The 52,220-nt window shown below is 60.0% G+C and carries 72 protein-coding genes and 2 pseudogenes (1 of these 74 running past the window's edge); 46 read left to right on the top strand and 28 right to left on the bottom strand.

From position 1 onward, the window contains the following. From C0V97_RS04170 to C0V97_RS04160, 3 genes are all read right to left on the bottom strand, one after another. Window positions 1–1,182: part of a TonB-dependent receptor coding region (locus tag C0V97_RS04170; protein ID WP_127101009.1), annotated on the bottom strand (this coding region is incomplete at its 3' end). The annotated region extends 846 nt beyond the left edge of the window; the window shows 1,182 of its 2,028 annotated nt. Between the two features lie 555 nt (window positions 1,183–1,737). After that, entirely contained in the window at window positions 1,738–2,781 is a 1,044-nt protein-coding gene (recA, locus tag C0V97_RS04165; RefSeq protein WP_127101007.1) for a recombinase RecA, read from the bottom strand. A gap of 182 nt (window positions 2,782–2,963) precedes the next feature. Next, window positions 2,964–4,412, bottom strand: coding sequence for a gamma-glutamyltransferase (locus tag C0V97_RS04160; protein ID WP_233581960.1), 1,449 nt, complete (start codon window positions 4,410–4,412; stop codon window positions 2,964–2,966). A 200-nt stretch (window positions 4,413–4,612) separates the two neighbouring features. Here C0V97_RS04160 and C0V97_RS04155 point away from each other — a divergent pair, with 200 nt between their 5' ends. Next, window positions 4,613–5,383, top strand: a complete 771-nt coding sequence (locus C0V97_RS04155; protein ID WP_127101005.1) for a DsbA family protein — start codon at window positions 4,613–4,615, stop codon at window positions 5,381–5,383. Window positions 5,384–5,507: 124 nt separating this feature from the next. On the opposite strand, the gene C0V97_RS04150 is transcribed toward C0V97_RS04155, so the two are convergent. Both C0V97_RS04150 and C0V97_RS04145 read right to left on the bottom strand, forming a co-directional pair. Then, entirely contained in the window at window positions 5,508–6,410 is a 903-nt protein-coding gene (locus tag C0V97_RS04150) for a PPK2 family polyphosphate kinase (RefSeq protein WP_233581959.1), read from the bottom strand. Beyond that, complete coding sequence (locus C0V97_RS04145; protein WP_127101003.1) at window positions 6,403–7,155, bottom strand: SDR family NAD(P)-dependent oxidoreductase; 753 nt, start codon at window positions 7,153–7,155, stop codon at window positions 6,403–6,405. The genes C0V97_RS04150 and C0V97_RS04145 overlap by 8 nt, the downstream gene beginning before the upstream one ends. A gap of 124 nt (window positions 7,156–7,279) precedes the next feature. Here C0V97_RS04145 and C0V97_RS04140 point away from each other — a divergent pair, with 124 nt between their 5' ends. Further along, complete coding sequence (locus C0V97_RS04140; RefSeq protein ID WP_127101001.1) at window positions 7,280–7,864, top strand: YqgE/AlgH family protein; 585 nt, start codon at window positions 7,280–7,282, stop codon at window positions 7,862–7,864. A 6-nt stretch (window positions 7,865–7,870) separates the two neighbouring features. On the opposite strand, the gene C0V97_RS04135 is transcribed toward C0V97_RS04140, so the two are convergent. From C0V97_RS04135 to C0V97_RS04125, 3 genes are read right to left on the bottom strand one after another with little or no spacing between them, the layout of a single operon-like run. After that, on the bottom strand, window positions 7,871–8,875 hold the full coding sequence (locus C0V97_RS04135) for an ABC transporter substrate-binding protein (protein ID WP_127100999.1): 1,005 nt from the start codon (window positions 8,873–8,875) through the stop codon (window positions 7,871–7,873). A 3-nt stretch (window positions 8,876–8,878) separates the two neighbouring features. Further along, complete coding sequence (locus C0V97_RS04130; RefSeq protein ID WP_127100997.1) at window positions 8,879–9,646, bottom strand: ABC transporter ATP-binding protein; 768 nt, start codon at window positions 9,644–9,646, stop codon at window positions 8,879–8,881. Window position 9,647: 1 nt separating this feature from the next. Further along, entirely contained in the window at window positions 9,648–10,634 is a 987-nt protein-coding gene (locus C0V97_RS04125) for an iron ABC transporter permease (RefSeq protein ID WP_127100995.1), read from the bottom strand. A 280-nt stretch (window positions 10,635–10,914) separates the two neighbouring features. Here C0V97_RS04125 and C0V97_RS04120 point away from each other — a divergent pair, with 280 nt between their 5' ends. Beyond that, window positions 10,915–11,634, top strand: a complete 720-nt coding sequence (locus C0V97_RS04120; RefSeq protein ID WP_127100994.1) for a dihydrofolate reductase family protein — start codon at window positions 10,915–10,917, stop codon at window positions 11,632–11,634. Between the two features lie 233 nt (window positions 11,635–11,867). On the opposite strand, the gene C0V97_RS04115 is transcribed toward C0V97_RS04120, so the two are convergent. The 14 genes from C0V97_RS04115 to C0V97_RS04055 all read right to left on the bottom strand — a co-directional run bounded on the left by C0V97_RS04115 (window position 11,868) and on the right by C0V97_RS04055 (window position 19,323). Then, entirely contained in the window at window positions 11,868–12,920 is a 1,053-nt protein-coding gene (locus C0V97_RS04115; RefSeq protein ID WP_158625333.1) for a site-specific integrase, read from the bottom strand. Next, a complete protein-coding gene (locus C0V97_RS18865) occupies window positions 12,803–13,096 on the bottom strand; it encodes a helix-turn-helix domain-containing protein (RefSeq protein WP_336985090.1) in 294 nt (97 codons plus the stop codon). Before C0V97_RS18865 ends, C0V97_RS04115 begins: the two co-directional genes overlap by 118 nt. Next, on the bottom strand, window positions 13,093–13,347 hold the full coding sequence (locus C0V97_RS04110; RefSeq protein WP_127100990.1) for a helix-turn-helix transcriptional regulator: 255 nt from the start codon (window positions 13,345–13,347) through the stop codon (window positions 13,093–13,095). The genes C0V97_RS18865 and C0V97_RS04110 overlap by 4 nt, the downstream gene beginning before the upstream one ends. Before the next feature lie 291 nt (window positions 13,348–13,638). Beyond that, complete coding sequence (locus C0V97_RS04105; protein WP_127100988.1) at window positions 13,639–14,235, bottom strand: hypothetical protein; 597 nt, start codon at window positions 14,233–14,235, stop codon at window positions 13,639–13,641. A 178-nt stretch (window positions 14,236–14,413) separates the two neighbouring features. Then, window positions 14,414–14,611, bottom strand: a complete 198-nt coding sequence (locus tag C0V97_RS04100) for a hypothetical protein (RefSeq protein WP_127100986.1) — start codon at window positions 14,609–14,611, stop codon at window positions 14,414–14,416. Next, window positions 14,608–15,198 carry a 3'-5' exonuclease gene (locus C0V97_RS04095; protein WP_233581958.1) on the bottom strand — a complete coding sequence of 197 codons (591 nt, stop codon included), beginning with the start codon at window positions 15,196–15,198 and terminating at the stop codon, window positions 14,608–14,610. The genes C0V97_RS04100 and C0V97_RS04095 overlap by 4 nt, the downstream gene beginning before the upstream one ends. Beyond that, entirely contained in the window at window positions 15,195–15,980 is a 786-nt protein-coding gene (locus tag C0V97_RS04090) for a recombinase RecT (RefSeq protein ID WP_127100984.1), read from the bottom strand. The genes C0V97_RS04095 and C0V97_RS04090 overlap by 4 nt, the downstream gene beginning before the upstream one ends. Beyond that, window positions 15,977–16,912: a YqaJ viral recombinase family protein gene (locus C0V97_RS04085; protein ID WP_127100982.1), complete on the bottom strand. Its 936-nt coding sequence runs from the start codon at window positions 16,910–16,912 to the stop codon at window positions 15,977–15,979. Before C0V97_RS04085 ends, C0V97_RS04090 begins: the two co-directional genes overlap by 4 nt. Beyond that, window positions 16,909–17,271 carry a hypothetical protein gene (locus C0V97_RS04080; protein WP_127100980.1) on the bottom strand — a complete coding sequence of 121 codons (363 nt, stop codon included), beginning with the start codon at window positions 17,269–17,271 and terminating at the stop codon, window positions 16,909–16,911. Before C0V97_RS04080 ends, C0V97_RS04085 begins: the two co-directional genes overlap by 4 nt. A 169-nt stretch (window positions 17,272–17,440) precedes the next feature. Beyond that, complete coding sequence (locus C0V97_RS04075) at window positions 17,441–17,674, bottom strand: hypothetical protein (RefSeq protein WP_127100978.1); 234 nt, start codon at window positions 17,672–17,674, stop codon at window positions 17,441–17,443. Next, a complete protein-coding gene (locus tag C0V97_RS04070) occupies window positions 17,674–17,952 on the bottom strand; it encodes a hypothetical protein (protein WP_127100976.1) in 279 nt (92 codons plus the stop codon). Before C0V97_RS04070 ends, C0V97_RS04075 begins: the two co-directional genes overlap by 1 nt. Before the next feature lie 80 nt (window positions 17,953–18,032). Continuing rightward, window positions 18,033–18,224: a hypothetical protein gene (locus C0V97_RS04065; protein ID WP_127100974.1), complete on the bottom strand. Its 192-nt coding sequence runs from the start codon at window positions 18,222–18,224 to the stop codon at window positions 18,033–18,035. Next, the gene (locus C0V97_RS04060) at window positions 18,221–18,430 is read right to left on the bottom strand and encodes a hypothetical protein (protein ID WP_127100972.1); all 210 of its coding nucleotides are present in this window, start codon (window positions 18,428–18,430) and stop codon (window positions 18,221–18,223) included. The genes C0V97_RS04065 and C0V97_RS04060 overlap by 4 nt, the downstream gene beginning before the upstream one ends. Before the next feature lie 134 nt (window positions 18,431–18,564). Continuing rightward, on the bottom strand, window positions 18,565–19,323 hold the full coding sequence (locus C0V97_RS04055) for a LexA family transcriptional regulator (protein WP_233581961.1): 759 nt from the start codon (window positions 19,321–19,323) through the stop codon (window positions 18,565–18,567). Window positions 19,324–19,352: 29 nt separating this feature from the next. Here C0V97_RS04055 and C0V97_RS04050 point away from each other — a divergent pair, with 29 nt between their 5' ends. The 3 genes from C0V97_RS04050 (at window position 19,353) to C0V97_RS04040 (ending at window position 20,872) form a co-directional block, all read left to right on the top strand. Beyond that, entirely contained in the window at window positions 19,353–19,589 is a 237-nt protein-coding gene (locus C0V97_RS04050) for a hypothetical protein (RefSeq protein WP_127100968.1), read from the top strand. A gap of 103 nt (window positions 19,590–19,692) precedes the next feature. Continuing rightward, window positions 19,693–20,184, top strand: a complete 492-nt coding sequence (locus tag C0V97_RS04045) for a hypothetical protein (RefSeq protein WP_127100966.1) — start codon at window positions 19,693–19,695, stop codon at window positions 20,182–20,184. 100 nt (window positions 20,185–20,284) lie between these two features. After that, a complete protein-coding gene (locus tag C0V97_RS04040; RefSeq protein ID WP_127100964.1) occupies window positions 20,285–20,872 on the top strand; it encodes a sigma factor-like helix-turn-helix DNA-binding protein in 588 nt (195 codons plus the stop codon). Between the two features lie 5 nt (window positions 20,873–20,877). Here the strand turns inward: C0V97_RS04040 and C0V97_RS04035 are convergent, their stop codons facing one another. Then, window positions 20,878–21,093: a hypothetical protein gene (locus tag C0V97_RS04035; RefSeq protein ID WP_062164660.1), complete on the bottom strand. Its 216-nt coding sequence runs from the start codon at window positions 21,091–21,093 to the stop codon at window positions 20,878–20,880. Window positions 21,094–21,225: 132 nt separating this feature from the next. Here C0V97_RS04035 and C0V97_RS18285 point away from each other — a divergent pair, with 132 nt between their 5' ends. The 28 genes from C0V97_RS18285 to C0V97_RS18770 all read left to right on the top strand — a co-directional run bounded on the left by C0V97_RS18285 (window position 21,226) and on the right by C0V97_RS18770 (window position 38,543). After that, window positions 21,226–21,555 (top strand): hypothetical protein, encoded by a 330-nt coding sequence (locus C0V97_RS18285; protein WP_158625332.1) that lies wholly within the window; start codon window positions 21,226–21,228, stop codon window positions 21,553–21,555. Between the two features lie 109 nt (window positions 21,556–21,664). Then, window positions 21,665–21,883, top strand: a complete 219-nt coding sequence (locus C0V97_RS04025) for a hypothetical protein (RefSeq protein WP_233581957.1) — start codon at window positions 21,665–21,667, stop codon at window positions 21,881–21,883. Next, window positions 21,876–22,154, top strand: coding sequence for a DUF2312 domain-containing protein (locus C0V97_RS04020; protein WP_127100960.1), 279 nt, complete (start codon window positions 21,876–21,878; stop codon window positions 22,152–22,154). The genes C0V97_RS04025 and C0V97_RS04020 overlap by 8 nt, the downstream gene beginning before the upstream one ends. Before the next feature lie 116 nt (window positions 22,155–22,270). After that, complete coding sequence (locus tag C0V97_RS04015; RefSeq protein ID WP_158625331.1) at window positions 22,271–22,759, top strand: HNH endonuclease signature motif containing protein; 489 nt, start codon at window positions 22,271–22,273, stop codon at window positions 22,757–22,759. A 3-nt stretch (window positions 22,760–22,762) separates the two neighbouring features. Then, window positions 22,763–23,185: a hypothetical protein gene (locus C0V97_RS04010; protein ID WP_127100956.1), complete on the top strand. Its 423-nt coding sequence runs from the start codon at window positions 22,763–22,765 to the stop codon at window positions 23,183–23,185. Continuing rightward, entirely contained in the window at window positions 23,182–24,126 is a 945-nt protein-coding gene (locus C0V97_RS04005; RefSeq protein WP_158625330.1) for a DUF1376 domain-containing protein, read from the top strand. The genes C0V97_RS04010 and C0V97_RS04005 overlap by 4 nt, the downstream gene beginning before the upstream one ends. Next, a complete protein-coding gene (locus C0V97_RS04000) occupies window positions 24,123–24,854 on the top strand; it encodes a hypothetical protein (RefSeq protein ID WP_127100952.1) in 732 nt (243 codons plus the stop codon). The genes C0V97_RS04005 and C0V97_RS04000 overlap by 4 nt, the downstream gene beginning before the upstream one ends. Further along, on the top strand, window positions 24,851–25,099 hold the full coding sequence (locus C0V97_RS03995) for a hypothetical protein (protein ID WP_127100950.1): 249 nt from the start codon (window positions 24,851–24,853) through the stop codon (window positions 25,097–25,099). Before C0V97_RS04000 ends, C0V97_RS03995 begins: the two co-directional genes overlap by 4 nt. A gap of 2 nt (window positions 25,100–25,101) precedes the next feature. Further along, on the top strand, window positions 25,102–25,509 hold the full coding sequence (locus C0V97_RS03990) for a hypothetical protein (protein WP_127100948.1): 408 nt from the start codon (window positions 25,102–25,104) through the stop codon (window positions 25,507–25,509). Further along, window positions 25,506–25,664 (top strand): hypothetical protein, encoded by a 159-nt coding sequence (locus C0V97_RS18280; RefSeq protein WP_158625329.1) that lies wholly within the window; start codon window positions 25,506–25,508, stop codon window positions 25,662–25,664. The genes C0V97_RS03990 and C0V97_RS18280 overlap by 4 nt, the downstream gene beginning before the upstream one ends. An 89-nt stretch (window positions 25,665–25,753) precedes the next feature. Next, window positions 25,754–25,921 carry a hypothetical protein gene (locus tag C0V97_RS18275; protein WP_158625328.1) on the top strand — a complete coding sequence of 56 codons (168 nt, stop codon included), beginning with the start codon at window positions 25,754–25,756 and terminating at the stop codon, window positions 25,919–25,921. A 174-nt stretch (window positions 25,922–26,095) separates the two neighbouring features. After that, window positions 26,096–26,644, top strand: a complete 549-nt coding sequence (locus tag C0V97_RS03985; RefSeq protein WP_127100946.1) for a hypothetical protein — start codon at window positions 26,096–26,098, stop codon at window positions 26,642–26,644. A 389-nt stretch (window positions 26,645–27,033) separates the two neighbouring features. Next, complete coding sequence (locus C0V97_RS03980) at window positions 27,034–27,480, top strand: hypothetical protein (protein WP_127100945.1); 447 nt, start codon at window positions 27,034–27,036, stop codon at window positions 27,478–27,480. Then, a complete protein-coding gene (locus C0V97_RS03975; protein WP_127100943.1) occupies window positions 27,461–28,687 on the top strand; it encodes a PBSX family phage terminase large subunit in 1,227 nt (408 codons plus the stop codon). The genes C0V97_RS03980 and C0V97_RS03975 overlap by 20 nt, the downstream gene beginning before the upstream one ends. 8 nt (window positions 28,688–28,695) lie before the next feature. Then, window positions 28,696–30,288: a DUF1073 domain-containing protein gene (locus C0V97_RS03970; RefSeq protein ID WP_127100941.1), complete on the top strand. Its 1,593-nt coding sequence runs from the start codon at window positions 28,696–28,698 to the stop codon at window positions 30,286–30,288. A gap of 220 nt (window positions 30,289–30,508) precedes the next feature. Beyond that, entirely contained in the window at window positions 30,509–31,318 is an 810-nt protein-coding gene (locus C0V97_RS03965; protein WP_199751615.1) for a phage minor head protein, read from the top strand. Beyond that, window positions 31,318–32,481 carry a DUF2213 domain-containing protein gene (locus tag C0V97_RS03960; protein ID WP_127100939.1) on the top strand — a complete coding sequence of 388 codons (1,164 nt, stop codon included), beginning with the start codon at window positions 31,318–31,320 and terminating at the stop codon, window positions 32,479–32,481. The genes C0V97_RS03965 and C0V97_RS03960 overlap by 1 nt, the downstream gene beginning before the upstream one ends. 12 nt (window positions 32,482–32,493) lie before the next feature. Beyond that, window positions 32,494–33,006, top strand: a complete 513-nt coding sequence (locus tag C0V97_RS03955) for a hypothetical protein (RefSeq protein ID WP_127100937.1) — start codon at window positions 32,494–32,496, stop codon at window positions 33,004–33,006. Further along, entirely contained in the window at window positions 33,006–34,049 is a 1,044-nt protein-coding gene (locus C0V97_RS03950) for a DUF2184 domain-containing protein (RefSeq protein WP_127100935.1), read from the top strand. Before C0V97_RS03955 ends, C0V97_RS03950 begins: the two co-directional genes overlap by 1 nt. Before the next feature lie 2 nt (window positions 34,050–34,051). Beyond that, window positions 34,052–34,477 (top strand): hypothetical protein, encoded by a 426-nt coding sequence (locus C0V97_RS03945; RefSeq protein ID WP_127100933.1) that lies wholly within the window; start codon window positions 34,052–34,054, stop codon window positions 34,475–34,477. Beyond that, entirely contained in the window at window positions 34,474–34,917 is a 444-nt protein-coding gene (locus C0V97_RS03940; protein ID WP_127100931.1) for a DUF4054 domain-containing protein, read from the top strand. The genes C0V97_RS03945 and C0V97_RS03940 overlap by 4 nt, the downstream gene beginning before the upstream one ends. Continuing rightward, window positions 34,917–35,444, top strand: a complete 528-nt coding sequence (locus C0V97_RS03935) for a hypothetical protein (protein ID WP_127100929.1) — start codon at window positions 34,917–34,919, stop codon at window positions 35,442–35,444. Before C0V97_RS03940 ends, C0V97_RS03935 begins: the two co-directional genes overlap by 1 nt. Beyond that, window positions 35,437–35,826 (top strand): hypothetical protein, encoded by a 390-nt coding sequence (locus C0V97_RS03930; RefSeq protein ID WP_127100927.1) that lies wholly within the window; start codon window positions 35,437–35,439, stop codon window positions 35,824–35,826. The genes C0V97_RS03935 and C0V97_RS03930 overlap by 8 nt, the downstream gene beginning before the upstream one ends. Continuing rightward, a complete protein-coding gene (locus tag C0V97_RS03925) occupies window positions 35,775–36,350 on the top strand; it encodes an LIC_12616 family protein (RefSeq protein WP_127100925.1) in 576 nt (191 codons plus the stop codon). The genes C0V97_RS03930 and C0V97_RS03925 overlap by 52 nt, the downstream gene beginning before the upstream one ends. Before the next feature lie 6 nt (window positions 36,351–36,356). Further along, window positions 36,357–37,511 carry a DUF3383 family protein gene (locus C0V97_RS03920; RefSeq protein WP_127100923.1) on the top strand — a complete coding sequence of 385 codons (1,155 nt, stop codon included), beginning with the start codon at window positions 36,357–36,359 and terminating at the stop codon, window positions 37,509–37,511. After that, complete coding sequence (locus tag C0V97_RS03915) at window positions 37,511–37,942, top strand: phage tail fiber protein (protein ID WP_127100921.1); 432 nt, start codon at window positions 37,511–37,513, stop codon at window positions 37,940–37,942. Before C0V97_RS03920 ends, C0V97_RS03915 begins: the two co-directional genes overlap by 1 nt. Before the next feature lie 5 nt (window positions 37,943–37,947). Continuing rightward, window positions 37,948–38,409 carry a phage tail assembly chaperone gene (locus tag C0V97_RS03910; protein WP_158625327.1) on the top strand — a complete coding sequence of 154 codons (462 nt, stop codon included), beginning with the start codon at window positions 37,948–37,950 and terminating at the stop codon, window positions 38,407–38,409. Window positions 38,410–38,411: 2 nt separating this feature from the next. Beyond that, window positions 38,412–38,543: a hypothetical protein gene (locus C0V97_RS18770; protein WP_255424149.1), complete on the top strand. Its 132-nt coding sequence runs from the start codon at window positions 38,412–38,414 to the stop codon at window positions 38,541–38,543. 30 nt (window positions 38,544–38,573) lie between these two features. Here C0V97_RS18770 and C0V97_RS03905 read toward each other — a convergent pair whose 3' ends face one another. From C0V97_RS03905 to C0V97_RS03890, 4 genes are all read right to left on the bottom strand, one after another. Continuing rightward, entirely contained in the window at window positions 38,574–38,864 is a 291-nt protein-coding gene (locus tag C0V97_RS03905; RefSeq protein WP_127100917.1) for a hypothetical protein, read from the bottom strand. A gap of 41 nt (window positions 38,865–38,905) precedes the next feature. Continuing rightward, complete coding sequence (locus C0V97_RS03900; RefSeq protein ID WP_127100915.1) at window positions 38,906–39,409, bottom strand: hypothetical protein; 504 nt, start codon at window positions 39,407–39,409, stop codon at window positions 38,906–38,908. A 10-nt stretch (window positions 39,410–39,419) separates the two neighbouring features. After that, window positions 39,420–40,385, bottom strand: coding sequence for a hypothetical protein (locus C0V97_RS03895; RefSeq protein ID WP_127100913.1), 966 nt, complete (start codon window positions 40,383–40,385; stop codon window positions 39,420–39,422). A 190-nt stretch (window positions 40,386–40,575) separates the two neighbouring features. Then, window positions 40,576–41,046: a hypothetical protein gene (locus tag C0V97_RS03890; RefSeq protein ID WP_127100911.1), complete on the bottom strand. Its 471-nt coding sequence runs from the start codon at window positions 41,044–41,046 to the stop codon at window positions 40,576–40,578. A 384-nt stretch (window positions 41,047–41,430) separates the two neighbouring features. Here C0V97_RS03890 and C0V97_RS03880 point away from each other — a divergent pair, with 384 nt between their 5' ends. Genes C0V97_RS03880 through C0V97_RS03870 form a run of 3 tightly spaced genes read left to right on the top strand, consistent with a single transcriptional unit; the run spans window position 41,431 to window position 42,802 of the window. Beyond that, on the top strand, window positions 41,431–41,700 hold the full coding sequence (locus C0V97_RS03880) for a hypothetical protein (RefSeq protein ID WP_127100909.1): 270 nt from the start codon (window positions 41,431–41,433) through the stop codon (window positions 41,698–41,700). Further along, entirely contained in the window at window positions 41,697–42,560 is an 864-nt protein-coding gene (locus C0V97_RS03875; protein ID WP_127100907.1) for a phage antirepressor N-terminal domain-containing protein, read from the top strand. Before C0V97_RS03880 ends, C0V97_RS03875 begins: the two co-directional genes overlap by 4 nt. Then, window positions 42,557–42,802: a hypothetical protein gene (locus tag C0V97_RS03870; RefSeq protein ID WP_127100905.1), complete on the top strand. Its 246-nt coding sequence runs from the start codon at window positions 42,557–42,559 to the stop codon at window positions 42,800–42,802. The genes C0V97_RS03875 and C0V97_RS03870 overlap by 4 nt, the downstream gene beginning before the upstream one ends. Before the next feature lie 493 nt (window positions 42,803–43,295). Here the strand turns inward: C0V97_RS03870 and C0V97_RS03865 are convergent, their stop codons facing one another. Continuing rightward, window positions 43,296–43,802 carry a hypothetical protein gene (locus C0V97_RS03865; RefSeq protein ID WP_127100903.1) on the bottom strand — a complete coding sequence of 169 codons (507 nt, stop codon included), beginning with the start codon at window positions 43,800–43,802 and terminating at the stop codon, window positions 43,296–43,298. 402 nt (window positions 43,803–44,204) lie between these two features. On the opposite strand from C0V97_RS03865, the gene C0V97_RS03860 reads away from it, so the two are divergent. From C0V97_RS03860 to C0V97_RS03820, 9 genes and pseudogenes are all read left to right on the top strand, one after another. Continuing rightward, complete coding sequence (locus tag C0V97_RS03860; RefSeq protein WP_127100901.1) at window positions 44,205–46,310, top strand: hypothetical protein; 2,106 nt, start codon at window positions 44,205–44,207, stop codon at window positions 46,308–46,310. Further along, complete coding sequence (locus C0V97_RS03855) at window positions 46,310–47,044, top strand: hypothetical protein (protein ID WP_127100899.1); 735 nt, start codon at window positions 46,310–46,312, stop codon at window positions 47,042–47,044. Before C0V97_RS03860 ends, C0V97_RS03855 begins: the two co-directional genes overlap by 1 nt. Further along, on the top strand, window positions 47,041–47,334 hold the full coding sequence (locus C0V97_RS03850; protein ID WP_127100897.1) for a phage baseplate plug protein: 294 nt from the start codon (window positions 47,041–47,043) through the stop codon (window positions 47,332–47,334). The genes C0V97_RS03855 and C0V97_RS03850 overlap by 4 nt, the downstream gene beginning before the upstream one ends. Next, window positions 47,334–48,368, top strand: a complete 1,035-nt coding sequence (locus C0V97_RS03845) for a baseplate hub protein (protein ID WP_127100895.1) — start codon at window positions 47,334–47,336, stop codon at window positions 48,366–48,368. The genes C0V97_RS03850 and C0V97_RS03845 overlap by 1 nt, the downstream gene beginning before the upstream one ends. Then, on the top strand, window positions 48,361–48,999 hold the full coding sequence (locus C0V97_RS03840) for a Gp138 family membrane-puncturing spike protein (RefSeq protein ID WP_127100893.1): 639 nt from the start codon (window positions 48,361–48,363) through the stop codon (window positions 48,997–48,999). Before C0V97_RS03845 ends, C0V97_RS03840 begins: the two co-directional genes overlap by 8 nt. An 84-nt stretch (window positions 49,000–49,083) precedes the next feature. Next, on the top strand, window positions 49,084–49,437 hold the full coding sequence (locus C0V97_RS03835) for a hypothetical protein (protein ID WP_127100891.1): 354 nt from the start codon (window positions 49,084–49,086) through the stop codon (window positions 49,435–49,437). Beyond that, window positions 49,424–50,143: pseudogene (locus tag C0V97_RS18860) on the top strand (baseplate J/gp47 family protein); the annotation flags it as partial. The gene C0V97_RS03835 and the pseudogene C0V97_RS18860, both read left to right, overlap by 14 nt. A 512-nt stretch (window positions 50,144–50,655) precedes the next feature. Continuing rightward, a complete protein-coding gene (locus C0V97_RS03825; protein WP_127100887.1) occupies window positions 50,656–51,234 on the top strand; it encodes a DUF2612 domain-containing protein in 579 nt (192 codons plus the stop codon). Between the two features lie 24 nt (window positions 51,235–51,258). After that, window positions 51,259–52,220, top strand: a pseudogene (locus C0V97_RS03820) (hypothetical protein); the annotation flags it as partial.

The following is a 52,220-nucleotide window of genomic DNA, read 5'->3' as shown; positions in this document are numbered from 1 at the left end:
CGGAAGGTCGAGCGCCTCATAGGAAGACGTGCCCGTTCCATAAGGGACATTCCCGAAATACCCACCCGAAACGGGGATATTCTCTCCACCATCGGAGGGTCCCCATTGCTTGATGAAATAGGGTGTCGTGGTCAGTTCCAGTTCATGGGACAGGCGAAAATGCGCGGGCAGGATCACATTGATCATATTGTTGTTCTGCCGCGACAACCCATAATAAGTCACGTCGCCGGGGGTGTACTGCCCCGACAGGTTGTAATTATATCCGTATTGTTTCCACTGGTCCAAGGTCGGCGCAAGCGTTCCGTTATTGAATTGCTGGGTAAAGGCGAAGACTGCCTTGACGCTATTACCGTCACCCCACTCCTTTACCCATTTGGAATCAACGTGGTAACGTTCCTGCCGCCCGGGTCCTCGCCAGTTATTGGTGGATGTATGCGAGAACGACGCAAAACCGCGTATGCCGGAATGTCCGATATCTCCCGTATTGAGACGCAGGAACTCCTTGTTGCCGCTATGGGTACCTCCCATCCCCTCGATAAATCCACCCGCCTTGTGAGAGGGATCGATCTCGAAGGCCGCAATTTGACCGCCTGCTGCGTTTATCAGCGGCGCATCGATATCAGGCGAACCCTGGGACACGGTAAGCGATCCGAGATTCTCGCTGTCGACAAGAGTGGCCGTAGAGATTCCGTAGCTGATAGGATCCGCCTCAGGCGCGCCCTCGAAGAGAAAGCCAACCTGGCTTTGCGTCAGGCCGCGCATGGTCATCATGTCGCCTGCCGCCATTCCCAACGGATCCACTTTGGCTGATACGACCCCCGGCAAGCTCGCCATGAGGTTGACGATAGAGGTTGAGGGCGTCTGCTTGGCAATATAGTCACGCGTGACACCGCTTTGCGAACGCGGGGCCGTCTCGCGGGGCATGAGTCCGCCCCCCGGCGTGGTATTCGTGACCCCGTCAGCCGTTTTCATGCCCCCATGCACCGCGATTTCCTCGGGCAGAGCGGCCATATTCGTCACCGAGCCAACACGATCCGGTTGCCTCTCACCGCCGTGATGGCCACTGGCCGGTTTTTCTGCCGGGACCGTACGGGCCCAGAGACGCGCTGCGCATGAATCGGTGACAGCGCATGAGAGCAGGGTCGCTGCGAACAGCCGATATCGCCAAGGAAAGCTTACCATGAGGCGCTCCAGGTCACTCACCCGAGCGAAGCCCGGAGATCGTTTACATTTCGTTATGAAATGACCATGGTATGCCGCCACTTAGTTCCGCAAGTGAAATAAAGGCGTTCTGACGCTTTTCTCTCTTGCTTGTGATGGATTCCAACCCATGGCGCCTGACGGGGTCTGCAGCCCTCTCGATCAGCCACGCAGGAGCGAGCCCATATTCCAGTCTTTCCGCATGGCTGTGCGCCATTGACGACTGTTATGTGCGTTTAAGACTTCTTGAGAGCTCCGGCTCTCCCGCTGCCTTGAACGGGGCTGGAGAGGAGCGCGTGATCGCCTTGGAGATTCTGGGGTAGCGCTCTTTCATAGAGCACAAGCGAGCAGAATCCGCCTGTGCCCGGCGCAGGATACCGCTCCGCTTCCCGCCGAGGGGTTTCCAAAGGACGACCGTCCTTTGATGGAGCGTGGGGCGTGGGGCAACGCCCAATGTGGAAGCACCCCCGTCATGTCAAAGCGCGCTCATTCCTGAGCCTTCTCATGCCAGGAAAAGGCCCTTGAGGCGCGGCAGGATCAGACCTCGCCGTCGTCATCCTGCTGTTCGTCGGGCGAGGTCATCAGAGCCTCGGCCACCACGCCAGCCTGCTCACGGATGCGTCGTTCGATATCAGCCGCCATCTCAGGGTGATCGCGCAGGAACTGCTTGGCGTTCTCGCGGCCCTGGCCAACGCGGGTGCTGTCATAGGAGAACCAAGCGCCCGATTTCTCGACGATATTCGCTTTGACACCCAGATCGATCAATTCGCCGACCTTGCTGATCCCCTCGCCATACATGATGTCGAACTCGACCTGACGGAAAGGCGGGGCCATCTTGTTCTTGACCACTTTCACGCGGGTCTGGTTGCCCACCACCTCGTCGCGGTCCTTGATCGAGCCGATACGACGGATATCGAGACGCACAGAGGCATAAAACTTCAGGGCGTTACCGCCCGTCGTGGTTTCTGGATTCCCGAACATCACGCCGATCTTCATGCGGATCTGGTTCAGGAAGATAACCATGGTGTTCGAGCGCGAAACAGTGCCGGTCAGCTTGCGCAGGGCCTGGCTCATCAGACGGGCATGCAGGCCCACATGGCTGTCGCCCATATCGCCCTCAAGCTCGGCGCGCGGCACGAGGGCGGCGACGGAGTCGACCACAAGGACATCGACTGCGCCCGATCGTACCAGCGTATCGGCGATCTCGAGCGCCTGTTCACCGGCATCGGGCTGGCTGAGGAGCAGATTGTCCACATCGACGCCCAGCTTGCGGGCATAGCCAGGATCGAGCGCATGTTCGGCGTCGATGAAGGCGCAGGTCCCCCCCTTTTTCTGGGCTTCTGCGATGGCATGCAAGGCGAGCGTGGTCTTGCCCGAGCTTTCCGGACCATAGATCTCGATGATACGTCCGCGCGGCAGCCCCCCGATGCCAAGCCCGATATCGAGGCCCAGCGACCCCGTCGAGATCACATCGGCCTGCTCCTTGGGGCGCTGCCCCATACGCATGATCGAGCCCTTGCCGAAAGCACGTTCGATCTGGCTCAGCGCACCCTCGAGTGCTTTCGTCCTGTCCACGCTCATCTCTTGTCCTCCGCTCTCGTCAGTCTCGCCGAAACCTGCAGGATCGGCAATCAGCCACGAGGCGATTCGTGTTGATCGTTCACTTTTGTTCTGGGGAACATATCATGATCAAACCCCTTTTGCACAAGGGGGATAGAAGCGAAAATGCCCCCTTAAGGAGGGGGCATTTCCGGGGTTCATAGTCAGTTGTTGACGCTACCGACCGACAGGCCGCCCCCACGGGGATCCGTATCGCCCTGGCAGATGCCGCCATGGCAGAGCGAGGCATTGACGCGGCCCTGGCCCTCATGCGGTACCGTCGTGCCGGATACTGCCGCATGAACAGCCTGTGCCAGCGCATCGGCGGCATCGTTCTGGCCAGACGCGGCCAATGCCGCAACCAGGGAGCCACGGCGCTGCAGGATCGCTGCCGAGAGCAGCGGCGTCGGGTAGCGTCCCGGTGCTGCGGCCAGCAGAACGCCCGTGCCATCGGCAATGCGTCCGGTGCCGAACAGATTGTTGTCGGTCAGGGCGCAGGCAACCGCGCCGCCCTTGTTATCGGTCACGACATAAGAGGTCGAGGCAGGCAGCGCGGGCAGAGCCCCAGAGCGGCTCGATCCCGCATTGACCAGCGTCTGGGCGGCGCTCAGCAGCGCGTCACCGCTCAGGCCGTGTCGGTCTTCGCTGCGCCACGTGCCCACGACGCCCTGAGCCGAGGCCCCTGAATGGAAGGCCGCTGCCGCGCCGATACCACCATCGGCGGGCGGCGGCAGAAACGACGCTGTGTAGCCATCCTGCTCGACCTGAAGGGCCGCAAGCTGCATCGGCATGGCCGTGCGCATCGACGCGGTGGTCAGACCGGCTCCGGCGCGGTTCGCGCCATCGACAAAAATACTGCCCAGCGCGCCATTATAAAGATCGCCCACGCCCAGATTGGTCATGCGCTCAATGAAGCTCGCCAGCTGCGGCTGCACCAGTGCATCGCCATTCTGCAATGGCGCCCCATCGGGACGGCTGAAGATTGTCCGCGCGGCCTCGTCTGCGAAAAGCGGCGTGTAAACGGCCGCGATATCCTGCGCGAGAACACGGCTGACCGTGGTGCCGCTGCGGGCCAGACGCACGGACGGCCCGAGCAGATCGGCGAATTCGACAGAGCCATAGCGCAGTTGCATCGTAAACAACCCACGCGGCGTCATCGGGATCGCCGCCTGTCGCGTGGCGGATGCCGCCGCCGGCGGCGCAGCGGGCAGGAAGACGAACGCCTGCGGCGCCTCGCTGCCTCGGCTGACGAGACACGCACCGCCACCGCCAAGCGAGGCGCGCGACGGCAGTGTCACGGAAAGCGCCATACCCACAGCGGCCGCGGCATCTGCGGCATTGCCCCCGTGAACCAGCACGTCACGCCCAACCAGGGCGGCGCGCGGCTCATCGGCCACCACCGTGCCGATATAGCCGGTCACGATGGGCGTGGTCTTGCCGAACAGGCTGTGCCCGATATGCGAGACGTCACTGCACCCGGCGAGCAGCACGGCTGCCGACATGGCGCAGGCTGTACGCAGGCCGACCGTGCGCGTACGACGCCCTGCCATCGGCTGGGGAGCGGTCGTCCGGGAGGCGGTCGTCCGACGATGCGCCACGTGCTGTGTCTCCATGACCCGGCAAGCCTTCTCTCTTCTGTTCCAGTCAGGATGTCTCCGGGGTCGAAGCAGCAACCGACAGGAAATTGGGTTCGTTAACGCATCTAACCGTGATCCGGACGATGGGCAACCTGCCAGCATCGTGATGGTTTTGCGAAATCGCCCGCCCTGTCCTATTCAGGACCTCCTTGTCTTACGCCTTGCAGGATCGCCCCATGACCCGCCCGACCCGCACCAAGCTCGCCGGCGCCCTTCTGGCCCTCGGTCTGAGCGCCTCGACCAGCATCCCCGCCCTCGCCGAACCCGCGAGCAGTTTCTCGCCCCAGCAACGTGCCGAGATCGTCTCGATCCTGCGCGACGCCCTCAAGAACGATCCGAGCATCCTGAGCGACGCCATCGTCGCCCTGCGCCAGGGCGCTCAGCAGAAAGCTGCCGATGACGCGCTGACCCATGTGAAATCGGATCGCGAGCGCCTGCAGAAGGGGCCCGACTACACAATTCGTGGCAACCCCGAGGGCGATCTGACAATCGTGGAATTCCTCGATCCGCGTTGCGGCTATTGCCGCAGCATGGTGCCCGTGGTCGACGCTTTGCTGAAATCAGACACCAAGCTGCGCCTTGTCGAGAAGCTCGTCCCCGTCCTGAGCGAGAAGAGCGTGCTCGATACCCAGGCCATCTTCGCCGCCGCCCTTCAAGGCGGCTATGAAAAGATGAAGCGCGCACTGATGCAGGATACGACGCCCCCTACCCTGGACCGTATTCGCCAGCTTGCAACCGCCAATGGCCTGAATGCCGACAAGCTCGTGACCGATATGCACGCTTCGAGCGTTGCCGCGCAGATCAACGAAAATCTTGCGGAAGCTCGTCTGATCGGCCTGGACGGCACGCCCACCTTCGTATTCGGCACCAGCGCAATTATCCCGGGCGCCATCTCCGGCGAAGAAATGCGCAGCCAGATCAAGACCGCGCGCAGCGCCGCGCGCTAAAGCCGGGACCCGACTTCAGCCCCGATCCCAGCGGGGATCGAGAGCCGTGAACCCCTCGTCGTCGGGCGGCCACCCATGAGAAACCGCCCTCCCGGAGGGGAAGCGGGGCAAAGCCCCGTCTTCCTCACTTGGGAATTGTGCATTCCTTGATCTTCGCCTCGAGCCGTTCAAGATTCTTCAAAATCTCCGGCGACGGTGGCGGTGGTTCCGGACTCAGACTTTCGAGCTTCTCGATCAGCGCTTCCATCACGACCAAGCGCGAGAACCATTTCTTGTTCGAAGGCACGACGAGCCAGGGTGCGTGTTCGCAGGCCGTCGCCCGGATCGCCTCTTCATAGGCTGTTTGATAGGCAGGCCAGAAGCGGCGTTCCGCCAGATCGCTCTCATCGAATTTCCAGCGTTTGTCAGGCCGATGCAGACGCCGGAGCAGACGCTCCTGCTGGCATTCAGGCGACATATGGAGCATTACCTTGAGGATATGGATGCCTTGGCGGCTCAGATAGGCCTCGAAATCCCGGATATCCTGGAGACGATGATTCCAGAATTCGGGCTTGCCAGGATCACCCTTCATACCATTCGTATTGAGCGTATCGGCATGGACGCGCGCCACGAGAACATCCTCATAATGGCTGCGATTGAATACCCCGACCTGACCGCGCCCCGGCATGGCCATGTGCACACGCCAGAGGAAATCATGCGAGAGCTCTATGTCACTCGGCTTCTTGAACGAGACGACCTTCGTGCCTTGCGGGTTCATGCCTGTCATGACGTTCAGGATCAGGCTGTCCTTACCGGCCCCGTCCATGCCTTGAAGCACCACCAGAAGAGAATGCCTGTGCTCCGCAGCCAGACGCTCCTGCAGCGCGCCCAGATGCGCGCGCCGCTTGGTCAGCCAGGCCTCTACATGGTCCTTTCCGAGCCCGCCATGGTCGTCAGGCTTGACGGATTTGAGCTCGAAGTCGCGTCCATCCTTGATGAGGTAACGCCCGGGGAGTTTACGGGCCACGCCGAGAGTGAGTTCAGTCACTTTTTCTATCCACTGCAAGACCACCAGCTGCCTGACACACAGGCATCATTTCGATGGCGTTGATATTCACGTGGGGGGGCAGGCTGAGGAGCCATGAAACCGTTCCCGCAATATCCTCGGGCGTCAGCGGATCAGTGCCTTTGTACACATCCGCAGCCTTCTGGTTGTCGCGAAGCCGGACATTGCTGAACTCGCTGCCACCGCACAGACCGGGTTCGATCGTGCTCGCACGGATACGCGTGCCCAGAAGATCCGTGCGCAGATTGCGCATGAACTGGGCGACAAACGCCTTGGTCGCACCGTACACATTACCCCCGACATAGGGATAGGTGCCGGCAATACTGCCAAGGGTAATGATATAGCCGTGGTTGCGTTCGATCATTTGTGGAAGAAACGCGCGGGTAACCTCGACAACACCCGTCACATTCGTGTCAATCATCGTTTTCCAGTCTTCCAGCTTGGAATCCTGGGCTTTACCAACCCCGAGGGCGAGCCCGGCATTGTTGATCAGCACCTCGACCTTGCGCCAGTCCGCTGGCAGGGTCTCCGGCAGTGCAGCCACCTTTCCTGCGTCGGTCACATCCAGCACCTGGGGCAGAAACGCGTCGCCCAGTTCACGACGCAGGGCGTCCAGACGATCGGCGCGACGGCCCGTGCCGATCACACGATGCCCTTCTTTCACCAGACGTACAGCAATGGCCCGACCGAAACCGGCCGTTGCACCTGTCACGAGAATAACTGCCATCGTCTTTTTCCTCTCTGCCTCAGGGTCATGCGGATGTCGCTCCCGTTCTGACGGGTCACGTCCGTGATGGTTGCCGAATTGCCCGGACTTGCAAAACCCCATCCAATGGCCGACATTTTCTCCCATGGCTTCTGATTTCACAACGTCCACCGATGCGCTGACGGGGCGCCTCCTCATTTCGAGCCCCGTCCTCGGCGATTCAGACTTTGCCAGAAGCGTGATCTATCTCTGCGCCCATTCCGAGAAGGATGGCGCCATGGGGCTGATCATCAACAAGCGCGTGCCGCACCCGACGCTTGAAACCCTGTTCGACCAGCTCGAAATCACCCCCTCACCGCCCAAGCGTCGCATCAATCTCTGCGCCGGTGGGCCGGTAGAGCCGACGCGTGGCTTCGTGCTGCACTCGGCAGACTGGCAGCGCGACGATAGCCTGGTGGTGAATAACGAGAATTGCCTGACCGCGAGCCTGGACATCCTGCACGAGATCGCCAAGGGCGAAGGCCCTCGACAGGCACTGCTCGCGCTGGGTCACGCCTCGTGGGAGCCGGGGCAGCTGGAAGACGAGATCATCCGTCAGAATGCCTGGCTGAGTGCCCCGGCGTCGGATGATCTGATCTACGGGATCAATCACCTGTCCAAATGGCGCAAGGCGCTCGCCACGATCAATATCGACCCGCTTTCATTGTCCAATCTTGTCGGGCATGCCTGAGGCGCCTCAATGGCATTTTTCGGCCTCAGGCGGACGCGCATCCAGAATACGCGCCGCTTCGTTCTCATCGATCGGGTGGCGGTAGAATTTCTCGTAGAAGCTCTGGATCTGAGTGATCATCGCGCCCCGGTCGATATGACCGTCGCGGATGATCCGACGCGCCCAGATCAGTTGCAGCATGAGTTCAGGGCTGTAGCGATCCCAGTTGAATACCCCTGAAGGATTGCGAAAGACACGATGACCCTGTACCGCCGACAGACGGGACCAGAGGGGGTCTCCGCTCAATACGTCCGTCGATCCGGCATTGGCCCCCAGGATAATTATCTCAGGGTTCCAGCTCAGGATCTGCTCCATGGAAACAGGGCGCTTGTTGCCATGCACATTCTGGGCCGCATTGACGCCGCCGGCATCGCGTATCCATTCATCCACGATACTGCGATCGCCATCGACCGTCAGGGGGTCGAGCGACGCGATATGCAGGATACGGTGCCGTGAAGCTGCGGGCGCGCGCGCCCCTCGAGCCAGAACTTTTTCGAAATCGGCGCGATAGGATGCGGCCTGTTCTCTCGCCAGTTTCGTGCCGAGCCGCGACGCGGTGTCATCGATCGTTCTCAGCATCCCCCCGAAATCGGTAAACCCTACAGGGGCAACATCCAGTCCCACAGCCTCGAGTGAGGGGGCCACCCCGGAATCGCGCGTGACGAAAACCAGATCGGGATGAAGTGCCAGAACCGCCTCGGCATTGAGCGCCATGCTGTCGAATATCCGCGCCTGTCTCAGGGACGGCGCCACGCAAATCATCCAGGGGAAACGGGCAGGTGTGACCACACTGCCGACGATCCTGTCGACCGCACCCAGCATGATGAGCGTGGCATTATGGGCGTACCAGCCATCGACGATGCGTACGGGTGCAGCCTTCGTGGGAGCGGACTGCGCCGGGATGATCCCGCAAGCCCCAGACGCCAGGACAGCACAGAGCAGGGCAGAACGCCCTTTGGAAAAAAGGGTCATGATTTAGCTCTCCCCCGCAAAGAAACGCGCCTCTCCGATATCATGATGGGTGAGCGAGACATCATAGAACGTGCTGAGACGCCTCGCCTCCAGAATGGTGTCGGGTGTGCCCTGTGCGAGAACCCGGCCCTGCTCGAGCAGCACCACATGCGTGGCATAGCGATAGACCAGATCGGGCTGGTGCGCTGTCATCAGGATCAGCCTCCCTGCCTTCCCCAGAGCCCCGAGCAGGACCATGAGCCGGATCTGATGACCGAAATCCAGCCCAGAAAGCGGCTCATCCAGCACAAGGATCGGTGTTTCCTGCACGAGGGCGCGCGCCAGGAGCACGCGCTGATATTCCCCGCCCGAAAGGGATGTGCAGGGTCGGTCGCGCAGCGCATCCAGCCCGAGCTGCATCAGGATGCGCGTCACAATGCCCTGGTCGTCAGGCCGACTTTCCCGCATGAGCCCCGTATAGGGCAGACGCCCCATCGCCACGATCTGTCCGACGCTGTAAGGCGGCGGGGTTTCGCGGTTCTGCGGGACATAAGCCAGGATGCGTGCGAGATCACGCCGCCCGAAATCATGTACTGCACGCCCGTCAAGCGTGATCCCTCCGTCACTCGCCCGCAGGAGCCCGAGAATCAGGCGCAGCAGCGTGGTCTTCCCCGCCCCGTTTGCGCCCATCAGGCAAACCAATTGGCCCTCTGCGAAAGAGAGCGACAGATCCCGCAGGATGACCCTTCCCTGACGGGTGAAACTCAGTTTTTCGAGCCTCAGATGGGGCATCCTATAGACGCCCCTCGCGGCGGAGCTGCCTGAGCACCAGAATGAAGCCCAATGCCCCGAAAAGCTCGGTCATCATACCGAGCGGTATCTCGGAGGCGGAAAGGCTCCGCGAGGCCGTATCGGCGAGAAGCAGGCAGGATGCCCCGAGCAGAGCCGCAAGAGGCAACAGAATGCGATGAGAGGGACCCACCATGATCCGTGCCATATGAGGGATAATCAACCCGACCCAGCCGATGATTCCCGCCATGGAAACCGTCAGGGCTCCGAGGGACGTCGCGAGCACCAGGACGACCATACGCAATACGCCCACCGGCAGACCGAGGCTCCGCGCCTCATCATCGCTCAGGGAGAGCGTGTCGAGCACCCGTGCCCCCATCCAGAGAAGTGCCATGCCAAGGCAGAGCATGGGCACGACCACCGCCAGTTCTGCCCAGCTCGTACGGGCCAGACTGCCCAGCAACCAGTAGATGATGGCGGGTAACTGTTCATAGGGATCGGCCACGTATTTGAGCAGGGAAAGCAGCGCGGTGAACAGCGCACTGCTGATCAGGCCGCCCAGCAGGAGAGGTAGCACCCCCGCCTGTCCGACCAGACGGGCAATGGCAAAACCGCAGGCCACGGCACAGCATCCGCCGCAGAAACTTGCCAGCCCGATGAATGGGCCGGTGGCATGAAGCAGGATGGCTCCAGCCGCCCCGAAAGCCGCCCCGCTGAGCACGCCCAGCAGATCGGGTGAGACCAGCGGATTACGAAACACGGCCTGAAACGCGCCACCCGATACGGAGAGTGCCGCCCCGATCACGATAGCGCCGATAATCCGCGGCATCCTTGCCTGGGTCAGAACCAGATGCGTCGAGGCATTTCCCTGCCCGAGGCAGAATTGGAACAGGGCAGAAAACGAGACGGGATAACGGCCAATCATCAGGCTTGCGCAGCACAGAATGCCGAGCCCTATAAGCGCCGCGAGCAGATAGACCCGATGACTCACGCGCTCCTGTCCTTCCGCCCCTCAGACCTCGTTCCAGCGATAGAGGGCCTTGGCCGTCTTGGCGAGAGCCAAAGCAGCGGACGGTCTGAATGCCGGACAGGGAACAGCATCGCCGCGCTGAAAAAGAAGTTTCATGAAACGCAGGCATAACGCCTTATAGAAGGCGCCCACTAATCGCGCGCTCACCACCGGTCTAGGTTCTGAACGGCAGGAATGACGCGGGAAGAAGCTTTTTCCACGCTCATGCCGCAGGAACACGTGTCGAAGAAAGAGGTCTGGCATGAACCGCCCCCATATTCTCTGCCATATGATGAGCAGCATCGATGGACGGATCGACACTGACCGATGGACGCTTCCGGCTGACGGTCAGGCGCGCGACACGCTGGTCAACCAGTATTTCGCCTTGGAAGAAAGCTTCGACGCAGATGGATGGATCATCGGCCGAACCACAGCCTCGGCCCATTTTCTCAAAACGGACGATCCGATGCCCCAGGGGGCGCGCCTGCTGCCCCGAATGTCCCATATCGCCGCGGCATTCGAGAAAAAACTGGCGATCCTGATCGATCCTTCCGGCAAGCTTCGTCATGAGCGCGCCGATCTGGATGGAGATCCCGTCGTGGCCATTCTGGGCGAGAGCGTGGCCGATGCCTATCTGGAGCATCTGCGTGGGGTGGGGGTGTCCTATTGCTTTGCCGGGGAGGACGGTCACGACCTGCCTGCCGCGATGCGCGCCCTTCATCGCGATTTCGGGCGTCGGCGGCTTCTGCTCGAAGGCGGTGGGCGGATCAATGGGGCATTTCTGGAAGCAGGACTGGTCGATGCGATCAGCCTGCTGATCTATCCCGGTCTCGATGGACAGGCTGGCATTGCCAGTGTCTTCGATTACAGCGGCTCCGCCACGACACAGCCGGCTCAAGGCGTGAGCCTGCGCCTCGATCACGTGGAAACCCGAAACGATGGGGTCGTCTGGCTACGTTACAGCGTAAACAGTCCACCCTGAACGACAATAAGATTGCCCCACGGACGATATTTTTCATGCAGAAAGGCGCCGCTAATAATCGCATGCTATTGCCGATTGCGGCGCTGAAAAGACCTGATCTTGAAGCAAGATCTGGTCGGAGTGAGAGGATTCGAACCTCCGGCCCCTGCGTCCCGAACACTGAACCCTGTTGTTTATCTTCAATCATTTAGCTCATTTGGCCCACAGAGTTAGGCACAGCTTTCGTCGCGTGTTTACTGGCGTTTACGAATGCTTGTGTTCACGCGCTCAACCGGGAACTGTTGCAGTAAGGTCATGTCCAAAACCCTTGAGGCGCCTTTGAGATGCCCAGGCGAGTGATGCGCGTAGGTTTCTTCGACCATGGCCGTGTTCGAATGCCCGAGGAATCCGGCGATCTCCCATAGAGGAACGCCAGCCTGCGCCATCCATGTCGCTGCCGTGTGTCGTAAGGTGTGAGGCGTTACCCCTTCCAAACCGGCGCGAATCGTCGCAGCCCTGAAGCCTCGCTTCACGGACGCGACGCGATCTCCGGCCCATTCGATTACCCAATCCGTTTCCCTGATGGCGTGAGCTTCCTGCAAGGTGGCAAGCAGGCCGTCATTGATCGGAACACGCGCCCGTCCCTTCGCCGTTCGCGCTTTGCCCGGATCGCGCAAGTCGATGATTCGCCGATCCATATCGACCCGCGACCATGGCAGCTCGAGTAATGCTGAAACACGCGCGCCGGTGCCAAGAGCCAGGATCACGAACAGCCGGATATGAAACGCCTCGCAGCCGTCAATGAGTGCATGCGCCTCATCCCGCGTCAGCCAGCGTTCTTTCGGGGGGCTGCGGGAGGGCAGAGGGACATTCGGACATTCGGCGATGATCTTTTGCGCCGCCGCCCACCGCAACGCCGCCCGAAGCGCCTGCATCTCTGTCCGCGCCGTACTGGCGGCTATACCGGATTCCATACGCTTCTGAGCATAGGCGCGGCATTCCCGGTCAGTCACAGCCTCGGGTGGCTTCTCACCAAACCATGCAGACACCGGCTTATGCGCCCAGCCAAGACGCTCGGCCCCCGGCTTGAGGGCTTCGCGACGATCTTGAAGATAGAGGGATAGAATTTCAGTGACACTGACGGCCCTTGTCGTGGGCCGCGATAGCTCAGCAGCATACCGGGCAAGGACTAGTTCAGCCGACGCGCGATCCGTGCAGCCCGTAGAGATGCGTTTGCGCTGGTGATAGATGTGCCATGTGTCTCGCCCTGAGACGCGACAGAGGCGGGGCTTTCCTGCTTCGGACATGCGGTCTGGTTTTCGATCTCGTGAATTGCGGCCAGGGGAATGCGGATCATGGTTCTGATGCGGGTTGCGGGCAGATCGCCGGAATTGATCATCCGGTAGATCTTCGCCGTTGAGCACGCCCATTTTGTCGCGAGTGCGCGTACACCGGTGTATTCTGGAGATGTGTCTTTTCTCATTCTACCCTCTCCTTCCGATGCTCCACAAAATCGGCATAGATCGCCGCCATGACCTCAGGCGGGGCCTTGAGTGCGGCCATGACGCTCAGAACCGTGTTGATCGTGCTGTTCTGGCCCTTGATCAGAAAGCCGAGCGTACTCGTGGAAATTCTGGCCTCGACGGCCACGCTCTCCTGAGACCGGCCTTGTGCGACGATCATCCGCCGTACCCGCTCGCCCAGGAGGCGGTTAAAGGGGGTGGGGTCAGTCATGGCGTTGCCCTCCCTTTCGGCTTCTATCTGGTCCCACGTTGAAGGTCGGCGGACGTTGCAGCGCAAAGCCCGTCTCTTCCGTGAATTTCTCCGACATTCCGACAGGCAGGGAGATAGACGCTTGCACATATGCTCTGGGATAGGTCCGATGCATCGAAAATATGCCATGAATATCACCGCCGAACTTGATCAAGGCGGCCATGAACTCCCCAAGGCGAGCCTTAGATAGCGAGAGCGATTTCCCATCACCTCCGTAACCTCGCGTCACCCACGCTTCGTATCCTGCCCGCATCACTCGCCTCCCTCGCGGATGGCTGCGGCTGAAGCCGTTCTGGCTTCGTCTTCGGTTGCAAATTCATGAACCGTGTTGCCGTCATAAAACGCCCAAATCTTGGGCACACTTCGGAAGCAATCAATCTCGACCGGCTCGAAGTAGGGAACGTCTCCGTCGAGACTCTCCATGAGAGATTCGAGGTCACACCAGCCGGTTTCCTGATCTTCGACCGAGTAGAACTCCGGCTTCTTCAGCCGCTCTACCTCCCCCTCCAACTCCTTCACCCGAGCCTCAAGCGCGGTGACGTTGGCGGGGCGGTCGTATAGAGGCGTGATGACGGAATGGGGCTTACCCCGGAGCAGGCCCGCATCCAAGGTGACAAACGGCACATAAAACCCTTGAGCGATGATCCATGCTGTTGGATTTGCCCCCTCCGCGTCCTTCCGGCGCTGCTCTGCCGCGCCTCGGGCCTCGGCTTCCCTCAACTCTCTGTTCGCCCATTCATACGCTAGGGCGTAGCTCATTCCCTCGTCTGCCCAAGACTGGGCGATGTGCCGCCTCTGCGCCTCCCGTGTCCGAAACTCCGCGCTCTCCGGCTTCTGTTCGTGGGTCATCCCTCAGACCTCCGCATGTCAGCAAGGGCACGCGTCAGATCCATTGATGCCCGGCGTGTAGCGCCACGCTCCTTCGGGCAATCGTTCAACCACTTGTCATCGCTCTTTTCGATCAAGCCGTCTGCGCGCTCGATAAACCGCTTTGCCTCCGCAACGGCTGTCGCAATCGTCGTTCTGTTCATCCCCGTCTCTCCCCTGCGCTCCGGCCCTTCACGGCCTCATGCCTTTGTCCCTGCGCCGCTATCCGGGCGCGAATTGCATCCTGTGCCGCCTGCTCTTTCGTCAGGCGATCCGCTATTTCCCCGTCGCCTACCTGTGCGATATTCAACGCTTCGAGCAGGCCACGCTCTATCTTGCGAAAGGCTGCGGCGGTCATGCGGGCACCTGTTCGAGCATTTCGAAATAGATCCGCTTGCAGGCCCGCACATCGACCAGCGCGTCATGAGCGCCGTCCAGTTCTTCGCCATAGAAATGGCGGATACACTCAGCCAAGCTCGGCGCTTTGGGCTTGTCGCCATACCCTGCAGCAATCATTCGCTCGGTCGGGGGCAGGTTCACGATCGGTGAGGCGTTCATCATCGTGCAGGCTTGCCGCTCGGGCAGCTTCCAACCACGCCCAGCGCGCGCAAACATCGTGCCGACAATCTGCCGGTCAAACTTGATGTTGTGCGCTACGATCGTATCGGCAGCGCAGCACAGATCATACATCGCCCCGGCTGCGACCACTTCGCGGATACCGTATCGGCTCGCCTTCTCTGTCGTGATGCCATGCACCCTAGCCGCGCCGTCAGGGATCACCCAGCCGTCAGGCTTGATAATGACGCTCAACTGCGCCTGCTCTTCGCCTCGCTCATCCGTCAGGATGGCCGCAAGCTGTACGACATGCGGCTGGTCCTCGTGGTTGGTGGGGAGGCCATAGTTCGGCAGCCCCGTGGTTTCGGTGTCGAAGAAGAGGATACTCACGCTGCTGATCCTTCCAATTCGCGGGTTTCCTCGAGTACAACTCCATCGTCATCACGCTCGAGCGCGTCGAGCTTGGAAGGCGCTTCCGCCTCAACCCGGATCGTCGGCGCAGCGACATCCTGTGCGTCGTTCTCGTCGTCCCGGCGCATAAGGTCCTCGGCCTCGGTATCCATCGGCAACCACTTGGAGAGACGACGAAACACCGTCTTGCGGGCCATCTCGTCCCACCACTGAACCCAGGGCCCGCTCTTGCCGGCGCGGCTGACTGCGCGAACCTTTTCGATCGCGGCTACATCCATGACCTCGAACTGCGGGTCACTGCCGTCCTTGAACTTGGCGACAGCATAGGCACCGATTGCCTTTCCGCGATCGCCGGGAAAAAGCGGACGGTGTTCGATGCTCGCATCTACGCCCTGGTGCCAGACGAAGTGATCGTTCTCATAGATGACATGTGCCTGAATGCTCGCGATCTCACCGCTGTTGCGGATGCGCTTCTGAATACCGGCCAGCATCGGCATATACTGGACCTGCTGCCCAAACATCACGAGCGCGGCTTCGCGCCCATCTGGGATCAGTCCGTCCGCCGCACACTTCAGGCACGATGCGAGCAAAGATTTGCGGTCGGCGTTCATCAACCCCTGATTTTGCTGCACAACGGTCATCACGACGCGCTGAAATTTCTCAGGCTTGATGTGCGACGGAAGCGCGTTGCGAAACTCGCCCGTCATGCTCGTAATCTGGGTACGCAGCTTCTCAGTGGGGGTTGCGAGGGCATTGCTCATGCGTTTGCTTCCTTGATCTCGTAGCGGCGCGCTTCCTTCCGGCCCGGGATCATTTCTCCCGGCAGGGCAGCGCGCGGCGCCTTTTCTGGTGTGACTATGGTGCTGATGAAAAAGCCTTGGCTCCTGGCCTTCTTGGCCGTGCCCAGCTTCTCAATCAGGCGATTTTTGAAGCCCTGCTCTTCGCGTTCGATCTCCTTGCGCTTGGCCGCTGCGTGGAGCAGGCCAGAGCAGATCTCCGGCAGTTCGTTGTCGCCTTCCATGTCCGCAATCTCGTCGCGAACGGGCGAATTCATGGCGCGAAGGATCGCTCCCGTCTGGGTCGAATTATCGACGGGCGGCTCATTGCCCTCATCTATCGATTTCCAGAATGCTGCGACCTTTTGCCGGATTTTGGCAATCAGCTTCGGACGCGCCTCATAGCGATAAATGCGCAGGTCATTCCCGCCGATCAATTCGCCGACTGCTCCCCAGGTAAATCCCGAGCAGGCAAGCTGGTGCTGAAGCTGCAGCAGGATATGCAGTGGCGGCTCACCATCGACCCATGACTGCTTATGCACTCGGTAATCGACGTTCTTGATCTCAAGAGCGCCCGGTGTGGATCGCCCTTCCTCGCCGCCCTCAATGACAAAATCGAGCGTAGCACCCAGCCCGCGACACGACAGATCGGTGAAGTGGCCACCTTTGCGGATCTTCCAGCCTTCCTGTTCGGCGCAACCATACGCGATTGCCTCTTCCAGGCGGGTGCCCCAGCGCGTGCGCGGATTATCGACTTCCGGAGCGGGTGCGCGACCGGATTTGACGAGCCAGAGTCCATGCAGGCCCAGTGCGTAATCAGGCTGCGCGTCGAACAGGGCTGCGATCTCGGAGCCTCCGACATGCCTTGCGCGCAGGGCGTGCCATTCCTCGCCGGTGATTGTGAGGACTTCGCTCACGCCCCCTCTCCCTTCGCCTTGGCAAGCACGGCAGCGGCGCGCGTCAGAAGATCGCGGTCCTCCGGGGGCATCGTGAAAATGTCATGCCCGAAGCGTTCGACCATCGCTTCCAGAACATCAGCGAGTTCTGGTGACTGGGCGATAAGGCGGGCGTCGTCATGAGAAAACGCAACGAAATCGAGTCTTGGCCCGTGACGATCGCAGAACACGGACGCAATGCAGAATGGGCCACCCTCACCTATATATCCATAGCTCGGCGAGCGAGTATTATTGTATCGCGGCCGCGTGGCACTCAGAACTGTTGAGCTGCCACCCAAACACTCGACCTTCCAAGGCCCCGGCGTCCACTTCCCGCTCATGAGCGCGTCTCCTTCATTGCCGGAATAATCATCGTCGCAGCGCCATTCTTCACGCGCTCCCAATCACCGATCAGTCGGGCTGCGTGCGGGGTTCTGTTCAGGCCCCATGCAGCGTTGCGAAGGTATGCGAGCGCCATTTCTGCGTGCTCGGCTTTCTGCTGTGCGGGCGTCATTGTGCGGCCCCCTGCACCACAGGGATGCTTGCCGTTACCCCGAAGCTCTCCACCGACCAGCGCAACGACTTGGCCGCAGATCGGTCTCCGTACGCTTGGCGTATCAGGGTCTCGGCTGCGTCTTTGTCAGTCTCTTGCAAAGCCTCTGCGGCTTTGATGTGCAGTTCGGCGGAGGCCATGAGCCTGTCATGCACGTCCATCAGGAACGGCGCGTAAATCCCGTTGCCCATCACCCTGCCCTCTGCTCGAGAACGGCACGGTTCGGCAGCGCCTCACCAAGGCGACAGAACAGGCAATCGAGCTCGTCCGTATCGAACGCGCCCCGGTCATTCACGCGGGACAGCTTGGCGTTCACCTGCTGCTCTGTGCGCGTGATCAGTTCGCGGATTTCCTCGGCGATCTCCGCATCCTGGCTGACCGCCGCCTGATAGTTGCTCATCGCACTGGCGCGATAATACGGGCTGCGGGTATCGCTGCTCCGAAACTGCATTCCGTCTGGATATGCCATCTTCTCTCTCCATCACTGGAAACACTGGCCGGAAACCCGGCTTGTTCGGCCCCGGCGTACCGGGGTCGCGTCAAGCAGGGTCAGAGACAGCGGTTCAGGTGCTCGATGATCTCGGCGACAGTGAACGAGGCGATCTCTTCGTCTTCGCTCACGAGGTCTTCCAGATAGGAGCGAGTGTGTTTTGCGCGGTCGATCGATACGCTCTCGTATTCGTCTCGTTCGGCCTCTTCGAATGCATCATCGAAGGCGCTGGCTTTATCGTCGCCCATCACTTCGCCCCCTGCGCTTCGGCGATCAGGGCAAGGATCTGATCGGGGGTTTCATTGACGAAGTAACTCTCACATCCTTCAGCGTTTTGACTCATGAGGATGACATGAGCGCCAGAACCTTTTGCGAAGAACTCGGCAATATGCTGAATGTTGACGTAGTGGTGGCCCGGGATTGTTGTTCGGGTCATCAGTCTTATGAAGTTTGCCATCTGGCTTCCCCATCGGTGGTGATGGGGGGATGTTAGTGTGATGCGTCACACCACGTCAATAGAAAAGTATGACCTGTCACACCTATTGTGCAAAAAAAATGCTCGGCCTCCGCCAAGCACTTCTTTCTTGCGGCTCAGAACGTGACGCGGGGGTTCGGGCGATAGCTGGCGACGACGAGACCAAGAATGGTCACATCGGGAGATCCGACCTCATGGACCTGCTCAGATGGCAATATGGTGATAGCAGTCGCAAATTCGGGATCGGAGCTTTGCGGCCACAGCACAATCGTCCCGTCCTCGCGTTCCTGGTAAGCCTTGACCGTAGCTTCGAACTCTTCAGTTAGAGCAGACCGCTGCACAGCAACGACAAGCTCACCCGTCTGCGGCCTACGCCCGAGATCACCGAAGTTTATCACCACGACCACCGAACCATCAGGGAAGATGCGATCCATCGAAGCACCACGCACCTCGAGTGCATAACGAGGCAGTGAGGCGTACATAGGATTCATCGGAGCGGTTATCGTGTAGAAATCAGACGGGGGCCACTCAAGCGCGTCTCGCCACACGCCCGCCTGAACTTGCCCGCGCACCACGATTTGCTCGGTCATGACAGGTTGGAGCCCTGACTTCACCGGGCCCGAGGAAGGAAGCAGATCTTCAAGGGTGCATCCTAGCACGGCGGCAATCCGGCTAAGCTTGCCAGCTTTAGGATCGAGAGAGTTGCCCGCCAAGATGTCACGTACGTAGGTCGCGCCAAGGCCAGCATCGAGCGCCAGCCTTTTGGGACTGGTTCCCTTCTCCTTCATCCGTTTTTCGATTTCGTCAGCAACTGGGTGTCTTTCCATGGATGACATTATCCCATGTGAGAGATCATACCGGCAGATGCGATGCATCACACCTTTTCTTGTTGACGAGGTGTGATGTGTCACACTATCTTCCCCTCATGAACAACAATTCCAAACTCATCCAAGAGATTGAGGAATACGTTCGCCGCCGCGGTATCGCGGAGACGACGTTCGGGCGGCTGGCCGCGAGCGACAGCTATTTTGTAGCGCGCCTTCGCAACGGGGGATCGCTGCTCGTGCGCACGGAGGAACGAGTTCGTCAGTTCATGGCGAAGCCGATCCCCGAACGCACCCCTACGGAGGCCCGCCCATGAGCCTCCTGCACTTCCTCGAAATCATCATTCCCGCCTGCGCAGCCATCCGCCTGCTCGTCTGGGCGTCCGGCGTGGCGCGGGCTGCAAGCTCGGAGGAACGGTCATGAGCATCTCCACTCGCATCGCTGCCTTGCAGTGCGCTTGCAAGATTCATGAGGTAACCCACGAGGGGCTGACGGAGACGCTTCTTTGTGCCTCCGCCATGGATAGATGGCTAACGACCCATCCATCCCGCAGGGTTACCCCGCTGCGCCTCCGCAATTTGCTCAGTTGGGCCTTTTCTTCTTTGCCCATCCACAAGTTCCTTGGCGTGGGAAAAGACTTCAGAAATGTAGCTTCGATCACAGTCGTAAAAATGATCGACCGCATATTTTCCTTCGGCCTCAGCAATCGAAATAGCAAGGCGCCAGATAAGGGCCTCTCTCGTGGCGGGAAGTTCGCTCATGAGGATTCATCCTCTGGTTTTGCAGATGGTGAAAGCGCGGGGGAGCTTCCGACTCCCTCGCGCACCGATGATGCTCTGCCGCTGAAGCACGCGGCAAGCGTGTCCGTGTTTGACGCTCATATCGCTCGCCGCTTCGAGGTAAAGTCATGAGCGCCCCAGCCCCCAACCCCCCGTTTTCTCTGACTGGCACCGTCTCCGCGCTCGATCTGCAGAGCATCGCAAGCCGTCTCGAGCGCAAGGGAGGCCAGAAGTGAGCGATACGAAGCCCTGCGCCTATTGCGGCGCTCTCATCATACGCGAGGATCACATCACGAAATGGAGCTGGCAGAAGCGCCGGTTCTGCCGGGCGTTCTGCTCTGCGCAGAAAATGTCCGGCGATCGCATGGTGACGAAGGATGAGGCTGAGCGCTTCCTCGCGCTCGTGAATAAGGGGACATCGCAGAATGCGGCCGCAAAGGAGATCGGGCGGAAACAGTCGAGCCTCCTCAATGCTGCAATCAAGCACGGCCTCCTCAACGCGCGCATTCCTGCTGCCAATGACCCGTGCAGCACGTCTCCGGAGGAGATGCTTGCGCTTTTCCGGGATGGCCTGTCGTACAGCGAGATCGCTGCGCGCTGCGGCATCTCGGTCAAGGCTGTTTCCGCAAAGGTCAACCAGGCGAAGAAGCGCGAGGTTCCGGCGCCTGGGCAGCCGCGGCTCCCTGTAGCGGTCCCTGCCTCCACCCTTAACACAAGGGGGCCAGAGCCAGCCGGGTCTGATGTAAGCTGGGGCGCGCTCGGGCTTGGAATTCCCTATTTCGAAGCCCTGAAACTGACGCAGAACATGCGCGCCCTCTGACCCCATCAAATGACGACCACGACCCCCACCGCAGCCGCAAACTGCTCGACCAGACGTTGCCGCGTCTGGCCCGTAGCGTGCGGGTGCAGCACCGACCAGAGCCGGGCGGCGCGCATGATGTCGAGAGCGATCACGGGCGTATCCAACCGCTGCGTGAACCTTCTCGCATCTGCCTCGACCAGTGGCTTGTCGTGCTCGTGGGTGGTGGTGTCGTCGTCCAACTCTGAACTCCCTCAAACTGCCGGTGACAAGGCAGATGATGGAGGAAAAACATGGGAAATAATCGGTCTCTCTCGGACCTATTTCAGTCTCAAATGGACCGAAATCGGTCTTTTCCGGCGAGTGCGCGGCCAATGAGTGCTGCAGCCCTCTCAATTCGAGATTCACTCCTGCAGGCCATAGCGCGCGAGTTCCGCCCTTTCCGGTCTGCAGCCGAATACCTGGCTCGTGCTGCGAACAAGACGCCACGGGCCGCAAAGAATTGGCTGTCAGGCGCCAATGCTCCCGATGCGGAAGCACTGATCGAACTGATGGCCTCGTGTTCATCCATAGCGGACGAGGTTGAACGCCTCGTCGCTGAGCGCCGTGCGGCGCGGGAGCAAGAGAAATGCCCTGGTTTAAAATCAAAATCGGAAGGTTCGGACTTGGCCGACATGCAGGCCCCCCACCTTCCTTTCGTCTGACATTCCTGCAGGTCGTCTGGAAAGATTGGGATTTGTTCGAGGCTTGGGCGCTGTCTGAGGTCGATCGCTACAAGCGTGCGCTCGATGCAGCCCGGAAGGAGCTGCAGAAATGACCCAGGCGCTCCCGTTCGCAAAACTGCGAAATTACCTGGCCGACCAGATCGAAATGGAAGGAAGCCTATCTCGCTGGTCTGACCGTCATGGTTTCCCGAAATCAACCGTTTCTGAGGTCCTGAGCAAAAAGCGCGACATGCCCGAGAGCATGGCCAACGCGCTCGGTTTTGCCGTCCAGAAAATTGCCATTCCGATGCGAGGCCAGAATGTCTGAGTTTCCGAACGATCATAATTTCCGCGCTCAAGAAGGCGGGGTGGCTGCCGACCGTCTGCGCTCTATTATCGAGCGACATATCCGGCTTGAGGAAGAGGTGAAGGCCCTGCGCGGCGACCAGAAGGATATCATGTCCGAGGCCAAGAGCGCAGGTTACTGCCCCAAGACGATCAAGCAGGTCATTCGCATCATGAATGCTGATCCGAAGGACGTAGCCGAGGCTGAGCACTTACTCGACACATATCTGCGCGCATTAGGAGTGGGGAAATGACGGATTTTGTCCATTATCTCTGCAAGGGATGCGGGAAAACTGCGACCATGAAGCGGACCGCATTCGACTGGCGGTGCAGGAAAATGAGCCGCCCGCAGTATTGCGGGATACAGTGCATGACTACCAATCTTCACACCTTCCTTCCTCGCCTAGATACCTCGGGCGGACCCGATTCATGCTGGGACTGGCAGGGGCGACGTTGCGGTAGGGGCTATGGAATAGCGAACTTTCACAATCGGCCAATATGGGCGAGCAGACTATCCTGGATTTTGCACAACGGAGCTCCAGAAAAAGGACTTCATGTGTGTCACAGATGCGATCGGCCGCCGTGCTGCAACCCATCGCATCTTTTTCTCGGCTCTGCGGCGGAGAACAACAAAGATAAGCAGGCAAAAGGGCGTCACACTTTTGGCGAACGAGTCTCCGGCAATATCCTGTCCTACGCAGACGTAAAAGAAATTCGCCAAGCCTTAGCTTCCGGGCAAAAAGGCATCCGTCTTGCCGAGAAATACGGCGTTTCGCCGGTGACAATCTCCGCCATAAAGGTCGGAAGAATATGGAACAGCCGCGGCTCCGATTACTCGATTTTCGAGAAGGGGATGTGAGCCATGCGAGAAATAACCTTCACGCTCCCCGCGCCCTTCCCGCTGCTTAATCACAGCATCGGTGAGAGCCGATTTTCGCTCACCAACATGCGCCGGAAGATGGCCCGGTCTGTCGCCATGGCGTCGGCTGGCCTGCGGCCTCCTGAGCCGTTCAGCAAGGCGCATGTCGTGATTGAGCGGTACTCCGTGGGCTCGCCGGACAATGACGGCCTTCAGGGCGGCGCAAAGTTCCTGATCGACAGCCTGACGACGCCGCGCCTGCTCAACCAGAAAAAGGCAGATGCCAAGCGGGTCGTTCGGAACAAGCGCGGCCTTGGCTTCATTGTCGATGACGCGCCGCAGTACGCCGAAATCCAGGTGATCGGCATCAAATGCAAGCGCGCCGAACAGCGCACGGTCGTGACCATTCGCGAGGTGGTGGGATGAGCAAACCAGAACCCCTGACGCCCGAATATTGCGACCTACGTGGCTACGAATTTATGCCGCTTTTCGGTCACAAGCTATTCGCGAGCGAGTTTTACACCGAGGCAAGCGCGGATGAATTCCGTGCTGGTCTGCGTTTGTGGTGGGCAGCATGGAACCAAGTTCCCGCCGGAAGCCTGCCGAACAGTGATCGAGCACTCGCGACATTGGCCGATTTCGGGCGCGATATCGAGGCTTGGCAGGACGTAAAAGAACGCGCTCTGCACGGCTTTATCGAGTGCTCCGACGGGCGCCTTTATCACCCCATGATCTGCGCTGAAGCCATTGATTCATATGAGGAAAGGCTACGCAAGAGCAAGCGCCGGAATGACGACAAAGAGCGCCTGAAACAGTGGCGTGAAATGCGCCGAAATCAGGAGCGAAACGCATCTCATGCGGATGACACCGAGGCCGATGAAACGGAAGTGAAACGCGTTTCAAGCGCATATCAAACCGAGGAACGAAACGCCTTCGTACAACGCGCCGCGCGGCGTGACAGGGACAGGGACAGTAATACACATTCACTACGTTCATGTGACGCGGCTTCGCCCGTCGCTGAAAAGCAGACTGTCGCTGTCATCCCCCCTGATCCTCCGCTCGATGCCCGAACCGCGCTTTTCCGAACTGGGGTCGCGACCGTTCACGCCATGACCGGGATACCGGGGGCAAAGGTCCGAACGCTGATCGGGAAATGGCTGCGCGACTGTGGCGACGATTGCGCGATGCTGAACGACATCATCGCCCATGCAGCCGACACGCGGCCAGCCGAGCCGCAGGCATTCATCGCCGGGTCAATCCGCCACCGAACCGCAAGCGACTTCCGCCAACTGGAAACGAACTGGGGGCTCGATGAGGTCGATATCGACGCCGCGCTCCGAGACCACGAAAGGGCCTTGGGCCTATGAGCGAACTGATTGCAACCGATCGGCCACAGGCCGCGAAGGCCATTGCGACGTGGCTCACCCGCCTCGCCCGCATGGTCCGGCACCAGGGGCAGATGACACCGCAGGAGCGCGGGGCCATGGTCGCGGAATATGCCGAGATGCTGCTCCGCACCGATCTCCCAGACGCGGCTTTCAACTTCGACGCGCTGCACTACGTCGCGGAAGGCTGCGAGTGGTGGCCTGCGTTCTCGGTGCTTGCGTCAAAGCTCCAGGAACACTGGGCCATCAAGCGGGTCCAGATGGAGAACCGGCAGCATCCCCGCATCGCTGGGCCCGGTGACAGCGCACCCCTTTCCCCGAGCGACGAGAACTGGATGCGGTTCTGGCGCCGGAACGAGGACATGGGCTGGACGCAGGGCGATGAGAAGATCGCCGATGAGCGCGCCAAGGTCGCTCGCAAGCGTAACGGCCTGAGCATGATCCGGCGCTATGCCCCCGACGCCTACCAGCGCATCACGGGCAAGCTGGCAGAGGATCGCGGCACCGGGCACGACTGGCACGATACGCGACAACTCACGAGCACGCTCCGCGCTTTGCGAGACCATCCGTTCAAAGCCGTCATGCTTCGGGCCATCCAGGCAGCAGTGAAGAACCGGGCTCCTGAGCATCTTGGCCTCGTGCAAGACGCGATTGCGAGCGCCGGAATGGCTGCCAATCCCGAGCCTCCCAGACAGAGGGCCACAGCATGAAAAACCCAGCAAATCCGGGTGATTTCGGTACAAACGGGATTCGCGGTGTGGTAGGATCGGGCATGGATGAAGATAAGATCATCGGCGTTCTCGCCGCAGCGGGTTGGTTGATCTCTCTCGTGTTCGCTGGGCTTGCCGCTTACCTCGGTGATGGCGGAATTTCCGGCGTTCTAACTGTAGCCGCGGTGTGGTTCGGAATCCCATCGGCTGTTGTCGGTTTGGTTTTGCTCGCACGGGTGGCCTGACCATGAGCGAAACGACGAAACGCACCCTCGGCGCGGACATGATCGATCTCAGCGTTCCATGGGACAAGCGCATCGACCGGACGCACCTTGCGGCTCGGCCTGTGGATCAACAGGCTCTGAGAGCATCGAGGTTGGGCGCTGAGGGCGGTGTGAAGCGTGAGACGACAAACTCAGTGTCGGGAATTGGACCGGGCTGTACGGAGCGGAAATGGGCTCTGTATTGGATGGAGTTCAGAACCCTCTCGCTCTGCCTTCTCGTCGTCGCATCGGTCGCCGCCTGTTTGATCCTCTCCCATGGGTCGGACCTGTCGGTGATCTATGGACCAGCTTTTGTGGCTTTCTGCGCCTCGATCGCCGTCCTGTGGAAAATGGCGCGCGGTCGCGCCTCTGGTGGGGGTGCAGAACGATGAACAATTCCCACATGTGGTGCGCATTCGGTATGGCCGCCTTCCTCGATCTCGCCATTGGGGTGGTGGGCGGCCTCGCTCCCGCAGGGCTAGGCTGCTTGCTGGCCGCTTGGGGCTTCGTGCTGGGAGCATGGGTTTCTCGTGGGGAGGGGGTTTGATGGCCTTGAAGTCTAGGGAAAGACACCACCTCGGAAAGCGTGGAGCAGCAATCAGGCGAGCGAGAGAAAGCGGATATAAATTCGCTCGCATGGATCTGGGCAAAGGGGAGTATTCCGAACAGGACTGGGAATGGTTCTGGCGCTTTGGGTATAGCGTGAAAAAATCTCCGCGCTTGTTGATGGCATCACGCATCGGGGCAAACGATTTCCACGCAGCCGAGGCTGCGGTGCTCAAGCGAACAAAACTCGCGGAATGATGACCCGCCTTCCCTTCCCCACCCGGCACGACCTAGCCGACACGCTCGCCAGCCAAGACCCGGACTGAGTGATTCGACCTGCCGGGAAACAATTTTTCCGTGTACCTAGAGGGCGGGGTTGGCGATAATCGGGGTATGACGACAGCCCAGAAAATCCACGAAACTGTTGCTCAAATGGCGAAGCCGAAAGCGGTCAGACGCCCCTCGGCTCCGAGGCATGAAACGGGGCTCGTCGCAACCATCGAGCGGATGGCGAAACCGGATTATTCGGGGGCGGTGGGGAGCAGGAAAAAAGTCCGCGCCCTGCTCTCGTTGCGTGAATCAGGCGAGTTGAGTTCCGAAAGCGAAACAGTCGCAGAACGTTGGATCGACGACTACCAATATGCGAATTTTGGATATGCGGATTTCATGCGCGACCCGATGCCCGATGATTATGTGAAGGGCGATGCCATCACCTTTGGGCTCAACCGCGCCCATGGCGGCCACCGTATTGCGCTCATCCGTGACAGTCTCGGGGCTGACACTCACCACTTCCTCGTTCGCCTCCTCATTGCCGAACACTCATTCAGCGAGATGGCCCGCGATCTCGTTCCCCACATCAAGGGAACGCCGGGCGGCAAGGCGATCCGACAACGCGCCGTGATGCTGCTCAACTTGCTGCCGTCCATCTATCGCGCCGCAGTAGCGGAACAGAAACGGCTCGCGGAAGTGGTTCGCAATTAACGCTGTACCTTGACCAAACTGCGTGCTAATTCTCGCTAGAATTCCAAAATTGCGCGGTTCGTCATGCTTCCTCAGTCGGTTCGATTGGAGAGGGGCGACGTGCTGCGCGTAAATGATGCCCGGTTTATTGTTGTCGCTTTCAAGGGCGATGACGCTGCAGGGTGCATGATCCTTGCAGATCCTCCGAACCATCACAGATCGGACATGCCGCTGCATTGGGCGCAGGCTTTCCGCTTGGGCATTCGTGGTGAATGCGTCGTCAGATGCGCGCCCGAGGTTATCAGAATGGCAGACCGGCAAGAGCGCGTTGGAAAAGTGGCGCTCATTGTTGCCGATCAGGTAGCGTCATTCGTGGCGCGTGAAATGCAGATACAGGCGAAGGAAAACGGATGGCCAAGCGCTCGGAGAAGGTAGCCGGGCGGCCCTCGTCATATTCGGCGGCAATTGCCGATAAGATTTGCGACCGGATAATGGACGGCGAAAGCTTGCGGCAGATCTGCCGCGATCCTGGAATGCCTGGACAGCGCACCGTTTTCGAGTGGCTTGAAGCGCCGACGAATGAAGATTTCCGCAGCAAGTATGCGCGCGCTCGCGCGCGTGCGGCAGAGGCCTTTGAAGACGAAATTATTGACGCGGCACGGGGCGCTACTCCTGAGGATGCGGCGGCTAGGAAAGTCCATATCACCACGATGCAATGGGTCATGAGCAAGCGCGCGCCCAAGGTCTATGGCGACAGGGTGACGCAGGAACTGACGGGGGTGGATGGAGCGCCGTTGCAGATGCCGACGCTGGTGATTGCGCCTTTCCAATCAAGAGATGAGCCAGACGAGAATTGAAATCCCGCCTGCGTTCGGTGATTTCGGGCGCGGGTATCGTTATCGGGTCTGGTACGGCGGGCGCGGCTCTTCCAAATCCTGGACCGTTGCGCGTGTTCTTGTGGCACTGGCTGCGACCCGACCGATCCGGGTTCTATGCGTGCGTGAGTTTCAGAACTCGATCAATGATTCGGTCAAGCGGCTCTTGGCCGACCAGATCGAAGCTCTGGGCCTGACTCCATGGTTCAAGGTGCAGGAAACAAGCATCTCGTCCAAGGCGGGTGCGGAATTCCTGTTCAAGGGTCTGGCCCGCAATATCCAAGGCATCAAATCGACTGAAGGCGTTGATATCTGCTGGGTAGAGGAAGGCCAGACTGTCAGCCAGTCGTCGCTCGATATCCTGATCCCGACCATCCGAAAGGCCGGGTCCGAACTGTGGTTTACCTACAACCCGGAGCACGACGACGACCCCATGCACCGGCTTATGCTGATGCTGCAGGACGAAGACGGCGCCCTGGTCCGCAAGGTCGGCTGGCAGGATAACCCGTGGTTTCCGCCCGAACTGAACGCCGAACGGCAACTTCTGCTCAGGCACGACCCGGAGGCCTACGAGCATGTCTGGGAAGGCGAGTGCAGGACAATCAGCGAGGCGGTGGTCTTCCGTCACCGTGTTTCGTTCGAGGAATTCGAGACGCCAGACGACGCCCGTTTCTATTTCGGGGCCGACTGGGGCTTTTCACAAGATCCAACGGCGCTCATCCGAGCGTTCATCGATGATGACGTGCTCTACATCGACCAAGAGGCGTTCGGCCTGGGCGTCGAGATGGACGAGCTGCCTGCCCTGTTTGATCGAGTGCCCGGCTCGCGTGACTGGCCCATCCTCGCTGACTGCGCGAGGCCAGAGACGATCAGCTACATGGCAAACCGGCATCGTTTTCGCATCATGCCAGCCGAGAAATGGAAAGGCAGCGTCGAGGACGGTATCGAGCGCATCAAGGCGTTCCGTAAGATCGTGGTGCATCCACGATGCGAACAGATCGCCAAGGAATTCCGCATGTATTCCTACAAGGTCGATCCACGAGATGCGCGCCTGATTCTGCCTAAGCTCGAAGACAAATGGAACCATGGGATTGATGCCCTGCGCTACGCCCTGTCGCCGCTGATCCAGAACCGCCGCAAGGCACCCGATTTCTCCGCATTCAACGCCCTACCCAACCGCAGACGATAGGCCCTTCTATGGCAGCTTGGTTCACCCGCAAGGCCGCAGCACCGGCGGCGCGAGTAGAGCCGCGTCCAGCCGAGAGGAAAGAGCCGCGCATTTCGTTCGCGAGGTTTGCGCAGGATGCCGATCTTGCCGAACTGGCACGGATTGAAGCCGCCACGCAGTCGTTCCAGCCCTATCAGCCCCCGGCTGGCGTGCGTGGTGCTGCACTCGCGATGGATGACGCTATGTCCCTCCCCGCCGGGTTCGGCGCGTGGGCGGGCGAGAACATTGGGATCATTGAAGGCTACATCGCAGACGGCCTGAGTTTTCAGGGCTATCCGTATCTTGCTCAGATGATGCAGCGGGCGGAATTCCGTAAGCCGGTCGATGTACTGGCCAAGGAATGTACCCGCGAGTGGATCAGGTTCCGCAGCAAGAAGCAGACGGCCCAGCCGGGCGAAGATAAAACTGCGGCCAAACGCATTTCCGAGATCGAGACGGCCTTCAAGTCGTTCAATATTCGCGAGGTGATCCGCGAGCAGATCCGGCACGGCCTCGGCTATGGCGTAGGCCACGTCTGGGCTGACGTTGGCGATCTCGGGTACGGCGCGCTGGACCAGGAAAAGCCTCTACGCGTCAACAAGACCGGCATGGCTCAGGGCGCTCTTCGCAGATTTGCGAACGTTGAGCCGATCTGGACGACGCCAGCCAATTACAACGCCGATACGCCGCTGCGTGATGACTTCTATAAGCCATCCGTCTGGTGGGTGCAGGGTTCGCGGGTCCATTCATCCCGCATGAAGAGCATGGTGCCCTTCCCCGTCTCGCAGATGCTGGCGCCCGCCTTCAACTTCGGCGGCCTGTCGCTCACCCAGCAGCTCAAGAGCTACGTCCACAACTTCCTGCGCCTGCGCAACAGCGTGTCGAGCATCGCAGCCAACTTCTCAAAGCTGGTCCTGCTGACCGATATGTTCGGGAATATGGCCACGCCCCAGCACGCAGACTATGGCGATATCAATCCGAGTTCGCTGACCGGGCGCGCCAATCTGCTTCAGTCCATCTCGGATGGGCAGGACACGATTGTAGCGGACAAGGAGAAAGAGGACGCCAAGATCCTCGCCACCCCGCTTGGCGGTCTGAACGAGCTACTGGCGCAGGCCATGGAGGCTACGGCGTCCATCCCCGGCATCCCGCTGGTGAAGCTGTTCGGCATCCAGCCGACTGGCCTGAACGCCTCGTCTGACGGCGAAATCCGCGTGTTCTACGACGAGATCGCAGCATGGCAGGCGGACCAGATCGAGCCAACACTACGATGGATGTTCAACCTCGTTCAGATCCATCTCTGGGGCGATATCGACCCGGATATTGATTACGAGTTCGTCCACCTCTGGCAGATGGACGAGAAGCAAGCTGCCGAGGTCGAGAAGCTGAAGTCCGACACCGACGCCGTAAACATCGTCGCGGGCAAGATATCGCCTGACGAGGCCCGCGAGCGCGAGGCGACGGACGACACCAGCATCTACCGAAACGTGAACCTGACCGCCCCCGCGCCCGAAAAGCCAGACGACGATCTGGATGACGGCAGCATGTCGGGGCTGCTGAGCAAGGCGGAGAACGAAGAGTGATTGAGCCTTTCAACGTCTCTGTGACGGTTTCTCTCGCTTGGTGGCATCGACCAGCAGCGCAAGCATTGCTTTATTGGCACGCCTTTTTGCTTGCCCTTGGAGCGCAAACATACGGCCAAGCTGACGCGAGAGCAGATATCGGCCTCCGTTGGATAACCAGACGCTCTGCACGAATTGCTGTGACAGTTACGGAACCACAGACAAAGCCCAAGGCGACACCATGACGAAACTCCGGTGTGACAGCGCGAAAGGGCGAATCCTCGCCCCGCAGCGCCCGAACGCCGGAGTGGAAGCCGCCTACCGCAAGGCTCTCACCGATCTGGTCGAGGAAATGGCCGCGAGCGTCGATTATTGGGTCAGGGCGAACTACCGCAAGATCGAGCCGCAGGTTGCGCAGGACGCCTCCCCTGCCTCGGTGCTGCAAGGCATCATGAACAAGCTCACAGCGCGGTGGCGGACCAGGTTCAATGAGGTGGCGGACGAACTAGCCTGTCGCTTCGTGAAGCAGGCTCAGGGCCATGCAGACCGTCAGTTGAGCCTGGACCTGCAACGCAACGGGTTTGCGATCAAGTTCAAGCCGTCGCAGGCTATGAAGCAAACGGCGGCTCTCTCGGCTGCCGAGAACGTGACGCTGATCAAGTCGATCCCTGAACAGTATCTCTCGCAGGTCGAGGGCGCTGTGATGCGGTCGGCTCTGGCTGGTGGCGATCTCGGCACCCTGACGGCGGATCTCAAGCAGCGTTACGGCATCACTCATCGGCGCGCTGCCTTCATCGCCCGCGACCAGAACCGCAAGGTTGGCGAGGCCATGACCCGCACCCGTCAAATGGGACTCGGGATCACAGAGGCCATCTGGCAGCACTCCCACGGCGGCAAGCACCCGCGAGAGAGCCACGTCAAGGCCGGGCGCGATAAGCTGCGCTACCGGCTCGATAAGGGCGCCTACATCGACGGGCAATGGATTTTCCCCGGCTCCGAGCCGAATTGCCGGTGCGTGTCCAAGCCCATCATCCCAGGATTTGATGACTGATGACAAAGCAGGTCATGGCCTTCGACCGATCCGTTCGACGGATCGATGATGACGGCCATCTACACGTTGAGCGGTGCATCCTCAGCGCAGCCGTAGTCTCGCCCTATTGGGGCAGCGAGATCAAGGATGCCGAACGCCTCGGGCTCAAGCCTGACGTTCTCTATCAGGTCTATCGCGATGCCGATGCCCTGCGCGATGCCGCAGCGAGCATGAACGGCAAGCCGCTGATCGAGATCCATCAGCCGATCAGCGCAGACGCTCACCCCCGCGAAATCACGGTGGGCGCAGTCAACAACGTCTCATTCGATGCCCCCGATCTGATTGGCGAACTGTCGATCTGGGACGGTGATGCAATCGCACGAATTCAGGACGGATCGAAGCGCAGCGTATCCGCCGGATATGCCTACGATATCGTCCCTGAGAGCGGGTCCATCAACGGGCAGGAATACAGCCTGAAGATGGTCAACATCCGCTTCAACCATCTCGCCCTGGTCGAGAAACCCCGCGTTGACACCGCCATCATTGGCGACAGCGCATCCCCCACATTGGAGAGAAAGAGCATGGCTGGACACAAGCCCATGTCACCGGCGGCGAAGGTTTCAGCCGCTCTGAAGGCCGGTCGCCTCGCACTCGATGCCTCGGAAGAGGATGTGAAGAAGTGCATGGACGAGGAAGAGGACGACCGCAAGGAAGCCGAGGACGAGGAAGAAGAGGACAAGGACCGCAAGGCCGAAGACTCTGACGACACGGACGATGACGACGACGATGCGATGGACGAGGAAGAAAACGACAAGGACGACCGCAAGGCCGCCGATGCCGCCCCTCGGATGATCTCGCTTGCCGACGCCCGCCGCATGGCTCGTGACGAAGCTGCCCGCGCCGTGGCCAAGCAGGAGCAGAAAACCGCAGCCCTGCGCGTGGCACTCGATGCCGTCCGCCCGGTTGTTGGCGACGTGCATGGCATGGATAGCGCCGCGTCGGTCTATCGCTACGCGCTCGCTGATCAGGGTGTGGCCTTTGACGGCGTTTCCGATGCCGCTGGTCTGGCCGCGATCTGGCGTGTTGTCACGCAGCGTCAGGCGGCCCCTCGTCGCATGGCTGCCGATAGCGCCGTTGCCACTGATTCCCCGATCGCGGGCAAGTCTGCTCGCATCAAGGCATAAGGAGCCTGACCGATGGGTTTCCCCAACAAGATCAATTATAACTGGGCGGTCGGCTTCCCTGGCGGCATCGCCTCGGCAAATCCTCGCCGCTCGGCCATCCCCGGCTCGCTCGGCTTCCGCGCTGGCTCGGCTGGCGTAGCTGTCGGTGCGTTCGGGTGGGTGCAGGCTGACGGCGTGACCGTGCTGAACAAGCCGGTCGGCTCCGAAGCCCCAACGGGCTTCGTTCTGCGCGATCAGCAGGCTCTCATCACCGCCTATCTGGCCGAGAGCACGATGCTCCTGCCGAGCGGCTTCAACGTGCAGCTTATGTCGGGCGGCGATTACTTCGCCGTTGCCTCCACCGCTGCCACAGCAGGTCAGGCCGTGTATGCCTCGACCACTGATGGCAGCCTTCAGACCGGCGCGGCTGGCACGGTTCCGACCGGCACCGTCGCCACGGGCTTTGTCGTCACGCAGGGCGGCGCTGCTGGCGCAACCATCATCATCTCCGGCGCCGTTGCGCCGATCTCCGGGAGCAACGAATAATGGCATCGTTTCGCGCTGAGGCCCCTCGCCTTGCGATGGATTGGGGCATCAACCTTCGCGGCGTCACGCATTACACCGACGAAAAGGGCGTGGCGCTTGACGCTGCTCCCGTATTCGGTGCCGTAACCGCCCCGAACAGCGGCATCCCGGCGATCCTGAATACGACCGTCGATCCGCAGCTTATCCGCCAGCTCATCACTCCGGCCAAATCCGAAGAGATTTACGGTTCGGAGAAAAAGGGCGACCGGACCAACAAGACCGTCATGTTCCCGGTCATCGAGTCCTCGGGTTACGCCGTGGCCTATGGTGACTACGAGCAGGGCGGCGACAGCAGCGCGAACGCCAATTGGGTATCGCGCCAGTCCTTCCACTTCCAGACCTGGGCCAAGTATGGCGACCTTGAGTCGGAGATGATGGGCACGGCCAGCATCCCGTGGGTGGCTGAACAGCGCACGGCTGGCGTGTCGGTTCTCGCCAAGCAGCAGAACCTCATCAATCTGTTCGGCGTCTCGGGTCTTGAGAACTACGGCGCGCTGAACGATCCTGCCCTGCCTGCAGCCATCACGGCATCGGTCAAGACCGGGACGGCCACAGCGTGGACCAGCACGAGCGACCCGAACGCCGTCTATCAGGACTTCGTGAATCTGTTCGCGGCGCTCAACAAGGCGCTGATGGGCAACATCGACAATCAGACGCGGCTCAAGGTAGTTGTGCCGTCCGAATTGTCGCAGGTCATGAACTACGCCAACACCTACGGCGTCACCTTGGCCGCTCTCATCAAGCAGTCCTGGCCGAACATGGAGATCGTGTTCCTGCCGGAAGCAGGCGTCACCATGTCGGGCGGCTACACCAGCGCCAATGTCATGCAGATGTTCGCGCCCGAGATCGACGGGGTTGAAACGGTCTCGACCGCCTTCACCGAGAAGCTGACGATGCACCGTATCGAGCAGTATTCGACCAATGCGCGCCAGAAGATGAGCCGTGGCGGCTGGGGCACGATCTGGAAGCGTCCCATGGCTGTTGCCCAGATGGTGGGGATCTGATCATGGCTGATACCGTCACTGTTCTCTGCCGCCTTCCCCATGGCCTGGAACTGCGCATTGCTCCTGAGGGCGATGTGGAGCGCCGTGCCAAACTCAGCGCCGATGACAAGCCCGACCGCAGCCCGGTCGGCTACGTCCAGAGCGTCACCGTCAACGGCGCCAACCGTGCGCCGGACTACCACCCCAAGGATAATGTCCTGCTGGGTCGTGTCGGGCGCACGCAGGTCGAGAAATCCTTTTGGGATAAGTGGCTCGCCCAGCACAAGGACAGCGACCTTGTGAAGAACCATTGCGTCTTTGCGGAAGTGACCGAGCGTGCAGCCGATGCAAAGGCCCGCGAGTTCGCGACCGAAAAGACCGGGTTCGAGGGCGTCAGTCCAGAGGATCTGAAGCGCAAGGGCATGGAAGCGGAGACCGCGACCCGATGACCGACACCACGCCGCAACCGGGCGTTGTCACGTTCGACTATGCGGCGTGGTCAGCGGCCTATCCTGAGTTGGCATCCTCTGTCACAGAGGCCGCCGCTCAGGCCCGGTTCGATATGGCAACCGCCATTCTCGACAACAGCGCCTACAGCGCAGAGCCGGACGTGACCAAGCGGACACGGCTGCTTTACCTGCTGACCGCGCATATCGCGTTCCTGTTCCTGCCCCAGTCTCAGGGCGGCCGTGGTTCCGATAGCGTCGGGCGCCTAGCCTCGGCCACGCGTGGCAGCGTCTCAGTCTCGTTCGATGCCGGATCGACTGCGGCCAATCAGTCATGGTTCGCCCAGACGCAATATGGCCTCATGTTCTGGCAGGCGACCACCTATCTCCGACAGATGCGGTTCATCCCCGGACGCTCCGCACGCGCAAGGATCTGGCCCTGATGGCAAAGCAGGTATTCAGGGGCGGCGACAAGCTGCGCAAGGCGCTGGACGAGCTCGCCAAGAAGGTGGCGCGTGGCGGCACTGTCGAGGCGGGCGTGTTTGAGGATGCGGAATATCCAGACAAGACCAAGGTCGCACAAGTCGCGCAATGGAACGAGTTCGGCACCAAATCGGCGCCCCCTCGCCCGTTCATGCGCCAGACGATCAACGACAACCAGGACAAGTGGGGCGGCGATCTTGCGAAGGCGCTTCAGGCAACTGATTACGACGCTGAAAAGGCCCTCGGTATCGTTGGCGAGCGGATCGCCAGCCAGATCCGTGACACCATAAGGGAAGGCGATTTCGCGCCCAACTCCGATCTGACCAACCTACTGAAAGACCGCTATCCCAAAGGCGACTACGGAACGGCGGAATTCCTCAAGGCGGTCGCCGATCTCAAGAATGGCGCTCGCGGGGCTGATGGCAAGCCTCTTGACTGGTCGGGCCAGCTTCTCAACTCCATCCGCTCGCAGGTGTCCGATGATTGACGTGTTCGGCCTGGCTTCTGGCGCGCTGGGTATCGTCAACCCGGCCACCACCGTCACGGTGAAGTGCTCGGACGGGCAAACGATCGAGCCTGACGGGTCGGTCACACGCAAGACATTCGCCCTCACCGTGGAGGCCGACATTCAGGCCGTCTCGGCGGGTGATCTCGAGCTCGTGGCCAGCATCAACCAGCAGGCTGATATGCGCGCCGTCTATATCCGGGGCGGCCTCAAGGGGCTTTCACGCCCGCTGCAAGTCGGCGGCGATGTTCTCAATTTCTACGGCTCTGACTGGCTCGTGACGCAGCCGGTGGAGGAATGGGGTTTCGGCGAATGGTCCAAAGTGATTGTGACCCGGCAGACAGCGGCCCCCTGTCCCATGTGACGCTCTCCCCGACCGATCGCGAGATAAACACCGCGCTCCGGTCCTGGCTTCTGACGGTCGTGCCGAATGGCGTGCAAGTGATGCAGGGACAGCTTAACCGGGTGGCAGCCCCGCCCGGCCCTTTCATCGTTTTCACGCCGCTCTTTCGACGGCGCATCGCCACCAACGCCTCAAGCTACACCAGCACGACGCGCGAAGTGGTCGAGCCGATGGAATGCACGGTCCAGATATCGGCCTTCGGTTCGGTATCTGGCGAGGCCGTGCAGCGTGTCGTGGCCCTATGGCGGGACATTTACGCGGCAGACTGGCTGCGCAACGCCACAGGCGGCGTCATGGCCCCTCTCTACGCCTCTGAGCCGCGTCAGACCGGCTTCATCAACAGCGACAAGCAATACGAGGACAACTGGACGGCGGATCTGAAATTTCAGGTCAACTTCACCGTCTCGACCCCCCAGCAATTTGCAGAGTCCATCACCGTCGATCTCCGCGAGGTCGATGCCTCTTTCCCCTCACCCAAGGAGTGAACGCCCGTGGCGGTCGGAACACCTATCTCCCTCGTCGTGTCGGTCGTGCCGGGCACAATCCCGGCGAACGGCACCCTCGATTTTCTCAATGGCCTTATCCTGACGACGAACGTCACGGCTGTCCCTGACGGCACTGTGAAGGCGTTCACGACCCTTGCGGATGTGGGCGTGGCGTTCGGCACCAGCGCGAACGAATACAAGATGGCGGCGGCCTATTTCACGGGCTACGACAACGCCTTCCAGCTTCCCGCCACGCTGTATTTCGCTGGCTTTGTGGACGGCACCGATACCCCGGCCACCTTCATGGACAAGATGGCCGCTGCGTCGCTTCAGTGGACCGGCTTCAGCACAGCGTTCGAGCCCTCCCTGACCGAGAAGCAGGGTTTCGCCACATGGACCGGAGCGCAGAATGCGAAATACTGGTATGTTCCCTGGGATACGGATGCGACAGCAACGACGCAGGGCAGCACGGCGAGTTTTGGCGCGTGGCTGGTCGCACAGGACCTCACCGGCACTTCTCCCGTTTACATGGACCCGGCTGCGGCGGGCGCTTTTCTGGGCTGGATGGCTGCCCTGAATTTCGATCAGGTGAACGGGCGTCAGAACCTCGCCTTTACCTCCAACGGTCAGGTCACGCCCGCCACCTACAGCGCAGCAACGGCGGCTACCCTGCTGGCCAACGGTTACAACTGGTACGGCCAGTTCAGCGGGCGCGCCGGGTCGTTCAACTGGGTCTATAACGGCAGCGTCTCCGGCCCCTTCCTCTGGGCGGACAGCTACATCAATCAGATCTGGATCAATGCGCTCCTGCAGTATGCCGACGCCTCGACCCTGACGAATTTCGGCAACGTGCCGTTCAATACGCAGGGCGACGCCATCATCTCGGCCGGTCGCAAGTCGGTCATCAGTCAGGCGCTCAGCTACGGTGCGATCCAGACCGGTGTCGCGATCAGCGATAGCCAGAAGCTCGCCATCAATCGCTTCTTCGGTGTGGATGGCGCGGCCGATTCAGTGGTGAACCAGGGCTATTACGAGCAGCCCGGCGCATCTACGGCCACGTCATCCAGCCGCGCAGCCCGCGCCATCCCGGCGTCCAAGTTCGCCTATGCGGATGGCCAGTCCGTCCAAATGATCACCCTCCTGTCCCGTGAGGTCATCTGATGTCCTTTATCACTTCGGCTGACGCCATCTTCATGCTCACGGTGCAGACGCTGTTCAATGCACCGGTTCGCCTCGAAAACTGGTCGGCAGATCGCGCGTGGGAAGCCGCGGCGATCGAGCAGGTTGAAACCCGCATGTCGATCGACGGCAAGCTCAACGCTGGCTGGGTGCCGAACCCGGTCGATATGACGCTGGGCATTCAGCCGAATTCCGACAGTGCGATCATGTTCGAGGGGCTTTCAACCGCCATGGCCGGGGCGCGCACCCCGTACATCCTCGGCGGCGAGATCACGCTTCCGGGGCTGGGGCGCAAATATACGCTCGTGACTGGCTACCTCGTCTCGGCCTCCCCCATGCCGAGCGCCGGTCGCCTGCTCGAGGAGCGCCAGTTCACCATTCGTTGGGAGCGGGTCTATCCCGTTGGTATCTGATGGCCTTGCGAGAAACGACCTACACGATCCCTGACGGCGAGGACGCGGGCAAGGTGTTCGTGATTACCCGTATGCCCGCCATGCAGGCGGACAGATGGGCACGGCATCTGGTCAAGGCGCTGACGCGGGCGGGCATGGCCCTGCCCCCGGATGCCATGGAGATCGGTCTGTCAGGTCTGGGGGGCATGGCTCAGGCCATGTTCGGCCAGCTTGAGGACGAGGCTGCCGACAAGGCACTGGACGCTCTCATGGCAACAGTGAAGATCCAGCGCGATCCGAACAACCCGGCATCGCGTGGTCAGATCATCGATGCCGATCTGGAAGATCCCGAGACGCTGCCCCGCCTGCAAGCGGAGGCGTTTCGGATGCACCTGGGTTTTTTCAAAGCCGCCGCGTACCTCATTTCCCCGCTCGTGCAAATGCTGGTGCCCCAGGCGGCAAGCGACAAACCCCAGCCCGCTGCGTGAACGTGTCCCGCCCGATCGCCTATGTGGTCGGTTCGGGCCTCGCCACGCTGCACGAGCTCAGCACCATCTACGACACCGAGGACATGCTTGACCTCATGGAGATAGGGATGGTGCGGGACTATAATGGAGGGTGAAGATGCAATCTGAGAAACGTCAGATCGGCGTCAATCCAAGCGCCGCGTTTTGGCAAGAGCTTGCCAGTCTATGTCCAGACTTTGCGCCGCTTTCTGAAGATCGACCGCAAGCTTTCCTGCTGCTGCCGGCGTTAGAGAAACCCGAACCACTGTTGCAAGGTCAGTGCCACCAAGAGCCCCGCAAGGGCAATCGAGCACTACTCCTCCTTCGGGGGTAAAGGCGACCTGCATTGTCTGGTCGAAATCGAACGCTATGACCGGTTGCCCAGATGCGGCCCGGTCGTAGATGTCTTGCAGCTTCTTCTCAGTTTCGTCGCTCATCCCCCGACCTCAGCGCACCGGATCGAGTCCCGTCAACGGATTCAGATAGCTGAGATCACCCAGTCGGCAATGTGGGGCAAGCTGCTCAATCCCTCTCCTACCACCTTACTGGTGAGCTGCTTCAAGCCTTCTTCTTTGACAGCACTCAGCAAGCTTTTCGCCTTGGCCTTCTTTTCCTCTGGCTCGGAACTGGCGTCGATCTTGGCGGCGATAAGTGCCCGCAGCGTGTCGGCCTCGAACCGTACCGTGACGACGTTAAGAATTGCGCTCAGGCCGCCGTCATCTTGGAGGAAGTCTAGGCCTTTGGCGGTGATCTTGAAGATGGGCTCGGGAGTCGTCGCATTCGCAGCAGAAGCAGTATTTGCGCTCTGACCAGAAGCAGCCTGACACAGCCCGTGCCCCTGTAGGTAGATTAGATTCCGGCCGGCCTTGATTATTTCAGCCTTAGAGCCATTGGAAAGTCGGAGATCTACCGGTAACGGGAACTCCTCTGCCATCTTAAGCAGCAATTCACGTTGCAGCCCCCTATCCATCCACTCGATCATAACCGTCTCCTCAATTCAGATACTTCACCACCACGAAGGTCGGGGCAACCGTCTGCGCGCCAAGGACAGAGGTGTAGGTGATGGGCTTGACCCCCATCAGCACCGCTTGCGCGTTAAGACGCAGCGCGCCGTTGGGGTCGGTGATGATGGTTGACATAGGCTCTTGTCCGTTAGGCAGACCATCCGTAAGCAGGAGAGAGTGTTGATTGAGCCACTGAATCTGCCCCCAAATAGATCGGATCGTTGCCTCGATGCACAAACCTTGAGTGGCATATGGGTTTTCGGACGTAACAATCATATTGGCCTGCGTGACCTTGCCTTTACAGGCGGCGAGAACGACAGCGCCGTAGCGGTCCACCCGCGCTTGCTTTTGCTGGGCTTGTGCCTGCGCATCGGCGGCCATCTGCTGTTTGGCCGCCTCGTCGCGCATGGCCGTCAATTGCGACGGCAACTGAGAAACGGGCGTCCCAGTATGCACCTGGCGAGCGAGGGCGATGACCTCGTTGACGTTGCCGATCGGTGCGGAGGTGTTCTGTAGGACAGCCGCTACGTCAGCCGGCGTGTATGACGTGCCAGCATTTGACGCATAGGACACAAGCTGAGTCGGCAGTGGCTTGCTTTGCGAAAATATGGGAGCAAGCTGATAGTACCACGGGGCCACCTCGTCAGCGCTTTTGATGCCCGAACCAAGCGCCAGTTTGGCGTCATCCGGCGAGAAGCCGATAGAGTGCCATTTGATGGCTTGCTCGTAGGGAATATTCGCGCCTTTCCATTCTTCTGCCTCGTTATACGAGATGCCGTGCGAGTGATATGCATCGGCTTCATGGAAGGGGAAACTACTCTGCCAAGAGGCAATTTCAGGGTGGAATGAGTATCCGAAAGAGTCTCCCAGGGCATGGCTGTCGGAGCCGTCAGCAGCGCACCCGGCCAGAAACACAGCACAAAAAGCCGCCGTAACGAAATTCGCTTTTTTCATTCCGTGAACGCCCCTACCAAACTGAGGCGCAGGCTAGGTATCGGCGACCGCTTCGTCAACAAATCCCTCTGCAGCGATGCCCGCTTATATCCAACGGCGGATCGCTTCAGCGCGCATCACTTTATGCGCTTCTGCCGAGTAGACTAGACGTCCGAACGATGACTGCGACCAACGCGGTAGCATTCCAATATTAGAACGGTATTTCTTCGCTGTCTCGGTCGGTCGAATCCCAGCCGCGGCTTTTGCGCGCCTTTTCCTCAGGTGGTGGCCAGTCACGCCAAGATTGAACCCAGCCATCATCACTTGCTGTTCCGGTTTGCATGTCACCACGCCGACTGACCTTCCCAGCATCATCAGATCTCATCGTGAATTGGAGCTCATTATCACCTATTTCGATCTTCTTGACGAGGATATGACTACTCAGGACATCTCGAGCGAGAGTGCGAAAGTCACGGTCTTTTTTGAACTGCGCCCTGACCTGCTTCATCAAATCGTCGATGGTATCGCGCGCCTGAAGAGCCTCGCTAAGTAGCCGTCTTACGGCCTCAACCTCTGATGCTATTCCATTGTCCGTTTGATAGGAACGCACCCTATCCAGCAACTCTACGGGCAACACATGTATGCGTCGCTCTGTCGTAGCTTTCTCGGGTGACTGAGCCATAGTCGTCTCCTGACATTCGCGTTCTTAGCGACTCAGCACGTGGTTGTGTGACATTGCAATTGACATCACAGTTCATACATGCGTTATTCATCGACGTGGGCCAATCTTGGCGCCACTTCGGAGGACAGCACATTGGCCGCGGTAAAAGGATATGGCAACGGATGCATATCGAAGGAGCCTATTAAGCGTTTCCCTTTACGCATCGGGGCGTCGGTTTGCGAACGGATTGACGCATACGGGATCCCTTCCGGTTGTCGTAGCCGGAATGAAGCAATTACTCGCCTGATCGAAATCGGGCTCAAATTTTCGGAAAAGCAGGCATCGGGGCACGTCGCCAAACAATCCCCCGATGCCTCTGAACAATGACCCTGAAAGGACACTGCGATGACCGCAGATAGCACGAATACGCCTGATGGCGCAAAGCCTTTGGCAGATGCAGACTGGCTCGCCTCCCTGTCGCATGAAGCGCTTACCAAGGAAGCCATACGCCGCAACCAGGTGATCGCCGAGATCGTGGTGGCCTGCGAGATGAGGGCCGAGGGCAGATACGCTGCAGCCGACTTTGATAAGGAGATCGCGGAGATCCTGGAGGGGGATGGTTGGTTTTCATCTGCTGTTCTGCTCGAGCGCTTTCGTAAAGGAGACGTGGCATGACCAACGCTCTCACCACCATCGACTTCCACGGCGCGAAGCTCGTCGCAATTGCGGGCGACCGGCCTGAAAATACCCTCGTAGCGATGAAGCCCATCGTTGAGAGTATGGGGCTGGATTGGAGCTTTCAGCGCAAAAAGCTGAACGCTCATCCCGTCCTCTCCAAAGGTGTGGCTGTTACAGCCATACCTTCAGACGGTGGTGAACAGGACGGCACCTGCCTCTCTCTCGACCTTCTGAACTTCTGGCTTGCCACCATCCATCCCGACCGCCTCAAGGATGAGGTGCGGACAACGGTCATCCGTTACCAGAGCGAGTGCGCCCGCGTCCTGTTTAATCACTTCTTCGGCAAAGTGATCGCGGCTGGCGATCATCTTACCCATAGCGAACACGGCGGCATAACCAAAGCCGTGATCACTCGGGCCTTGTCGCCGGTCACCACCCGGATGGACGCCCAAGAGGCACGCCTGGCCGCGCTGGTCGAGCGACTGGAAACCGCGATAACGGCGTATGACCCATCGGCAGGCTTTACCACCGATTACCGCCCCATGCGCTTCTTCGTTGAAAATGCCGGTGTGCTGCAAAAGGGCCGCGGTGACCTGATCCGCAAGATGTCACGTCGCTGCGTTAATTGGCTCCTGCGCAACGACATGGGCGGATCGATCCGATGGAACCGCGACAAGGAACGCAAGTTGTTCCACGTTGATGTCGTCCCCCGCTGGATGCAGTTTGAAGGCGCAGAGATGATCCGCGCTCACATGGACAAGATGACCGGGCAAGGCACTCTTGCCCCCAAGGGAAAGAAAGGCCGGACGGAATTGTCACCGCGCCCTTTCTCCCGCCCGAAGGAGGCAGTGTCATGAGCGCTTTGACCTCTGCGAGCGGCGAGGAATTCGCCCGAACATGGGGGAAGGTCATCACCTCGCTGCCGAACTGGGCGGCCGGACTGGAGAGCGACCTCAGGGAAGTGTATCTGGCTCGCCAAGGCGTTCCGACCAAGCGCAAGGCTCTCTCCGAGAACGCGGTAAAGGCGCTGACGGCGCTCTACCAGGAGTATGGCGGCGTGTCTGCGCAGGCGGATAGGAAGAGCCCTGCCCTCGCGTAATTCTTGCCCCGCCCCGTTCCTCACGCTATCGTGAGGCGTCTGTGGTAGACATTCGCCCCCGCGTCCATCCGCGGGGGCGTTTTGCGTCCTGGCTCAGTTCGTCTGGTTCTCGACCGCGTCTCAGAGTGGCGCGATCGCACCCGCTTGCGTTTCTGCACCATGCACCGTTCATACTCTGCCGTACGAAATCCAGCACAAGCATCTCAGGGCTCTTGTGTATCATACTTGTGATGGTGCTAGGCGTGGGCGAACAGGCTAGAGAGAAGTTCTATACATCACTGGGTAATCTTGCCCAATGCCAAGAGTGCTCAAGGCGCAGATCATGATCAGCTTTACTTTGACGATCCTGAAAGTGACGATTTTCTCGTTCGTTATCCACTATAGCTAATGCGTATCAATCTGCCGTTCACTCGGTAGCCTCGCCGCTTCAAGCGCGTAGTTAACCTCGCCACTGCTACCTGCACCCACCATTCGGGGGGTGCAGGCCATGCTCTTAGCTTGTCGGGTTTTCGGGCGCGTCATGGGTGGTTTTCTTAGCGCGCGACTCTTTGCCGGTGGCTATCGTATAAACCGCGCCCCCGAGCAACACTGTCACGATGGCGAAAGCCACCTTCGGGTAGTTGAGATGCAAGGCGTAAGCGGCAAGTCCTAGACCGGCTAGGGCGAAGAGCAGGGAAAAGAATCGTCCAATTATATCAACACTAAGAGTGTTCTGCAGGATTGCCTGCTCTCTCATGAGTTGTGCTTCGTGGCCGCGTTCTGCCATAGCCATGATGCGTCCCGGCAGAGTGGGATCACTGGCACCGTATTTTGCTAGCGTTTCTGGATCCGGCAATGGGCCACTATGATGTTGAAGCTGGATCGCAGTGACCGAATAATTGTCGGGCGCGACATAGAGCGGATCAAGCGGCTTTGGGTGATTGAATGCTGTGCCAATATGCCGCCCTGTCAGAACGGGGTCAGGGCTCTCGCTTGGCTGTCTTGGGGTGCTGTCGGTCATAATCGTCCATGCTATTACGGATGGAAGCGCCGACCCCCTGCCATGCGCGGTTGATCAACTCGCTGGATGATGGCGTAGTGGATGCGTGAGCGGGGGCACCAAAGCTGACCAGGCCGCCAATCCCAGCGGCAAAGCTACGGGAAAAAGCAGAAATCTTGCGCGAGTAAGACATTCAAACCTCCCTATCTCTGCACGCCGAACCAATTCGTCGGGGCGCTATAGCTCGAACCCATGTTGGGCACAACTGGTTCAACAAAGCAACGCAAGATAAGTGACCTTTCTGTTTCTTCCCCCCTTCTCCTTGCCCCGCTTGACCAAACTCCCTACTGTGATCTGGTCTGATGCCAGACTGACGCCCCCATGGTTCGCCCTGGGGGCTTTTTTCGTTTTGGAGCCCTGAAAATGTCCATCATTGATCGCCTCGTCATTCAACTTGGCATGGACACGAAGGGGTTCTCAGGCGAGGCGCGCAAGTCTGTCGAGCAGTTGCGCGAGGTCGAGAAGCAGGCTCAGGCCACCGGATCGGGCATGGAGCGCGACGGGGTCAAGGCCGCGTCGTTCTTCTCGGGTGTTCGACGCGAGGCTCTGGCTATGTTCGCCGTGTTCACGGCTGGGAAAAGCCTGAAGGCGTTCATTGGCGATACGACCAAGGCGAACGCGCAACTCGATTACATGTCGCAGCGGCTCAACATGGACCCGGCAGGGCTGAACCGGCTCGAAACAGCGGCCAAGGCGGCGGGCGGGTCGTTTGGCGAGGTCACGCAGGCGTTTGGAACGCTTCAGCAGCGCATGACCGACCCGCAGGAACTTGCCAAGGTCTCGCAGGCCTTCGCACGTCTCGGCGTGTCTGACTTCATGGACAAGAGCGGCAACATCCAAGGCGATATCGTCGCCCGACTCAACCGCAGCGTTCATCAGAACCACATCAATAATCAGGTTGCGCTCGGCTACATGCGCGATCTGAACTTTGGTGAGGGAATGATCAATCAGGTTCTGATGGACCCGAAGAAGTTTGCGGACCTTCAGAATCAACTCAAGAACATGCCAGCACCGTCCAAGGCGGCCACAGAAGCGTCGCGGCAGCTTTATCAGGACTGGGGCATCCTAACAAAGCAGTCGGAGAACTTGACGAACATTCTTACGGCCAAGCTGGCGCCCGGTCTGGATCAGGTCGTTCGTCGCCTGCTTGAGCTTGAGCGCGATCATCCGGATATCGCCGGCGCGATTGGCGGGATCACCCTTGCCGTAGGAGAGTTATCCAAGGCGTTCGGCGGACTTGGCGGCATCCTGGCGGGCATGGCTGGGCTTAACATCATCAAGCGCCTGTTTGGTGGCGACACCAAAGCGATGAGAGCCGCAATAGCCGAGTTGAAGGCCGCCCGAGAGGCAGCCGCTCTGCCAGAGGCCGTTGCAGCGGGCGGGATAGGCGGGCGCGGTGTATTGTCCCGGTTAGGCCCTTGGGGTTTGGCTGTTGCTGCGGGTGCGGCAGTGATGGCTCCCGGCAAGACGAACGAGGGCGAAGCTGATGTCCTTGCACAAATGCGAGCAGAGGGGCGTACAGGAACGCACTCCCGCGGTGTGGCCAGCAAGTCGCCTCTATTCGATCTCTATGCCAGCACAATAGCAGAGAAGGAAAGCGGCGGAGATTACACCAAGGTAGGCGGCTACAACGGCGCGTACTCAGGCAAGTATCAAATGGGATCGAGTGCGATCAAAGACGCCGCCGCCTGGCTGCGCGAGCCGGTGCCTACACGAGAGACATTCCTTGCAGACCATGCGATGCAGGAACGTTTCTTCCGCGCCTTCACCGACAGTAACAACGCCGTTTTGAGCTCAAGCAGCGATGCATATGGCAAGCTAGGAGACCTTCAGCGCTTTGCTGCCCTCGGATACGCCCACAATCAGGGAGCAGGGGGTGCTGCGGACTGGCTCAAGACCGGAACCAGCAAGGCGGACGGGTTTGGGACTGACGCGCAGGACTATGCTGTGGCTGTTCTGAAGGCGGGGGCTTCGCAGGCTGGGCAGCTTGCTACGAGCGTCGATGCGTCGCCGGGCCGCATATCATCAACTGTCTTACGTTACGAGGCTCCGAAGGCAGAGCAGGAAACCGCAATCAAGCGCTTGGCCTCTGCAACAGATGCCGCACTCGGTGGGGTCAAGCCCGCAAATGCTCTCACGCGTGAGGATGTGGCCACATTACTACGCCCTCGTGACGCTGGCCCTTCTGTCAGCCCGCAGGCTGACATGATCAACGCCATGCGCGACCAGCACGCGCAAGCGGCTCGATCAATCGGAACGGGTGAAGTGTCGAGAATGGCCGCGTCTGTGACCGCTGGTGACAGCCCCGGCTCGGTCGCGAACACGACAAACAACACGACGCACAACGTCAATCTGCATGGTGACGTGATCATTCCTACCAATGCGACCGACGCCAAGGGCATCGCTCGTGATTTCCATGACGGTATGCGCCAGCAGTTGGCGGCCGTAAACGCGCCGGGAGTTCAGTGATGGCTTTCCCCGTTATCCCCCTGCCTTCCGTGTGGGATGTGCCGGTCATGGCTGGCGTGCCTGCCCTGCTCGGCCAGTCCATTGGAAATGGCGTCTCTGCATCTGTATCCAATCTGCTTGGGCAAGAAGTGGCGAACTGGCAGATCACCAGTGCAGCGGCGCAATGGGGTGTATTCCTCAATGGCACCCAGATACTGACAAGCGCGCACGTTCTCGGCATTGAACACGAGGTCGCCTATCAGGTGCCAAGCGGGCCGACTGAAAACGGCGGATTCGTATCGTACAACAAAGTCAAAATGCCATACGTCTCACGCATCCTTCTCGTCTGTGATGGTAGCGAGAGTGGCACAACAATCTCGGCGGGGCTAACGCAGGTTTTGGGGGCAATTACCGGATCAGGGCCAGCTTTCGTTAGGAAAAGCTTTTTCGACACGCTCGAGCAGATCGTAGCGGACACGAACCTCTACGAAATCCATATACCCGAGCGGAGCTACATGAGCGCCAATATCGTCGGCTATCGCTTCCGGAGAACAGAACGTGAGGGCATCACAATGCCCGTGGCGGAGATCATGCTCCAGGAAATCCGAAGCGGTGCGACACAGGGGTATAAAAACACCTCTGCACAATCAGTCTCGGCAGCCGTGCCGGTTCAATCCGGTCAGGTGCAGCTTCAGTCTCTCCCCAGCGGCGCGCCGGACCTCGCCGGGATCATGGATCGGATATCAGGCCTATGACTGGAATCATACCACTCACAGCGACCCCCTATCAAACACTCAACATCGTGCTGGATGGCCAGAACATCCGCCTGGACGTGCAGCAACGCCGGACAGGTGTCTATCTCAATGTCTGGCTGAATGATGTTCAGGTGGTGGCTGGCGCCCTGGCGCTGACTGATACTTACATCGTGAGAGCGGCCTATCTGGGCTTGCCTGGGGATTTTGCTTTCATCGACCTGCAAGGCTCCGACGATCCTGACTACTCAGGCTTCGGGACACGCTGGTTCCTGTTCTATTCGGGGGCGTGATGTCTGGTTCGCTCAGTTCCTACGCGAGTTATGGCGGCAGCTTGCCGCGCAGTTTCACCAAGAAGAAAATCGACATCACGTTCACGGTGCGCTCTGGCGGCCAGGCTGCGGGCGGCGTGGTCGATCAAGAAAAGCTGACCGGCTACCGGTGCCAGGTTGACGTGACCAACGCTGGATTGCGCATGGGATCGGCGGCGAACGTTCGCATCTACAATCTGCCGCTTCCCTTGATGAACCGCATGTCACTCATGCCGTCTCGGATTCCTGGCGTCCTGAGCGATCTGACGCGCACCACGCTAAACAGCATCATGATCGAGGCTGGCGACGATGAGGCGGGAATGACGACCATTTTCAATGGCATCATTTCCTCTGCTTTTGCTGATTTTTCAACAGCGCCAGAGCCTGCGTTCAACATCGTCTCTTATGACGTTGTGGGGCCAAATATGAATGTGATCGACCCGCACTCGTTCCCAGCAGGCGCGAGTTTGGCGGGGATGATCTCGCAAATTGCTTCGGACGCCGGATATTCCTTCGTAAATTATGGTGTCAGCGCCAAAGCGAAGGGGCCGACATATCTGCACGGTTCGATGACTGACCAGATCGAGGCCCTGAAAAAGACCTACAAATTCATCTATGCGATCCCCATGCTTGGCACTACAGGCCAAGCCAGCCCGTATCAGGTCACGATCTGGTCGAACAATCTCAAGGACTTGCAGGGCAAGACGATCCCCAAGGTCAGCGCCAAGACAGGAATGATCGGCTATCCGGCCTATAGCAATTACGGCGTCTCTCTCGTCACGCTGTTCGACCACCGCCTGCAATTCATGAACACCTTCGCAATCGACAGCGCGTATCTGCCTGCTGCCTGGGTAAACAATCAGGCCGGACAGGTGGCCCCGATGCCGGTCAACGGCACATGGGTCGCGCAGATGGTCACGCACGAACTCGATAGCGAAATCCCCAATGGCCGATGGTTCACGCGCGTCGAAGCGATGAGAACCGATTACGCAGGGAACATCTCGTACAATGGTTGATCATGTCTCACCCCAGAGTACGTTCGCAGGGCTGACCAATGGAAGCGCGATTGACGCCGCCGTTGATCGGGCCATATCCGCCATGGGCACCCCCATCCTCGTCCAAGTCAAAGCCGTCCACGGCGGCGGCGCGTCTCTGGTGGGTCAGGTGGATGTGCAGCCCATGGTTCACATGCAGGACGGCCAGGGCAAGACGTACCCGCATGGCGTCATAACGGGCGTTCCTTACCTGCGCGTACAGGGCGGCACCTCGGCGCTGATCATCGACCCCATGGTGGGAGATATCGGCTATGTGATGGTGTCGGGCCGCGATATTCAGAATGTCATCACGTCACGCCAGCCCTCGGCTCCGGGCTCGTTCCGCATGCACTCCATGAGCGATTGCGTCTATGTAGGCGGGTTTCTGAACGGTGCGCCTAATCAGTTTATCATCATGAATGGCAACGGCATCCGGATCGTCTCACCGGGCACTGTTCGCATCGAAGCGAACGCCGCTGAGATCGCCTGCGGTCTCAAGGTCGACGGGCCTATCACGGCCACCGGAGACGTAACCGGCAACGGCATCTCCCTCGACAATCACACGCATACGGGTGTGCAGACAGGCAGCGGCTCGACCGGCAAGCCGCAGTGACCCTGTTTCGCTGTACTTTGACCAAACAGCGTGCCATAAACCGATAGTCTGCCGATAATCCGGCCAGTCCCAAGGAAATCAGCGATGCAATCCCTCCTGCTTGACCGCACGGAATGGGACCTCGTGCTCGACCGATCGGGCAATATCGCGATTTGTTCCGAGCCCTATTCGGTGCTTCAGGACGTATCCAACGCCATCCGCGTGTTCCAGGGCGAATGCTACTACGACACGTCAAAAGGCTTGCCGTATCAGGCTCAGATCCTCGGCAAGTCGCAATCCGTCCCGATCTTCCAGCGCCTCGCTGAAGCTGCCGCTCGCACTGTTCCGCTGGTTCAGGACGCCTCGTGCGTCGTGTCCCGACTGGGCGGCGACCGCAGCCTTTCCGGTATCATGCAAATCACCCTGACGACAGGCGAAACGCTCGATGTCCAGTTCTAGCGGCACCACCTCGATTCCGGCGCTCACGATTACGAGCGCAGGCGTGGTTGCGCCTGATGAACTGGACGTTCTGACGGGTGCGCTGACGGATATCAGCGCCGCTATGGGCGGGAACGTCAATCAGGATCTGTCCACGCCTCAGGGTCAGATTGCCACGTCAGAGGCAGCGGCGATCGGCAACTGCTATGACGCCATTCTGGCAGTCGCGAACGGCGTTGACCCCAAGGTTGCCTCTGGCCGGATGCAGGATGCAATCGGCAACATCTATTTCATGACCCGCGTTCCGGCGACGGCCACAACCGTTGCTGTGTCGATCGTGGGGACGGCTGGGCAGGTCGTTGCGTCGGGCAGCGTCATCGCAACGGATGGCGTCTATCAATACGCCCTGACGGCTGACGTGACGATCCCGGCTGGCGGCACGGCCTCGGCCACGGTGGCGAACACCGAGACAGGCGCCCTCGCCTGCTCTGCCAATTCCCTGTCGCTCTACCAATACACGGCTGGCGTCTCGTCGGTGTCCAACGCCTCGCCTGGCGTTCTGGGGTCTGACGCAGAAGGCCGGATTGCTTTCGAAGAGCGGCGGAACAACTCGGTTTCTGCCAACTCGACTAGCCAAACCGCCTCGATCCTTGGGCAGGTTCTCAAGCTGAGCAGCGTCACGGATGCCTATGCGTACAGTAACGGGACAACGGCGGCAGTCACTTATAACGGCGTAAGTGTGCCGGCCAACAGCGTGTATTGCTGCGTAGCGGGTGGCGCACCTGCTGACATTGGCCTCGCGATCATGCAGAAAAAAAGCCCTGGTTGCGGCACAACGGGCGGAACGAGCGTGCAGGTTCAGGATCCGGCAGCCGTCTATAACGGCAACGGGCCAACCTATACGATCAACTATGCAGTGGCACAGGCCACGCCAGTCTATCTGGCCGTGACCATCAAGAACGGCGTCGATGTGCCTTCCGATGCCCTCACCCAGATCCAGAATGCTGTTCTGGCGCAGTTCGCCTCTGGTGGTAGTTCCGGCCTGCGTCCCACGATCGCCAGTACGATCTATGCCAGCCAGTTTGGCTGCGCGATCATGTCCCTCGGAACATGGGCGCGGCTGGTGACGCTGCAAATCGGCACCGCGCCTCCGCGCCAATCAGAACCTGGTCACGATGACAATGGCGCAGGTGCCGACCATGGCAGCCGGGAACATCTCTCTGACGCTGGTGTGATGCGATGGATATCTATGACACCATCCTTTCGCAGTATTCCAACTCGCCCCGGCTCTGCACGATCATTCAATCCTTTGCTGAGGCGATTGATCCGGAGGCGTTCTTCGACCTCTGGTATAATCAGGTTTGGAACCCCTCAACTGCGACTGGCTGGGGCCTCGACGTGTGGGGCCGCATTGTCGGTGTCGGGCGCGTCTTGCAGGTTACAGAGAGCGGGTATATCGGCTTCGATGAAGCGGCTGCCAACGGCACATCGACAGCGATCCGCGAATTCAACGCAGGCATTTGGTACAGCGGCCAGACGACGACCACGAATGTCGCGCTCACGGATGATGCCTATCGCAAGCTGATCTTCGCCAAGGCAGCCGCGAATATCACCGACTGCTCGATCACGTCGCTGAACAACATCCTCATGACGCTCTTCGGTGATTCCGGGCGCTGTTACGTCATCGACGGTCAGAACATGACGATGACTTATCGCTTCGACTTCGTGCCGACACCGGTGCAGTTGTCGATCATCTATCGTTCCGGGGTTCTGCCCCAGCCTTCGGGCGTGAACGTCTCCTACTCCTTCGAGGAATGACGGCAGCAGCCGGGCAGGAAACCAATGAAGAAAACCGACTTCTCACCGCAGTTCCCCACTGTCTGGGGGGCCGGGGCCGATAGCACGCACCTGCAGTATCCAATCCCCGGTACTTCCAACGCGCTTGGCCGGGCTTCCCTTAACCTTGGCTTCCCTCCGGCAACGTTCGTGGCGCCTGAAGCCGGGGGGTCATTCATGTTCGGAGAGGACATGAACGGCGCGCTCCGGATGCTTGCGACGGCCGCGCAGAACTACGAAAGCGGCGTGTTTCCGCCCTTTTCGGCCGCCTTTGCGCAGGCAGTCGGCGGCTACCCTCAGGGCTGTGTCGTCGCCGACCCCACCACCACCGGCCTCTTCTGGGTATCCACCGCCGACAACAACCTGATCACACCCGGTGAGTCTGGCGCGTCGTGGGTCAATCTGTTCGCAGGACTGGCGACCGAGACGTATGCGGCACAATTTAACCCCGGTCGTTATCTCAATACGACCGTCATTACATCGTCCCAGACTTACACAGTCCCGGCTGGCGTCTATAAAATTCGTGTTCGCCTCCAGGCGGCGGGCGGGGCGGCTGGGGGGAGCGCTGATAACACCGGCGGCAATGGATCTTCCTGCGCTTCAAGCGGTGGCGCGGGTGCCTATGTAGAGGCGATCTTCCCCGTCACTCCTGGTCAGCAGATCCCGATCAGCATCGGCGTTGGTGGCGTTGGTGTGACTGGCAAGGCGGGCGGGMCCGGAGGCGCCACCACATTCGGCCCGTTTGGCTCGTTTGCTGCGCTCTCATGCCCCGGTGGGCTTGGCGGCTATGCCGGAACACAAACATCCTCCAGCGCTGCGTCGTCAATTCCGGGATGCCCTGGCAATGGACTGCCGAGCGGCCCGAACATTGTTTACGCGGTTGCAGCGGCGGGCGGGTTGGCCGGGATCGCCGTGGTGGGGAAAGCCGCAGCGCCCCCTGGGAGGCAAAGCCCCCTGGGGGCGGGGGG

This window comes from Asaia sp. W19 (assembly GCF_003994335.1).
In the GTDB taxonomy this organism is placed as follows: Bacteria; Pseudomonadota; Alphaproteobacteria; order Acetobacterales; family Acetobacteraceae; genus Asaia.
This window is presented reverse-complemented; position numbering and strand designations above follow the sequence as displayed.

Excerpts from the sequence above, each read along its gene's own strand:
- C0V97_RS03975 (WP_127100943.1), top strand. The coding sequence starts at position 27,461 with ATGAGCCAGACGAGAATTGAAATCCCGCCTGCGTTCGGTGATTTCGGG.
- C0V97_RS03990 (WP_127100948.1), top strand. The coding sequence starts at position 25,102 with ATGAGCGAAACGACGAAACGCACCCTCGGCGCGGACATGATCGATCTC.
- C0V97_RS18285 (WP_158625332.1), top strand. The coding sequence starts at position 21,226 with ATGAGTGCTGCAGCCCTCTCAATTCGAGATTCACTCCTGCAGGCCATA.
- C0V97_RS03895 (WP_127100913.1), bottom strand. The coding sequence starts at position 40,385 with ATGAAAAAAGCGAATTTCGTTACGGCGGCTTTTTGTGCTGTGTTTCTG.
- C0V97_RS03925 (WP_127100925.1), top strand. The coding sequence starts at position 35,775 with ATGGTCCAAAGTGATTGTGACCCGGCAGACAGCGGCCCCCTGTCCCAT.
- C0V97_RS04115 (WP_158625333.1), bottom strand. The coding sequence starts at position 12,920 with ATGTCCGAAGCAGGAAAGCCCCGCCTCTGTCGCGTCTCAGGGCGAGAC.
- C0V97_RS04015 (WP_158625331.1), top strand. The coding sequence starts at position 22,271 with ATGACTACCAATCTTCACACCTTCCTTCCTCGCCTAGATACCTCGGGC.
- C0V97_RS04020 (WP_127100960.1), top strand. The coding sequence starts at position 21,876 with ATGTCTGAGTTTCCGAACGATCATAATTTCCGCGCTCAAGAAGGCGGG.
- C0V97_RS03835 (WP_127100891.1), top strand. The coding sequence starts at position 49,084 with ATGCAATCCCTCCTGCTTGACCGCACGGAATGGGACCTCGTGCTCGAC.
- C0V97_RS04000 (WP_127100952.1), top strand. The coding sequence starts at position 24,123 with ATGAGCGAACTGATTGCAACCGATCGGCCACAGGCCGCGAAGGCCATT.
- C0V97_RS04025 (WP_233581957.1), top strand. The coding sequence starts at position 21,665 with ATGACCCAGGCGCTCCCGTTCGCAAAACTGCGAAATTACCTGGCCGAC.
- C0V97_RS03940 (WP_127100931.1), top strand. The coding sequence starts at position 34,474 with ATGACCGACACCACGCCGCAACCGGGCGTTGTCACGTTCGACTATGCG.
- C0V97_RS03980 (WP_127100945.1), top strand. The coding sequence starts at position 27,034 with ATGGCCAAGCGCTCGGAGAAGGTAGCCGGGCGGCCCTCGTCATATTCG.
- C0V97_RS04145 (WP_127101003.1), bottom strand. The coding sequence starts at position 7,155 with ATGGCAGTTATTCTCGTGACAGGTGCAACGGCCGGTTTCGGTCGGGCC.
- C0V97_RS03965 (WP_199751615.1), top strand. The coding sequence starts at position 30,509 with ATGACGAAACTCCGGTGTGACAGCGCGAAAGGGCGAATCCTCGCCCCG.
- C0V97_RS04070 (WP_127100976.1), bottom strand. The coding sequence starts at position 17,952 with ATGGCATATCCAGACGGAATGCAGTTTCGGAGCAGCGATACCCGCAGC.
- C0V97_RS03860 (WP_127100901.1), top strand. The coding sequence starts at position 44,205 with ATGTCCATCATTGATCGCCTCGTCATTCAACTTGGCATGGACACGAAG.
- C0V97_RS04105 (WP_127100988.1), bottom strand. The coding sequence starts at position 14,235 with ATGACCCACGAACAGAAGCCGGAGAGCGCGGAGTTTCGGACACGGGAG.
- C0V97_RS03930 (WP_127100927.1), top strand. The coding sequence starts at position 35,437 with ATGATTGACGTGTTCGGCCTGGCTTCTGGCGCGCTGGGTATCGTCAAC.
- C0V97_RS03880 (WP_127100909.1), top strand. The coding sequence starts at position 41,431 with ATGACCGCAGATAGCACGAATACGCCTGATGGCGCAAAGCCTTTGGCA.
- C0V97_RS03905 (WP_127100917.1), bottom strand. The coding sequence starts at position 38,864 with ATGAGCGACGAAACTGAGAAGAAGCTGCAAGACATCTACGACCGGGCC.
- C0V97_RS03890 (WP_127100911.1), bottom strand. The coding sequence starts at position 41,046 with ATGGCTCAGTCACCCGAGAAAGCTACGACAGAGCGACGCATACATGTG.
- C0V97_RS03865 (WP_127100903.1), bottom strand. The coding sequence starts at position 43,802 with ATGACCGACAGCACCCCAAGACAGCCAAGCGAGAGCCCTGACCCCGTT.
- C0V97_RS03935 (WP_127100929.1), top strand. The coding sequence starts at position 34,917 with ATGGCAAAGCAGGTATTCAGGGGCGGCGACAAGCTGCGCAAGGCGCTG.
- C0V97_RS04155 (WP_127101005.1), top strand. The coding sequence starts at position 4,613 with ATGACCCGCCCGACCCGCACCAAGCTCGCCGGCGCCCTTCTGGCCCTC.
- C0V97_RS03855 (WP_127100899.1), top strand. The coding sequence starts at position 46,310 with ATGGCTTTCCCCGTTATCCCCCTGCCTTCCGTGTGGGATGTGCCGGTC.
- C0V97_RS03870 (WP_127100905.1), top strand. The coding sequence starts at position 42,557 with ATGAGCGCTTTGACCTCTGCGAGCGGCGAGGAATTCGCCCGAACATGG.
- C0V97_RS03850 (WP_127100897.1), top strand. The coding sequence starts at position 47,041 with ATGACTGGAATCATACCACTCACAGCGACCCCCTATCAAACACTCAAC.
- C0V97_RS04045 (WP_127100966.1), top strand. The coding sequence starts at position 19,693 with ATGAGCATCTCCACTCGCATCGCTGCCTTGCAGTGCGCTTGCAAGATT.
- C0V97_RS03950 (WP_127100935.1), top strand. The coding sequence starts at position 33,006 with ATGGCATCGTTTCGCGCTGAGGCCCCTCGCCTTGCGATGGATTGGGGC.
- C0V97_RS18280 (WP_158625329.1), top strand. The coding sequence starts at position 25,506 with ATGAACAATTCCCACATGTGGTGCGCATTCGGTATGGCCGCCTTCCTC.
- recA (WP_127101007.1), bottom strand. The coding sequence starts at position 2,781 with ATGAGCGTGGACAGGACGAAAGCACTCGAGGGTGCGCTGAGCCAGATC.
- C0V97_RS04130 (WP_127100997.1), bottom strand. The coding sequence starts at position 9,646 with ATGCCCCATCTGAGGCTCGAAAAACTGAGTTTCACCCGTCAGGGAAGG.
- C0V97_RS04060 (WP_127100972.1), bottom strand. The coding sequence starts at position 18,430 with ATGGCAAACTTCATAAGACTGATGACCCGAACAACAATCCCGGGCCAC.
- C0V97_RS04100 (WP_127100986.1), bottom strand. The coding sequence starts at position 14,611 with ATGACCGCCGCAGCCTTTCGCAAGATAGAGCGTGGCCTGCTCGAAGCG.
- C0V97_RS04010 (WP_127100956.1), top strand. The coding sequence starts at position 22,763 with ATGCGAGAAATAACCTTCACGCTCCCCGCGCCCTTCCCGCTGCTTAAT.
- C0V97_RS03985 (WP_127100946.1), top strand. The coding sequence starts at position 26,096 with ATGGCGAAGCCGAAAGCGGTCAGACGCCCCTCGGCTCCGAGGCATGAA.
- C0V97_RS18275 (WP_158625328.1), top strand. The coding sequence starts at position 25,754 with ATGGATCTGGGCAAAGGGGAGTATTCCGAACAGGACTGGGAATGGTTC.
- C0V97_RS03995 (WP_127100950.1), top strand. The coding sequence starts at position 24,851 with ATGAAAAACCCAGCAAATCCGGGTGATTTCGGTACAAACGGGATTCGC.
- C0V97_RS04005 (WP_158625330.1), top strand. The coding sequence starts at position 23,182 with ATGAGCAAACCAGAACCCCTGACGCCCGAATATTGCGACCTACGTGGC.
- C0V97_RS04160 (WP_233581960.1), bottom strand. The coding sequence starts at position 4,412 with ATGGAGACACAGCACGTGGCGCATCGTCGGACGACCGCCTCCCGGACG.
- C0V97_RS03915 (WP_127100921.1), top strand. The coding sequence starts at position 37,511 with ATGTCCTTTATCACTTCGGCTGACGCCATCTTCATGCTCACGGTGCAG.
- C0V97_RS04080 (WP_127100980.1), bottom strand. The coding sequence starts at position 17,271 with ATGAGCGGGAAGTGGACGCCGGGGCCTTGGAAGGTCGAGTGTTTGGGT.
- C0V97_RS04120 (WP_127100994.1), top strand. The coding sequence starts at position 10,915 with ATGAACCGCCCCCATATTCTCTGCCATATGATGAGCAGCATCGATGGA.
- C0V97_RS04090 (WP_127100984.1), bottom strand. The coding sequence starts at position 15,980 with ATGAGCAATGCCCTCGCAACCCCCACTGAGAAGCTGCGTACCCAGATT.
- C0V97_RS03960 (WP_127100939.1), top strand. The coding sequence starts at position 31,318 with ATGACAAAGCAGGTCATGGCCTTCGACCGATCCGTTCGACGGATCGAT.
- C0V97_RS18865 (WP_336985090.1), bottom strand. The coding sequence starts at position 13,096 with ATGAGAAAAGACACATCTCCAGAATACACCGGTGTACGCGCACTCGCG.
- C0V97_RS03845 (WP_127100895.1), top strand. The coding sequence starts at position 47,334 with ATGTCTGGTTCGCTCAGTTCCTACGCGAGTTATGGCGGCAGCTTGCCG.
- C0V97_RS03875 (WP_127100907.1), top strand. The coding sequence starts at position 41,697 with ATGACCAACGCTCTCACCACCATCGACTTCCACGGCGCGAAGCTCGTC.
- C0V97_RS04055 (WP_233581961.1), bottom strand. The coding sequence starts at position 19,323 with ATGCATCGCATCTGCCGGTATGATCTCTCACATGGGATAATGTCATCC.
- C0V97_RS03900 (WP_127100915.1), bottom strand. The coding sequence starts at position 39,409 with ATGATCGAGTGGATGGATAGGGGGCTGCAACGTGAATTGCTGCTTAAG.
- C0V97_RS04140 (WP_127101001.1), top strand. The coding sequence starts at position 7,280 with ATGGCTTCTGATTTCACAACGTCCACCGATGCGCTGACGGGGCGCCTC.
- C0V97_RS03840 (WP_127100893.1), top strand. The coding sequence starts at position 48,361 with ATGGTTGATCATGTCTCACCCCAGAGTACGTTCGCAGGGCTGACCAAT.
- C0V97_RS03970 (WP_127100941.1), top strand. The coding sequence starts at position 28,696 with ATGGCAGCTTGGTTCACCCGCAAGGCCGCAGCACCGGCGGCGCGAGTA.
- C0V97_RS04110 (WP_127100990.1), bottom strand. The coding sequence starts at position 13,347 with ATGACTGACCCCACCCCCTTTAACCGCCTCCTGGGCGAGCGGGTACGG.
- C0V97_RS03955 (WP_127100937.1), top strand. The coding sequence starts at position 32,494 with ATGGGTTTCCCCAACAAGATCAATTATAACTGGGCGGTCGGCTTCCCT.
- C0V97_RS03945 (WP_127100933.1), top strand. The coding sequence starts at position 34,052 with ATGGCTGATACCGTCACTGTTCTCTGCCGCCTTCCCCATGGCCTGGAA.
- C0V97_RS04075 (WP_127100978.1), bottom strand. The coding sequence starts at position 17,674 with ATGGGCAACGGGATTTACGCGCCGTTCCTGATGGACGTGCATGACAGG.
- C0V97_RS03825 (WP_127100887.1), top strand. The coding sequence starts at position 50,656 with ATGGATATCTATGACACCATCCTTTCGCAGTATTCCAACTCGCCCCGG.
- C0V97_RS04135 (WP_127100999.1), bottom strand. The coding sequence starts at position 8,875 with ATGACCCTTTTTTCCAAAGGGCGTTCTGCCCTGCTCTGTGCTGTCCTG.